The organism is Bradyrhizobium sp. AZCC 1693, from assembly GCF_036924745.1.
Taxonomy (GTDB): Bacteria; Pseudomonadota; Alphaproteobacteria; order Rhizobiales; family Xanthobacteraceae; genus Bradyrhizobium.
The window spans coordinates 3,008,985-3,065,683 of record NZ_JAZHSD010000001.1; the positions used below are offsets into that span (position 1 = coordinate 3,008,985).

The window sequence follows — 56,699 nt, forward strand, 5'->3', positions numbered from 1 at the left end:
TCGGGCAGGCCGGGCCGGTGTTGGGCGTAATTCTCTTCGATGCTCAGCACCACGTCCAGGCCCACCGCGTCCATGAGACGGAAGGGGCCGGACCGCGAACCGGTAGCTTGGCTGTAGATGGCATCGACCACCTCCGCCGACGCGACACCCTCGGCTACCACGGCCAGCGTCTCGCGTTTAATGGCGGCCCAGATGCGGTTGAAGATGAAGCCCATGCTCTCGCGTTGCACCACGTAGGGCGTCAGACCATAGCCAGGCAGTGCGTCGACCAGCAGCTGGATCACAGCCGGGTCGGTCTGGCCGCACGACATCAACTCAACCGGCGTGATGGCCGGTGGCATCAAGAAGTGCGTGTTCAGCAGGCGCGCCGGGTTCTTCACGCTCTCGGCAAAAGCGCTCGAGGAATAGGATGAGGAGTTGCTGGCCAGGATGGCATCGGGCTCAGAGAGCGTATCGATATGCTTGAAGATGTCCTTCTTCAGTTCAAGATTTTCGGGCACTGACTCCACGACGAGCCACGCATTCCTGAGCGCGGCTGCCATGTCGTCAACCCCCACGATGGTGCCGGCCTTGCTGCCGGGCAGCGTGGCCAGCACGGCAGGCAACTGCTCCTTCGCAAAGGCGACGCCCCCATCGCGCGTCGCGGCGCTGCGAGCATAGAGGCGCACTTCGGCGCCGCGCGTCGCCAGCATCAACGCAATGCGACGGCCCAGCGTGCCCGCGCCCAGGATAGCGATGGGGCGGGTGGCGATGTTCTCGGGGAGTTTGAACGTCATGGCGGCGCCCTCGCGATTTTGGACCAGCATTCCTTCCAAGCAAAGCAAGAAGTGGAAGAAGGCCCGATCTCTGCTCTCTCGGTCGTACGGACGTCTATCGGTCGGACCCATAGCACGGTAGCGACGATGGGGGCGTTGACTTATTGCGGCCGCCCTGTCTCGACGATCACGATCCCTGGAAGGTCACTTTGCCGCGGAAATTCCTCGCTCCATATTCCACCACAGACCGAACCCCAGATTGGAAATCTTCGCTATCGAACAGCGGAGGCCCGATATCCAGGAGCAGCTCGTCGGCTCCTCTGGTACCGTAGTCGAGAAATCCTCGCAGCAAACGCTCATTCACCGCATACGCTTTTGTTGGACCGTCCGCGAACTTTTGCGCCCACGCCAACGCTTCGGCATAAAGCGATGCGCGCGGCACGACGCGATTGACGATATTCCACCGCTCGAAGACGGCAGCATCGTAGCGTTCGCCTGTCAGGCAAATCTCTCGGGCCCGCGCTGGTCCGCATCGCTCGGCGAGCAGGTAGATTCCGCCCAGATAGGTTGCTGCTCCGATATCGCGCTCTACCTGAGCAAATTTGGCATCTTCAGATGCGATTATTACATCACAACGCAAGGCCAGTTCGAGCGATGCCGCGAAGCAAAACCCTTGAACCGCGCACACGATGGGGATGTCCAACTGCTCCAGTCGCAGCACAATCGGAATAGCCCTGGTCAGCATTTTTCGGGCACCCCTACTATCCACTCCCGAAAAGGTGGTCTTGACGTTCACTCCCGGCCCGAAGTGGTCCCCCGTCGCGTGTAGAAGTACGCCTCGAACGCCCGAGCTGTCCACTTCATCGAGCGCCTTGCCGAGCTCCAGGAGCAGATCGTCATCGACGAGATTGATCGGAGGATTGTCCAGCGTTAGGATACCAACGTTATGCAGCTTTTCGAATTTGACGGATGTCACAGTAAGAGCTCCCTCGCTCTAGCCAGGATGATTGGTCATTTAACGGTTGCTGGACGAACCGATGCGCTGGGCAGCAGGTGGTTCCTGTAACGCTCACGAAGCTCGGACTTCCTGATCTTTCCGGTCGCCGTGTGGGGAATTGAATCCATGACGACGTCATCGGGCATCCACCACTTCGCGATCTTGCCTTCAAGAAATGAAAGGATATCCGCCTTGGTCGCCTCCATGTTCGGATTGAGCTGAACGATGAGAAGCGGCCTTTCGCCCCATTTCGGATGTGAAACCGCGATCGCCGCGGCCTCCTGTACGGAAGGATGAGCGATAGCGGCATTTTCGACTTCGATGGATGATATCCATTCGCCGCCCGACTTGATAACGTCCTTGGATCGATCCGTGATACGCATGTAGGCGTGCTCGTCGATCGTCGCGACGTCGCCGGTATCGAAATAGCCCTCCTTGTCCAGGATCTCGTCATTCAGCCCGTAGTAGGCCTTGGCAACGCTTGGACCACGCACCTTTAGCCTGCCATACGCCTTTCCGTCGTGGGGAAGCTTCTCGCCGGAGTCATCGGTGATCTTCATTTCAACGAGGAAAGGTGCAAAACCCTGGCTGGAAAGCTGGGCAGTTTTCTCCGCGCCGGTCAAATCTGCGAACGGCGGCTTCAGGCTTCCGATCGAGCCGATAGGTCCCATCTCTGTCATACCCCACCCCTGCCGCGCACAGATGCCCATCCGCTCAAAGGCTTCAATCATCGCAGGCGGCGGCGCCGCGCCACCGATGGTCAAGTCCCGAAGCGCTGGCAAGCGCAAGTTGTTGGATTCCATATACTGTTGAAGCATGAGCCAGACGGTCGGCACACCGGCCGTAAACGTTACTTTTTCGTCCGAGAGCAACTCGTACACGGACGCGCCATCGAGCTTCGCGCCAGGGAAAACGATCTTGCTCCCTACCATCGGAGCGTGAAACGCGAGCCCCCAGCTGTTGGCATGAAAGAGCGGCACAACCGGCAGGACCGTGTCGTTGCAGCTAAGGCCCAGAACGTCTGCCTGCGCGGTCATCAGCGAATGGAGTACATTTGACCGATGCGAGTACAGGACACCCTTTGGATTCCCCGTCGTGCCTGACGTGTAGCATAACCCGGCGGCGGTGTTTTCGTCGAAGCATTTCCAGGCGAAGTCGCCGTCCACGCTGTCGATCCAGTCCTCGTATGCGATCGCACCGCGCAAGGAAGTGCCTGGCATGCTATCGCGATCCGTTAGTATGACGAAGCGCTCGATGACTTCGAGTTGCGGCGCAAGCTTCTCGAGAAGTGGCACGAAGGTGATATCAGCAAAGATAATGCGGTCACGTGCATGGTTGATGATCCATGCGATCTGCTCGGGGAACAGCCGCGGGTTTACGGTGTGACAGACGGCACCGATACCCATGATTCCGTACCAGATCTCAAGGTGTCGCCAAGTGTTCCACGCCAGGGTCGCGACCCGATCGCCAAGCACAATGCCGTCGCGATCCAGCCGCTGGGCGACTTTCAGCGCGCGCCTTCTGATCTGGCCATAATTCGTCCGATGGATCGGCCCCTCGACAGAGCGAGTCACCACCTCTCGGTCCGGATGACAAATCGCGGCGTGATCAATGATTCGCTGACACAGCAACGGCCACTCTTGCATTAAGCCCAGCACGGGAAGCTCCAAAAGTTACTGAGACGTCCATTCATCTTTGTATTGGACGTGACCGGCGTGATTGGATGCGATTGCACCACGAGGCTATCGTGCCGCAAAATACAACGTTGAAGAACGGCTATTCAGCGGTGGATTCGAACGGGGACAGATCGCCATGCGCCCGATCTAATCGCGAGCATCGCGCATGCCCGCCTGGCTGCCTGCGTGCGTACCCGCCCAGAAACCGACAACATGCATTGACAGCAGAAGCTTGCTTCCGGCATGCGGCAAGATCGCCCGCGAAAGGCATGGAGACTATTTGCTTGCTTAAAGCAGATGGCGCACACAGCTATCGCCAACTCGCTACCGCACTTATTCATGGTTGAATTGGCAAATCCGGCAACGTCGTCTTTTAGTCCTGGGTTGAATGATTATCATCATCCAAGTAGTGATAACGAGGATTGCATAGCCATGCCGGACAGCCCCGCGTCCCCTGCCTTGGACCACATCCGCAGGCGGATGGTCCGCGCCAACGGGCTCGATTTCCCGATCCTTGAAGCGGGGAGCGGCCCCCTCGTGCTGTGCTTGCACGGCTTTCCCGATCATGCGCAGAGCTGGGTTCACTTCCTGGATCGTCTCGCGCAGGAAGGATATTGGGCCGTCGCGCCGGTGCTGCGAGGATATTGGGTCGGTGGCGCCGCACCCGACGGATCCTACCGCGCCTTGGCGACCGGGCAGGATGTACTAGCACTCATCGATGCGCTGGGGGCCGAGCAGGCTGATCTGATCGGCCATGACTTCGGAGCGCGCGCAGTCTACGCCGCGGCAAGCCTCGATGCGGCCCGCGTCCGCAAGCTTGTCGGGTTGGCAGTCCCCTATGGAAAGGGACTGACGACAGCATTCGTCGCCGATGGCGATCAACAGCGGCGAAGCTGGTATATGTTCTTCTTCCAGACTCGCCTGGCGGAGACGGCTGTTCAGCTCAACGACTTTGCATTCCTCGACCGGCTCTGGCGAGAATGGTCGCCTGGGTACGTGCTGCCGCCTGCGGATCGTTCCGCGCTCAACGAGACGTTTGGCCAACCCGGAGTCCTGACCCAGACCCTGGCCTATTACCGGCAGTTGTTCACGCCGCCGTCTGACCCGGCAGCCCTGGCCCTCGAAGCCCGCGCGAGCGGTCCAATTGCTGTCCCGTCGCTCTATCTGCATGGGGAGGACGACGGCTGCATGTCCGCGCAGCTCAGCGAAAGCATGGAGGCGGCGTTCACGAAGGGATTCGAGCGCATCGTGATGCCTGGCGTCGGTCATTTCCTGCATCTTGAACAACCCGATGCAGTGTTGAGCCACATCCTGCGCTTCCTGAAATGCTGATCGGTTCCTCAGGCGCGCGGTCGCCCTTGCTTCCTCGGCATTAACCGACCTCGGTTCGAACGAAAGCCCAGCGCCCAGTCGAAAAGGACAATTCGGTGTCGAAACGGAATCCGATTCTGATCACTGGAGCCGGCGGCGAAGTCGGCTCGGTAAGCAAGACAATGATCAACATGCTACTGGAGCAGCAGTATCCGGTGCGCGCCTTCGTGAGGCGAGACGACGAGCGGGCGGCGGCGCTTCGACAGATCGGAGCCGAGGTTTTCGTCGGAGATCTACTCAACGTCGCCGATGTCGCTGCCGCCCTGAAGGGTTGCCGTCGAGTCTACTTCAGCATGAGCTTGAATCCATACTACACCGACGCGAGCATCCTGATGGCCGCCGCTGCGCGCGCGCAAGGGGACATTGAGGTTTTCGTGAACATCTCGGAATTCGAGCAGTCGTACATGACTTTCGATAGAATGATCGGCCCGCAGGAGGCGCGACTCGGCTGGCTCGGAGGATTTGTCTCCGAGTGGTCGCCGCAACAGAGAGCCCATTGGGCGTCGGAGCAGGCGTTAAAGTGGTCCGGCCTGCCGGTCGTCAATATCCGGGCGACCATGTTCGTCGAGAATCCGATCCTTTGCTGGTTTCCGCTAAAGCAGTTGCTTGGTGCGGGCGAACTCCACCTGCCTTTTGGCACGCAGAAAATCGCGCCAATCGCCGCTTATGATGTTGCCGAGGTTTGCACGAAGGTCCTGATCGATCCCTCGGCGCATATATCGATGTCGTATGAGCTCACCGGACCGGAGTTGAAGGACATGCATGGGTTTGCAGAGGATTACGGCGCCGTGCTCGGACGACGTATCTCGTATGTACCGCAGGACCTGGATGCCTGGATCGAGACGTACATCAATAGTACCATCGCGTCTCGCAGTCCGCATATTGCAGACCACCTGGGAACCATCGCCCGCCTGGTCGCAGGTGGACGTTATGATGTGGTTAACGATGAGCTTGAGGACTTACTTGGGCGTGCTCCCAAGGTCGTCCGATGGGCCCTCGAACAATCTCCGCGTATTCGCAAAGCACTGGAGACGGCATGATCATGCGACAGTTCAGGGAACGGATTTGGCACCGGATTTCGCCCGCTGAACCGGCCGACGGGCTATGGCGTCGGCTGCTTGTTGCAGGTGCCGGAAAGCCTCGTCGTGCTGGAGACCACGATTCAACCTGCCGCCGAGGTGCCGCATGCCCCATCGGCCAAGAGCGAGAACGATGACGCCGAGCTCACGGCCTCGGTCGGTAAGAATATAGGCCGCTCGCGGGGGATGGTCGCTGTAGAATTCGCGACGTACAAGGCCGTGTTCCTCAAGCGTCTTTAGACGATCAGAGAGGACATTGGGCGCCATGCCAGGCAGACCGGCTTGAAGGTCCTGAAATCGCATAGTGCCTGGAAGAAGGTCACGGATAATCAGCAACGTCCAGCGCGCGCCCACAATGTCGAGCGTTCGCGCAACAGGACAAGACGCATCAAGACTTTTCTTTGCCATTCCGGGCTCAACCTAGCTTGCCGCAACACCGGCCCCACTGCCTTGCAGATATATAGTCAATATAATTTGAATTGGAACTCCCCTCGGCGGATCCTCGAATGTCAAAATTCTGATGACCGATTTGGGCGGAGTTAATTCTGGTTTGGAACTTGGGATGGCTGCAATGCAGATGGCGCGGCGGTCATCTGATGGGGCTGACGTTTGAAGCTATCGTGGGGGTGCCGACAGAGGCGTCCAACGGGAGATTGCTCCCTCCCCGCTATTCGATCTCTCGTGTGATCGCAGCCGGTGTTCGCTTCGGCTGTGCGTGCTTGCACACACAGGTTGGGTCTCAGCTGGCCCTTCTGCCAGGCGCCCGCTCACCGGCCTTGCCCGGGCCGGTGCGCAGACACTTCATGATGATGTTATCGCCGGACGGATCGTTCCGCAGTCCTGATCGGGAGCAGATTTGCGATTTTACAAATCAAGCAGTTGCGGTGGCTTTTAGAGTTTCGTTCCGCAGTTCTCGGCGCAGAATTTTTCCGACGTTGCTCTTCGGCAGCTCAGACCTAAACTCGACGTGCTTCGGTACCTTGTACGGTGTCAATTGTGTCCCGGCGAAAGCAATAATGTCCTGGGCTCGCAGATTCGGGTCGAGGCGAACTACGAATACCTTGACCGCTTCGATGGACTTCGGATCGGGGACGCCGATCGCGGCGCATTCCAGGACTCCCGGATGGCTGGCGATCACCTCTTCGACTTCGTTTGGATAGACGTTGAAGCCGGAGACAATGATCATGTCCTTCTTACGATCCACGATCTTGGTAAAGCCGTCCGGCGACATCACCCCTATATCACCAGTCCGGAAGAAACCGTCGCTTGTCATCGCCCGGGTGGTTTCGTCAGGCCTGTTCCAGTAACCGGCCATCACCTGCGGCCCCTTGCCGCAAATCTCGCCAGCTTCGCCAATTGGCACTTCCTTGCCATCATCGTCACGGATCGAAATGTAAGTTGATGGGACAGGCAATCCGATCGTCCCGGAGAACTCTGCAAGATTTGGCGGCGTCACCGTCAAAGTCGGAGCTGTCTCAGAGAGGCCGTAGCCTTCGGAAAGGACACATCCGGTCGCCGCGAGCCATTTGTCTGCAACGGTCTTTTGGGTCGCCATCCCGCCACCGATTGCAATCTTTAATTCCGAAAAATCCACCTTCTTGAAGTCGGGATGGTGCAGAAGACCATTGAACAATGTGTTGACGGCCGGGAAACTATGGACCTTGTGCTTTCGAAGCTCCTTGATGAATCCTGGAATATCCCGCGGATTAACGATCAGAAGGTTGGTGCCGCCCACTCGCACGGAAAACAGGAAACAGGCAGTGAGCGCGAAGATGTGATAGAGTGGCAGCGCGCAGACTGTCAGGAAGGGCTCGACCAGTGGCGGCTTGCGTAACGCCGGATTGGTCCAGGCAACAATTTGAAGCACATTGGCCACCATATTGCGGTGGAGCAAGGTTGCACCTTTCGAGACGCCCGTGGTGCCGCCGGTATACTGCAGAAACGCGACATCGTTCGGGCCAATGTTCGGCTTGTTCAACTTCATCTTGCGACCGGCCGACAGCGCATCCTTGAACGAGATAGCGCCTGGCAGCGAGTACGAAGGGACCATCTTCTGGATCTTGCGCACAATAAAGTTGACGAAAACGCCCTTGAGACCAAGCAGATCTCCGATCGCGCTGACGATTATGTGCTTGATACTCGTCCGCGGCAGCACCTTCTCCAGGGTCGTCGCAAAGTTCTCTAAAATAACAATCGCCTCCGCGCCGGAATCGTTGAGCTGATGCTCGAGTTCCCGCGGAGTGTAAAGAGGATTGACGTTCACGACCGCATAACCCGCACGCAAGGCGGCAGCTACCGCGACAGGGTTTTGCAGAACGTTTGGCATCATGATCGCAACCCGGGCGCCCTTCGCGAGCCCCCTGCTTTGCAGGTAAGCGCCGATACCGGCTGACATCTTGTCAAGCTGGCCGTAGGTGATCGCCTTGTCCATGCAGATCGCAGCTTTGCGATCCGCAAACGTCGTAAAGCTTTCTTCGAATAGTTCGATCAACGAACGGTACTGGTTGACATCGACGTCGGCGGGAACTCCCTCCGGATACTGCTGTAGCCAAAAGCGCTTCACGATATTTCCCCCTGCAGAAAAGCCGCTCTTGCGGTCGCGTTCGATTTGCTCCCCCTGCCAGGGCGCCCGAATGCAGCCTGGACGGAGAGACCCATAGCGGGCGGCACAACCAAGCTCGCAGATCGAGCGCCACTTCAGTGACGAAGCATCAGTCCTGACCTCTTGGACCGCTCCCGCCCCGCCGCGGCCTATTTGAACTCACCGCGCTTTTCCGGCACCGCTCTGTTGCGGTCGTAAGCAACTCACGGCCAAGGCTGCTCGACGCCGGCATCGCTCTGGCCAGAACCATCGCCCCGAGCATGCGACAAACCACATCGACCGCCTCAGCACGCCCGGATGGCGTCTTGGGCAACAGATTTTCAACCGACGAGATCATCCGCTCAACACCATCGGCGAAAACGCTTTTGATGGCATCCGGCTGTCGCGCGACCTCGCCTGCCAGTGCAGCCGCCGGACATGTCGAGCCTGGCGCGTTCCGGGCTTCCTCCGACAGATACGACGTAGCGAATTCGTCCAAGGTCGGCATTCGTTCCCGCACGCCATCCATCTGTCGGAATGCGTAGTCGAGTGCCTCGCCCGCTAACGCGCCTTTCGATTCAAAGTGATTGTAGAAGCCGCCATGCGTGAACCCCGCGGCCTTCATCAGGTCGTTGACCGAGATGCCATCGAAACCACCCTCGCGAAAAAGCCTTGAGGCCTTCGCGACAACCTTTTGCCGATTCTTCTGGGCCTGATTCTCTGAAATCCGCACGATCAATTCTCCAGCCACCGCCTGGTAACAATGATATACATCATCATTAATGGTTGACAACACCGTTTAATAATGATGATTATCATCATTGTAAGATAGACGCCAGCTTCAGGAGGAAGAATGCCGTTTTGGAAGATATATCACCCGGTTGGCGCCTTCACCGCTGAAGACAAACGCGCCTTGTCACAGCGGATTACCGAACTTTATCGCGCACTCCCAAAGTTCTACGTCATCGTCGTTTTTCAGGAGGTTGCGCCCGAGTCCTTCTACATGGGCGGCGAGGAGGCGCGCAATTTCGTTCGCATCTGGGTAGACCACATCGCACGGTCATTCCCGCCTGACGCCAAGAAGCTAAAAGCCAAATGGATGGGCTGGGCGGAAAAGGCGCTGGCGCCCTACATCAAGGATCGCGGCAGAGATTGGGAAATCCATATCGACGAAACGCCTTTTGATCTCTGGCAGATTCAAGGCATGCCCGCGCCACCGCCAAATTCCGAATATGAGAAACTCTGGCTCGAAGAAAACAAGCCAGTGCCGTATCCGATTCAAGAACCGGCCTAGATCCATGCCGATTGTTGGAGGCCTAGAATAAGATGAGCAACCATCACCGTTTTGCAGTTGTCACCGGTGCTTCGTCGGGGATTGGCGTTGCTTATGCCGAACGAATGGCGGAACGCGGCTACGATTTGATTCTCGTCGCCCGTCGTCGAGATCGGCTAGAGGACGTTGCCAAGAGAATCAAGATTAAGACAAAGCGCGCGGTCGAAATCGTGGCTGCTGACCTGGCCGATGCGAAGGATCTGTTGCGCGTTGAAGCGCTACTAACCGAGCGAGAGGACATCGACGTCCTGATCAACAATGCCGGCCTCGGCGCGCTCGGGCCGACCTCGAAAGTACCCGCTGATGCGCTAGAGAACCTGATCAAGATCAATGTTCTGGCGTTGACGCGACTGACTCATGCCGTCCTGCCGGGCTTCCTGCGGCGCAACTCCGGGACGATCATCAACATCGCTTCCATGATCGCGGTCATGCCGACGCCTTCGGGTGCAGGTTATTCCGGCTCCAAGGCATATGTTTTGAATTTCGCGCGCTCGCTCCAGATGGAGCTTGCCAAGACAAGCATCATTGTTCAGGCGGTGCTTCCCGGTCCGGTTCGCACCGAATTTTTTGAAGCATCCGGTCTTACTACGGCTCCTTTCCCCGACGAACTGTTTATGTCTCCGCAGGAATTGGTCGACACCGCACTCCAGGCGCTGGACCGGCGTGAGCTCGTTTGCTTTCCGTCGCTGGAGAATGAAGTGCACTGGACAACCTTTGAGGACGCTCGCATTGCATTGAGCCGCGCACTCATGCAGTCGGGTCGCCCGGCAACGAGGTATTCAGAGGACACTCCGTCGTAAGCAGCCTGGCTGCTATCGACTTAGCCCGGTTGAAGCCACAATAAGAATCCGCTCGTATGTCCCCTAGTACCCGCGGGGTCACGCGTCGTTATCGCCAGTCCCGATGCCGCCTGCTACTAGATAAAATTCCGCGATGGTCGAACCGCCCTTCTCGGCAACGCTAAAAGCCGCATAAACTCCGCGGATCAGTCGTCTCTTTCGGGCCAATTATGCCCCGCACCCATCATTAATCCCATTACAGACGTCCCATGTCCTTCAATGACTTGATCGCGCCAACCGTGTCGTTATGAATGGGCGACTCAATCGTCTGATCGACAGTATGGGCAGGTGCCTTTACTGGATAGCTCAAACCACAAGCAATCATCGCAGCAGCGAACCCAAACAAAACCACAATCAACAACTTCGTATAACTGAACATAATACTTCTCGAGTAGCTGACTATAGTTTTTCTTCTGCCATATCTGCGAGCGTGTCTGCCGCACGAACGCCGGCCGCAAGTATGGCATCTGACATCGAGCGGTCTTCGACCGCGCGCGAGAGCTGAAGCGTCCCAACAAGCACGGCGAAAATTCCGATCGCTGTATCATGCGGCGGGTGGCTGAGACTGTTCTGCGGCAGTCGTCGAGCCAGTTGCTCGAAGAACTCGCTCATCCGAGCGGTGTAGGCCTTGCGGATGAAGCGCGGCTGACGGCCGATCTCGGGAAGCAGCGCAGCGGAGGCACATCCAGAGTCCGGGTGATCGCGATGCTCCGCGGAGAGGTAGCAACGGATCAGCTCACGGAGCTCTCCAGGGGAGGCGTCAGCTTCGGCCAGGCGATGCGGTTGCTCATCGAGTGCACGCTCGAGTCCCTCCCGGACCAGATCGCTCTTCGAGCGGAAGTGAGAGTAGAATCCGCCATTCGTCAGTCCTGCCTCGGCCATAATCCCGGTCATTCCCGTGGCGGCAATACCCTGCCGCCTGAACTTCTTAGCTGCGACCTTCAGGATCTGTTCATGCGAAGTGTCTTTGTGGCCTTTGGCATATCGCATGTGGGGCTCTCCACCGGAGTTACGGCCTATTGTATTATCATCTTAATATGATATGTATATCATCATCCAATTGAATGATACAATAGCATCGACGGAGGCTTTCTATGCGGCAAGATGGCAACGTGGCGATTGTGACCGGGGCTTCAACAGGAATCGGCCAAGCTTCGGCCAAGGCGTTGCGCCAAGCCGGATTCCGCGTCTTCGGGACCAGCCGGCGGGCCATCGCAATTGCCGCCGAAGGGATTGAGATGGTTACTTGCGACGTGACCGACGACGCATCCGTACAGGCGGCTGTCGACCATGTGCTCGGTATGACGGGCAGGATCGACGTTCTTGTCAACAATGCAGGAACCGGACTGCTTGCTGGAGCTGAAGAATCTTCGGTAGGCCAAGCTCAGGCGTTGTTCGACGTAAACCTCTTCGGAGTGATCCGTATGACCAACGCGGTCCTCCCGATCATGCGAGATCAAAAAGCGGGACGGATAATCAATATAAGTTCAGTCCTTGGCTTAATACCTGCCCCATTCTCAGCCCTCTACTCGTCCACGAAACATGCTCTCGAAGGCTATTCGGAGTCTCTCGATCATGAGGTGCGAACTTTCGGCATTCGAGTTTGCTTGCTTGAGCCCGCGTATACCCGCACTTCATTCGAGCAAAACATGGTGTTTCCGGATCGGACCCTAGACGCTTACGCCTCGGCGCGAACGCGGACCAGCGCGCTCATGCACGAGGTCATGAAGACAGCCGACGATCCCCGGCTAGTTGCAGAGCGAGTCGTTGAAGCCGCGACTACGGCATCGCCTCGGCGGCGATATACCTGCGGCAAAATTGCGCGTCAGGTGAGCGTACTTCGCCGTTTTGTCCCCGAACGGATGTTTGACAAGAGCCTTCGCAAGCAGATGGGGTTACCGGCGTAACTGGACTGGCCAGGCCGATCTCGGGCATTCCCTTTGGGCCGTTTGTAGCGCGGTGTTCGGTCCGGCTGTTGCAACTCCGTTTCGGCGGCTAAGGCCACCGTTACTGTAAGAGCCAACCTTGCGCCAGACCGACAACCAGGTGTCAGGGATAACTCAGAAAGGTAATTTCATCATGCGTCGCGTCGTCGTTACGGGACTAGGATTGGTATCACCGTTGGGTTGCGGCAGTGAGTTGACATGGTCGCGCCTGCTTGCGGCCCGTTCCGGGCTGACAGCCCTTCCTGAATGGGCGGCTGCTCTTCCCGCGCGGGTCGCTGGAATCGTGCCGACAAAGGCCGACGATCCGGATGGAGGCTTCGATCCGGATCTGGCTGTTCCTCCCAAGGATCAGCGGAGGATGGATCGCTTCATCCTATTCGCACTGGTTGCCACGGCCGAGGCCATTGCACAAGCGGCATGGACTCCCTCCGACGCGCATTCGCTTGAGCGCACGGCGACCGTGATCGCATCGGGCATCGGAGGCTTTCCGGCGATCGTCGAGGCGGTTCGCACCACCGATCAGCGCGGGGTCAAGCGCCTCTCGCCCTTCACCGTGCCGTCCTTTCTCGCCAATCTCGCTGCCGGTCATATCTCCATCCGCTATGGCTTCAAGGGTCCCATCGGTACGCCGGTCACCGCCTGCGCCGCGAGTGTGCAGGCGATCGGCGATGCCGCGCGCCTGATCCGGTCGGGAGAAGCGGACATTGCGATTTGCGGTGGCTCGGAAGCCTGCATCGATCTCGTGAGCCTCGGCGGCTTCGCAGCCGCTCGGGCCCTTTCGACTGGCTTCAATGACACGCCAGCGCGCGCGTCCCGCCCCTTCGACCGCGACCGCGATGGCTTCGTCATGGGCGAAGGTGCTGGTATCCTCGTGATTGAAGAGTTGGAACACGCGTTCCGCCGGGGCGCCCAACCGATCGCCGAAATCGCCGGCTATGGCACAACTGCTGATGCCTACCACATCACGTCGGGACCTGAGGACGGCGACGGCGCGCGCCGCGCCATGGAGGGCGCCTTGCGGCAGGCCGGCCTCAAGCCCGGTGATATCCAGCATCTCAACGCCCATTCCACTTCGACGCCAGTTGGCGACGTATCCGAACTGGAAGCGATCAAGGCCGTGTTCGGCCGCGACGGAAAAGTTGCAGTGAGCGCCACCAAATCGGCGACCGGTCATCTGCTCGGCGCAGCCGGGGGGGCGGAAGCGATCTTCACGATTCTCGCGTTACGCGACCAAATCGCGCCGCCCACCCTGAATCTCGAAAATGGCGACGCAGCCGCGGAAGGCGTCGATCTTGTGTCCCGTGAGGCCAGGCGCATGACGATGGAGCACGCGATTTCGAATGGCTTCGGCTTCGGGGGCGTCAACGCGAGCGTCATCTTTCGACGTTGGCAGTGACCAAGCCTGTCCAACATTGGCAAGTCGCTGCCGACCTCCCTGCTCTTGGGAGGGGACCAGAACGGTCCGCTCTTTGCCAGCTCCAACACGCATGCGAGTAAGCGACATGACTCAGTCCAAGCGCGAAGCCCAACCTTCGGTCCAGGAAGTTGCACTCATTGTCGGTGGCGGTCCGGGCATCAGCTCGAGTTGCGCGAGGCTGTTCGCGAAGAACGGTATGCGTGTTGCTGTGGCAGCCAGGAATCCCGAGAAAGCGGTCCTCGAGAAACTCGAAAAGGTGCATGGGGTGCATCGATTCGCTTGCGATGCGAGCGAACCGGCGGCCGTGGACCAGTTGTTCAGAAATGTCGTGCAGGACATCGGGACGCCAAGGCTTGTCGTGCATAACATCGATGGCCGGGTCCCCGGCATTTTCCGCAAGAGCGTTATCGAAGCCGACCCGATCATGGCCCTCGAAACACTTCGAAACGCGGCATTCAGTGCGTTTCTGGTAGGGCAACAGGCAGCCAGGCTCATGCTTGGAAACAAACTCGACGCCAACGGGGCGAAGGGAACGATCATCTTCACGAACGCCAGCGCAGCGCTCAAAGGCTTCCCATCAAGCGGTGCCTTTGCAATGGCATGCCATGCCAAGTCGGGACTCGCGCAGAGTATGGCAAGAGAACTGATGCCGCAGGGTATCCACGTAGCAAACGTGCCGATCGACGCCGCGATCGGCTGGACTCAGGAGGACGGGACCCGGGCGCACCGGCTGGCAGGAACGACTGTCGACGACAACATGGCCGACCCCGACCGTATCGCCGAAACCTATCTGCAACTGCATCGCCAGCATCGGTCGACGTGGGCGTTCGAAGTCGTGCTCCGGCCGTGGGTCGAGAAATGGTGACTGCCATCGCCGGCGCGCCACGTTGCGCCTGATGCAGGCGACTCTCATGGCCGACTGGACCAGCTCTCAACCAGAAAGGAGCAAGAGTCAGAGCCTGAGATTCTGCTCATTGACGAGCACCACGCGCGGCTGAAACTTCCTAGCTTCATCGCCGTCGAAATTGGCGTAGGCAACAATAATGACCCTGTCGCCCACCATCGCTTGACGCGCCGCGGCTCCGTTAAGCCCTATGGTTCCCGAGCCAGCGGGAGCTTCGATGACGTAGGTTGAAAATCGAGCGCCGTTGTCAATGTTATAGATGTCTACGCGCTCATTAATGAGGAAGCCAGCAGCCTCGATGAGATCTCGGTCGATGGAAATCGAGCCTTCATAGTGCAAATCGGCTTCAGTCACGTGCGCACGATGAATCTTGCCCTTCATCAAGGTGACTTGCATCGAGAGTATCCTGTATCGTTGCCCCGGAATTGTCGGCCCGGCCATTATGGGGCGAGCGGCTGCATGTCAATAGCATGCGCCATCCGGAGTAACCTCAGTTGGGTATTCTCCACTGGCGCGCGATTGAGCGCAAACATCCTTCCAAACCGCCTTTCTGGAGCAAATTTCATTTGGCAGAATGCTGCATTGGCATAGCCGTTCACGAGGCCGGCCAGCGCCTCGGACTTCCATGATGGTCGCAGGCGAGGTCGGTAGTCCGTCAGAACGGGAGAGACCAACAAGCAACCATTGCTTCGATATATTCACCAACACGTCTTGCGCTCGAACGCATGCCGAATCTCAAACACCTGAGACCTCCCGACATCACTCTTTCTCTTCACGATGATCGACGGAACTCTTCGGCGTAGACCGAGCACTGAGCGCTGCCGACCATCAGCACGATCAGCCCTCAAGTCGCACGTCAATGCGCTCCCCTCCTGACCCGACTTTCCAACCCGTCCAAGCGCGGGCCTCACATCACCCAAGAAGGGACGACGCCGTACTTGCTCTGGATTGATTTTTCTTGATCTCTCGGTGCACACGTCGTGCACACGCCGTCTCCTAACCGTCTGGAAGACCTGAACTCTTGCTCCAATCCATCACGGGCAGCGGAATCCGCCATTTCCAAATGAAGCAACAAAGAAGCGATTTAGCCGAGTAATATCAATGGCTGGGGCGGGAGGGATCGAACCTCCGAATGGCGGAATCAAAATCCGCTGCCTTACCGCTTGGCTACGCCCCAACAGTCCGGGCCGGAACACGGGATCGACCAGCGCGACCTGTTCCGGCACCGCCGGTCTATAGAGGGAGTCACGCCATTTCAACAGGCTGCGCGGCCGAATTTCACCCCAAAATCGGTCCCATCGACCTCCCCCTATATATAAAGGGTCGTTGCGTTGGGTATGCCGGGCCGGTTTTCGCGTCCCCAGGCGGGGCGAATACCGCCCAGCGGAGAGTTGAGAGAACCCCGGTTTCGTGGGAAGACGGCGGCAACCATTAGCCAAAAAGCGAGATTATCGTCATGACTTACCGCGCGCCGATCTCCGACATCCTGCTCGCGCTCAACCACGGCGCCGGCCTGCAGGCGGCCGTGAAGGCCGGCCATTATGGCGACTTCGACGGCGACATCACCGCCGCCGTGCTGGAGGAAGCCGGAAAATTCGCCGGCGACGTGCTGGCGCCGCTGAACAGGGTCGGCGACGAACACGGCATCAAGCTCGCCGACGACAAGGTGACGACCGCGCCCGGCTGGCCGGACGCCTATCAGCGCTGGATCGCTGGCGGGTGGAACGCGGTGTCGGGCCCGGAAGCCTTTGGCGGCCAGGGCCTGCCGATGGCGATCAACGCCGCCTGCACCGAAATCTGGAGCGCGTCGAACATCGCCTTCGGCCTCTGCCCGCTGCTCACCCTCTCCGCCATCGAGGCGCTCGATGCCCATGGCAGCGACGAACTGAAGCAGATCTATCTGGAGAAACTCGTCTCCGGCGAATGGACCGGCACCATGCAGCTCACCGAGCCGCAGGCCGGCTCCGATGTCGGCGCGCTGCGCACTCGCGCCGAGCGTATGCCCGACGGCAGCTATCGCATCAAGGGCACCAAGATCTTCATCACCTATGGCGACCACGACATGACCGACAACATCGTGCATTTCGTGCTGGCCCGCCTGCCCGATGCGCCCGCGGGCACCAAGGGCATTTCGCTGTTCCTGATTCCGAAATTCATGGTCAATGCCGACGGCTCGCTCGGCGCGCGCAACGATATCTATCCGTCCGGCGTTGAGCACAAGCTCGGCATGCACGCCTCCCCCACCTGCACCATGACGATGGGCGATCACGGCGGCGCCGTCGGTTACCTAATCGGCGAGGAAAACAAGGGCATGCTCTGCATGTTCACGATGATGAACCAGGCCCGCCTCGGCGTCGGCCTCGAGGGCGTCGGCATTGCCGACCGCGCCTACCAGCAGGCGCTGGCCTTTGCGCAGGAACGCAAGCAGGGCCGCGCCGTCGGCAAAAAGGGCGACGGGCTCGATCCCATCATCGTGCATCCCGACGTCAAGCGCATGCTGTTGCAGATGCGCAGCCTGACGGCCGCGGCGCGCTCGATCTGCTACGCGACGGCAGTGGCGCTCGACATCTCCACCCGCGCCACGGATGCCAAGGTGCGGGCCGATGCCGCCGCGCGCGGCGCGCTGCTGACGCCGATCGCAAAGGCGTTCTCCACCGATATCGGCAACGAGGTGACGTCTCTCGGCGTGCAGATTCACGGCGGCATGGGCTTCATCGAGGAGACCGGCGCCGCGCAGCATTATCGCGACGCGCGCATCACCTCGATTTATGAGGGCACCAACGGCATTCAGTCGATCGACCTCGTGACGCGCAAACTCGCGGCAAACGGCGGCGCATCGGTGTGGGCCCTGCTCGATGAACTGGGCGGCATCGTCAAGCAGGTCGAGGCCTCGAACGATCCCGCCTTCGGCACCACAGGCGCAAAACTGCGCGACGCCCTCGGCTCGCTCGAACGCGCCAGCAAATGGCTGCTGGAGCGCGTGGCGTCTGCGCCGAACGACGCGCTCGCCGGCGCCACGCCTTATCTGCGCCTGTTCGGCTCGACGCTCGGCGGCTGCATGCTGGCCGGCGAGGCCCTCGCCGCAAAGGGCAATGGCGAAGCCGGCGGCGATCCGCAGCGCTACGTGACGGTCGCGCGGTTCTTTGCCGAGAACGTGACCGTTCAGGCGGGATCGCTGGAGAAGACGGTGACGGATAGCGCGGACGCCGTGAACGGCGCGGATGCGGTGTTGCTGGGGTGAGCGACGCGTCGCTTCGGACATCTACGGATTTCTTTCGTGCAGGCGACGACGCCGCGTGAACGCGCCGGCGTCGCAGAATGGCACAGCAAGTTCCATGCAACGGCGCGTGGTATTGAAGCAACACTTTTGAAAAAATGGACGACCCCGTAGTCTCCGGCCGTTGCGCATTCATTTCGCAGTGCGAAGAATGAGCGCCGTCGCGTGCTTGGCTATGCAATCAGGCTCATGCGGAGCCTTGGGAGGCCGGATCATGGACCCATGGCGATTGGCAACGAAGGCGCAGCGCCGAATCAATTTCGTCGCGGGCCTGGCTCTGGCGAGTTGTGGTCTCGCCTGGCTCGCAGGCTTCGGTTCGGCTTCCACCCAGCACATCAGCGCTTCCGTCGAGAACGCCGGCGCGAAGTTAATCGTGGCACGCCACGAACCATCTCTCGTCGCAAGCACCGAGCCCACGGTCATACCGCAGGCGACCGTAGTAGCGAATGCAGCCATCGTTGATGTTGAGATGGCAACGGCCGCCGAAGCCACGTCACAGAAAACCACCGACACGACGGCAAGCCTGGATGAGCCGAAACCTTTTGTCGTGGCCTCGCTGCCGGATTCGTCGCAGGTGGTTCCGCCCGAAACACCATCCCCCGAGCGCACGCAGGCGAGCACGCCTGATCCCGCGCCGGAGAAAGCCGCCGACGCGGCGGCAGCCCCGGACGAGCCAAAACCTTTTGTCGTGGCCTCGCTGACCGATTCGTCGCAGGTGTTTTCCCCCGAAGAAGTCGCAACGGCGCCCGACACGATCGTGCCGGCTGTGAGCACCATCGAAATCAACGAGGAGTGCCTGGTCGCGGAGATCTGCATCGATCGCTACCTGTGGGCGCTCTACGAACGGGCGCCCAAGATCGACGCCATCGAGGTGCATGAACGGAGGAAAGTGACGGTCAGGAGGAAGGGCAAGACGGTGACCGTCACCAGGACCTTTACCAGGCGTGTCGACGAGGAGTTTGGGTGGAAAGACCCGAAGGCGGCGGACAAAGCCGGCATGGCGATGATGGACTACGTGATCGGCGGCATGGACCGCAATTTTAGGCTCAAGCTCTTTCATACGCTCCACGCGGCGGAACAGGCCGGGCTGCAGCCCGGCATCACCAGCGCGTTCCGCGACGACTACCGTCAGTCGATCGCAACCGGGCTGAAGGCCGCAACCGACAGATCCTACCATGGCGGGAGTTTCCGTGGCGGCTATGGCCGCGGGCTTGCGGCCGATATCGTGAGCGTCAAGGGCGCGACCCGGGCGCAGCGATGGGTCTCCACCGAAAAGCTCTGGAAATGGATCGACGAACGCGGCAAGGAATTTGGAATCGGACGGCCCTATCTCGATCGAGATCCGCCGCACGTGGCGCCGATCGACGGAAAGGAATATGTCTCTCGCCGCGGCGGAGCGAAAACGCAAGTGGCGGAAGCGAAACCGAAAACTCGCGTGGCGGAAGCGACGATCAAGAAGGGCAAGCGGCTGGCTGCACGGGCCGATCACAGCGCGGCCAAACGCGCGAGAAACATAAAATTGTCCAAAGGCGCGAGAACCGCGAAATTGTCCAAAGGCAGGACCATGTAGCCGGTTCAGGCACGCACTTCCCGCCCATGGCGGGAAGGCCGCAAACTCGCCTCGCCTCCGCACTTTTCCGGATCATGCTCCAGGCGGCAGCAAGCGTCAGCCCGTATTCCTGACCGCATTGGCCAGCATGGCGTAAAGCTCACGCTTGGTTAGTTCCTTTGTGAGCTCCCTGGTCTGCTTCGCGACCGGCTTCCGCGTCGACACCACCCGATCCACCGGCCGTGCGCAGGCTGCCGCCAATGCCGGCTTACGCGTCGGCACGGCCACGATCCTGGGGTTGGCTGTCGGTGGCTTGTGACCCCGCTTGTGGCCCAAGCGCTTCAACTTCGCGCTGACTGCGTTGCGGCTATAGCCGAGCCGACTTGCGATCTGACCGGCACTGCGGCCCGCGGCCCAGAGTTCTTTGAGCAGTGCTACGTCTTTCGCATCCCAACTCATGGGAGATACTTATACGCCTAATGTCGGCAATAGGCGAGTCGTTGCCGATGGTGCTCTGGCCGCCGGTTGATCTCTTCGTTAATGCAGCCATCGCCAGCTGGAGGAATTGACTACTGCGTTCGGCGCTTACTTCGGATCGCGAGCTCGCGAACCCGCCGCGGCGACTGTCAACGCGATCGCTGCGGGATCGCAGCAGAGCACCATCAACAATATCAGCCATCGCACCGCGACTTCGGGCGCGGCGCCGACCATCATCGCAAGATACTGGATCGGGCCTGCGGATGCCTCGATGCGGGAACGTTCGCCGGCCAGCGCGGCGCGCTGCGCCTGCAGACCGACCAGCGTTGCGGTTGCCGCCTGCCGCTGCGTATCCAACCCGTCCCGCGCCACGCGCTGTTGGGTTGCGATGTTGATGGCCCGCGTCACCCGGCCGCGGCGTGTCGATTCATCCACGGCCCGGTCGATTTGCGCAATGCGGCTGTCCAGGTCGGCAACAACAGCTGTTTGCGCCGTAACGCGGGCGTCGAGCGCTTCAATGCGCTCGGTGACGCCGGAACGCGACGTGGCCGCGACGCTGACATGCGCCTCCACCAGCTTGCCGAACACGCCGGCGGCGTTGATCAGCGCAAGGCCGGCAACGAGGGCGACCATAACGAAGCGCATTTTCCAGTTGGTCCGGCGCCAATGCGCGGCCAGCCATCCGGCGATCACCAGCTTGCCGGCCTCCATCGTGGCGGCGAGCACCATCACCGCAACTGGCGCGCCGGGAAATATCTCGGCCATGCCCGCGACGGAAAAATAGGCCGCAACCGTCGCCAGCGCGAGCGCTGCAACAAGGGCAAAGGCGCGGCTGGCGCGGGCGCGTTCCGGCGTGGCGGGAACGGCCTGCGGCACGGCGGGCGCGACGGAAACCGTCAGCGGCTCGAGCGGCGCGTCGGACGCCTCCGGCTCGCCATCGGCCTCGGCAATCTTGGCCTCGGTCGTCTTTGTCTCGGTCGTCTTGGCCTCTTCAGCCTTGGCCTTGGCTGTCCTGGCTGCCTTGGCCTTGGTGCCCTTGGCGGCCTTGGATGCCGGAGAGGCGCGGCCGCGCTTCGTCGCCGGCAAAGGCGCCTCGCCGGATGATTCACCGCTTACGTCTGCCAAGGGTGCCGCCACCAATCGAGGCGTGCGATGTGAGGCATTGGCCCAGGCGTCAAGCTGATGCCTGATGCGCACAGCATCGCTCTCGCCCTCCGTCAGTTTGGTCGCGGAGACTGCTTGCGTGGTTGCGCGGCCTGTCATGTGGCACCCTGCCTCGTAACGGCAAAAGCCAGCTTCTCCTCGGCGAAGAACTGGAGTGTGCCGTAACCTTCCGTGTCGACGGCATACCTAAAGCTTCCGTCAACGGTCGGAAACACGGCAACAACCGTGCCCGACTCGTGATCGTTGGCAACGTTTTCGACTTGCTCGCCAATCGCAAACTTCGACATCGAAAACTCCTTTTCGGATTCGTCGATGCGATTATATCTCCACGAGCGAGTTGTAGCTTCTTAACGATGTACCTTCCGAAAATTAGGATGATGGTTGTTGCACTAATGCCTCATCCTGCTCGCGGGAGGGAACCGCTCTGCACGTGGAGCGCGAAACCAACATGGCGCTATGTCTGATTTGAGTCTGAAATGCGCTTCGAGGACGAAATCAACCTGACATTCTGAATTTGCGGGTTTACGTCCTCGTTCTTCACAGCCGCGCCGAACGAACCCAAATTGCAATCGAGCGTGACCGATTTGCAGGATGGGTGGAGCGCAGCGATGTCAATCAATTGCTGCCCGAAACGGTGATGGGTTTCGCAGAGCCTGTCATCGGGCGCGCATTCGCGCGACCCGTTGGCTCTACCCATCCTGCGAAGTGTGCAATTTCTGCCGCGGCGCGCGTCATCGCGAGCCCGGGCAGCGGGCAGCGCAATCCAGCACTGTTGCAGCGTTAAGACAGTCACGGCCATTCCGGCATGGTCCCGTAGTTCTACGCTTTGCGAATCGTCCATGCCCGCCCCTACTCTCAGCGCAGTTCGCATTCCCCAGGCGTTGCCGGTATCCGTCCCGCGCAAAAAAGCACGGCTACGGAAGGGTTGCGTATTTACAGGTCAATTCGCGTAAGGGGCGTCCAAAAAAACGGCGTGCACCGATGTTGGCATGAACCCTGCATTGGCTGAACGAACTGGATATTCCTTATCAACGAAGGTCGCCATGCTCGTCACTCTCGTCGCCGTTCTCTGCAACAGCCAGCTCTGTCTCGAAAAAGTCGTCACCACCAGCGACCAGTCCGGCATCACCATGAGCGCCTGCGCGGTTAACGCGCAGATTGGAATTGCCGACTGGCTCGCCAAGGGGCCGTATCGCGAATGGCGATTGGCGCGATACAAGTGCGTGCTCGGGAAATACGTTCCGAAGAACGAAGCCTGAGCGGCTAGCGGCGAAGCTGCTGCTGATCCGCAGCGCTACGTCACGCCGGCTCGGCTCGTCGCGGAGGCATTTACCGCGCAGGTCGGTGGCCACACACAACGCTGTCATACTCCGCGAATGCGGGGTATCCAGTACGCTGCGGCCTATCGTTTCAATCACTGACATCTCTGGAATACCGGATCACCCGCATGCGCCGGTGATGACGACTGAATATGACTTCGCGTTCTCGCGGTTTGCATTACGGCATTACGGTGACACTTTACTCGGCCATTCCACACATCCACTCACCGCGCTCACGCATGGACCGGCACCTCGATCAGCCCCAAATACCGCGCCACACGGAATTAAGGCGGCATCCGCGGGATGGGTGGGTTCATCCTTCGAGACGCATCGCTTTGCGATACTCCTCAGGATGAGGTCTCGGACCCTCATGGTGAGGAGCACGGCAGCGCCGTGCGTCTCGAACCATTAGCCCCAGCGCAGCGAATTCTCGCGAAGGCGGCGGATAACGCTACGCTGATCCGCCCTACGCGCTGCGCTACAACTTCGACAAATCCATTTCGGGATCGTAAGTCTTGCCTTCGACGTCCTTGGTGATGACTTGCCCGCAGATCACTTCGCCGCGCTTATCGTCGTATGTCAGAGTGGGTTGTCCGTAAAGCTGCCACCCGCGGTTCAGCGCTTCGGTCACCCGATGGCAAAATGCGGCGTCATCCTTGCCGGTGAGATATCGGTAAACCTTCATGATGCCCTCGACAGGTTCGAACAAGCTTTAGCCCGCAGGATGGGTGGGGCGACTTGTCCGCCGTAGCTCGACGAGCGAAGCCGGAAGCGATACCCATCATGCCTCAGCGCATGGATTGATGGGTTTCGCTGCGCTCTGCCCATCCTACGAAGTCTACGAAATCGGTTTCAGCCCCGCCTCGATCGCCGCCCTTCGCGGCTCCAAAAACGGCGGCAGCGCCAACCTTTCGCCGAGCGTTTCCATCGGTTCGTCCGTCGCAAAGCCTGGTCCATCCGTGGCGATCTCGAACAGGATGCCGTTGGGCTCGCGGAAATAGAGGCTGCGGAAATAGAAGCGGTCGATCTCGCCGCTGTTGGGAACGCGAAGCTCGTTCAGGCGCTGCGTCCAGGCGTGATACTGCGCCTCGTCGGGCGTGCGGAACGCGACGTGGTGGACGCCGCCGGCGCCCTGTCGCGCGGCAGGCGAATCCTTATCTTCGAGCACGTGCAGTTCGGCAGCGGGACTGCTCTCTCCCTTTGCCTCGCCCATTTCGAAGACATGAATCTGCGCGCCGTGGGCGGCATAGTCGCGCACGCGGCGCATGTTCATCACCTCGGTCAGAACGAAGGCGGTGCGGGACAGTTCGTGCACGGTCAGCACGATCGGACCGAGGCCCCGGATCTGGTGTTGTGCCGGTACCGGGCTGCGATCCCACGGCGAGGCCGTGCCCGCGCCGCCGTCGTCGACCAGCACCAGGCGCTGCCCCTCGCCGTCCTCGAACGGCAGCGTCAGCCGGCCGTCGACCTCGACGATATCGCGGGCCACGGCGCCGGCCTTCTTAAGGCGATCCCGCCAGTAGCCGAGCGTCTTCTCGCCCGCGACGCGCAGGCCGGTGCGCGAGATCGCATTGGTTCCGCGCTGCTCGGGCGCGGCCGGAAAGTCGAAGAAGGTGAGATCGGTGCCCGGATTGGCTTTGCCGTCGGCGTAGAACAGGTGGTACGCGCTGACGTCATCCTGGTTGACGGTCTTTTTCACCAGCCGCATGCCAAGCAGGCCGGTGTAAAAGGCCAGATTATCCCGCGGCTTCGCCGAGATCGCGGTCAGATGATGAATTCCGCCTAGCTGCATTGCGTCATCCTGCTGGTCACATCCATGGGAAAAATCCGCCGGGACAGTTTGGTCCCTTGCCGGATCATGTAGGATATGGCCGGATGATTGACCAGCGGCACCGTCGCCGCCCGCTTTTAGGGGCAAGTTCATGACCGAACACCTCATTGTGTCGGACGAAGATGCGACGCGCGTAATCAAGCTGCGGCGGCCCGAGAAAAAGAACGCATTCACCCAGGACATGTATCGCGGGATGAGCGATGCGATCGACAAGGCGCAGAACAATCCCGACATCCGCTGCATCATCATAACAGGCGGCTCGGGTGTGTTCACCGCCGGCAACGATCTCGAGGACTTTCTTAAAGAAAGCACCTCGAATACCGATGCGCCGCGCGGAGCCTCCAACGCCGTAAAACTGCTTTATTCGCTGGCGCACAACGTCAAGCCGATCATCGCCGCCGTCGACGGCGTCGCGATCGGCATCGGCACCACGATGCTGTTCCATTGCGACTATGTGCTGGCCAGCACGACCGCGACCTTCTCGACGCCGTTCATCAATCTCGGGCTGGTGCCGGAAGGCGCATCCAGCCTGTTGATGCCGCGCACCATGGGCCACCAACGCGCCTTCGCCATGCTGGTGATGGGGCGCAAGTTTTCCGCCGAGGAGGCGCGCGAGGCCGGCTTCGTCAATGTGGTGGTGGCGCCCGGACACACCGAAGCCGAGGCGCGCAAGGTGGCCCGCGAGATTTGCGCGCTGCCGGCCGAAGCGGTTGCGATCTCGCGAAAACTGCTGAAGCTGCCGCCGGAGGACATGACGCGGCGGATCGACCAGGAAAGCCATCTGTTCGGCGAACGGATGCACTCAAAGGAAGCGGTGGCGTCGTTCAAGGCATTCTTTGCGCGGAAGAAGGGGTAGCTATCGTGTAGGGTGGGCAAAGGCGGGTAAGCGCCGTGCCCACCATCTTTCCACTTAGAGCAAGTTCGATTGTGTGTTGGTGGGCACGCTACGCTTTGCCCATCTACGGAGTCCAGCCTTGACCCCACATATCCGTGCCATGAGAACTCTCTTCCATCCTATCCTTGCATTGGCGATTCTGATGACGCCGGCCGCGTCATCGCGCGCGCAAACTCCCGCCCCGATCGACCTGCGCATTCTCGCGATCAACGATTTTCACGGCTACCTGCGCCCGCCGCCGGGCGGGATCACGATTGCCGATCCCGAGGACAGGACGAAGAAGATCACCGTTCCGGCCGGCGGCGCCGAACATATGGCGACGCTGGTGGGCCAGCTTCGCGAGGGACACAGGAACGCGATCTTCGTCGCAGCCGGCGATTTGATCGGCGCCAGCCCCTTTCTGTCCGCCATGTTCCATGACGAGCCGACGATCGAAGCGCTGTCGATGATGGGGCTGGATATCTCCTCGGTCGGCAACCACGAATTCGACGAGGGCAAGGACGAACTCTTGCGCATGCAGAATGGCGGCTGCCACCCGGTCGACCAATGCCAGGGGCCGCATCCGTTTGCGGGCGCGAAATTCCGCTATCTCGCCGCCAGCACGTTCGAGAGGAGCAGCGGCAAGACCGTGTTTCCTCCTTACGAAATCCGTAGCTTCGACGGCATTCCAGTCGCCTTCATCGGCCTGACCTTAAAGGGCACCCCGGGCCTCGTCTCGCCGGTTGGCATTGCTAACCTCGAATTCCGCGACGAAGCCGAGACGGTGAATACGCTGATCCCGGAACTGAAGGTGCGCGGCGTCGAGGCCATCGTCGTGCTGATCCATGAAGGCGGATTGCCGACCGGCGACTACAATGAATGCCCCGGCATTTCGGGACCGATCGTCGACATCGTCAAAAAATTCGATCACGCGGTCGATGTCGTGGTCACCGGCCACACCCACCGCGCCTATGTCTGCGACATCGACGGGCGGCTCGTCACGTCAGGCGACAAATACGGCACGCTCGTCACTGCGATCGATCTCAAGCTTGATCCGACGACGCGCGATGTCGTCAGCGCCAAGGCCGACAACAACATCGTTCGATCAGCGACACTCGCGAAGAACGCCGAGCAAACCGCGCTGATCGAATCCTACGACAGGCAGGCGGCGCCGATCGGGAGCCGCCCGGCGGGTTCGGTGACATCAACGCTGTCGCGCGTGCCCAACAATGCCGGCGAGAGCCCGCTCGGCGACATCATCGCCGATGCGCAACTCGCCGCGACCAGCGTCGAGGAAAAAGGCGGCGCGGTCATCGCCTTCACCAATCCCGGCGGCGTGCGCGCCGACGTAACACGCCGGGAGGACGGCGCGGTGACCTATGCCGACCTGTTCGCCAGCCAGCCGTTCCGCAATCAACTGGTGACCATCACGCTGACCGGAAAACAGATCAAGGACATGCTGGAGCAGCAATGGCTCGACCCGAAGCGGCCAAGGATCCTGCAGGTCTCCAAGGGCTTCAGCTATACATGGGACGGATCGAAGCCGGACGGCGAGCGCGTACTGCCTGAGCGGATGTCGCTGAACGGGCAACCGCTCGATCCCGCCGCGAGCTATCGCGTCACCGTCAACAACTTCCTGTTCGTCGGCGGCGACGGTTTCACCGTGCTCACCCGGGGAACCGCGCCGCAGACCGGCATCTACGACGTCGACGCGCTGAACAGCTATTTTCTGGCCAACAGCCCGGTCGGCCCGACCGCCGCCGATCGCATCATCAGGATAAATTAGCCGCGACGCGCGCGGGGCGGGGTTCCCCGGATGCTGCGCAGCACGAAGTGGTGCGCTGCTGATCCGGGGTCCACACATTTACGCAGTGGGTCCCGGCTCTGCGGTGCATCGTCAAGCGACGCTGCACCGCGTCCGGGACACGGAAACTGGAAGAAAAAAGCCGCCATCTTGAGCCAGGCGCTAGGCCTTTCCGAGCGGCCCCTAACCGCCTAGATTAGCCGATCCGTTGCCGGCGCGCGCCTAAACGCCAGGATTTTGCATGACGCTCCTTCTGACGCATACCGCCTGTCTCGACCATGTCACGCCTCCGGGCCATCCCGAACGTCCCGACCGGCTGCGCGCGGTCGCCGAAGTGCTGGGAGAAGAACGCTTCAAGCCGCTGACGCGCAGCGAGGCGCCGGAAGGCAATCTCGATTCCGTCACGCTGTGCCATGGCGAGCATTATGTCGGCGAGCTCCGGCACATCGCCCCGCAGAGCGGCATGATCTATATCGACGGCGACACCTCGATGTCGCCGGGCACCTGGGAAGCTGTGATGCGCGGCGTCGGCGGCGCAGTGGCGGCGACCGACGCTGTGATGTCCGGCGCCCAGGCCAATGCGTTCGTCGCGGTGCGCCCGCCCGGTCATCATGCCGAGGTCTCGAAGCCGATGGGCTTCTGCTTCTTCGACAATGTCGCCATTGCCGCGCGTCACGCCCAGCGCAAATACGGCATCGGCCGCGCCGCGATCGTCGATTTCGATGTCCATCACGGCAACGGCACGCAGGACATCTTCTGGCACGATCCGACCGTGATGTATTGCTCGACGCATCAGATGCCACTGTTTCCCGGCACCGGCGCCAGCGGCGAGCGCGGCGAGCACGACACCATCGTCAATGCGCCGCTGGCTTCCGAAGACGGCAGCGCAAAATTCCGCTCAGCGTTCGAAAACCTGATCCTGCCGCAATTGCAGAAATTCTCGCCGGAACTGATCATCATCTCCGCCGGCTTCGACGCGCATTACCGCGATCCGCTGGCCTCGCTCAATCTCAAGGCGGATGATTTCGGCTGGGTCACGCACAAGCTGATGGACCAGGCAGACGCAAGCGCAGGTGGCCGCCTTGTGTCGGTGCTGGAGGGCGGCTACGACCTGCAGGGGCTGAAAGAGTCGGTTGCCGCGCACGTCACCGCATTGATGGGCGCATAAATCCCCGCCACAATAGCCCCGCAAAAACCTTTGTTTTGACGCGTTTTCTTCACGCGAACCGGTACCCACTTCGCTTGAAAACGCTATAGTTTTGATTCTGCGCTCTTAGGGGGCGCATTCGGGAACTCGATATGGCCGAAAATACCCAAGTAGACGTCAAAAAACTCTCCTTCGAGCGCGCGATGGAAGAGCTCGAATCGATCGTGAAGCGGCTGGAGGACGGCAAGGTGCCGCTCGAGGAATCAGTCGCGATCTATGAGCGCGGCGAGGCGCTGAAGCGCCGCTGCGAGGAATTGCTGCGGCAGGCCGAGGCCCGCGTCGACAAGATTACCACCGATGCCAACGGCCAGGTCACCGGGACCGAGCCGCTCGACGTGCAGTGATCCCGGACGGCCGAATATCGACCCGCCAGTCCAGCATGGCAGCCGATTTAGTCGCCGATTTAGTTCTTGGCGCCCTGCCCAGCCTGTTATAGTCGGCCATTACCCCGGGGACAGTACGTGCGCGTCCAGCACCGCCATATCATCTATATTCAGGGCTACGATCCGCGCGGGCTGGCCCAATATTATCGCATGTTCCGGACCGAACTGCGCAAGTTCAGCCGGCTTTACCAGCTCCAGGCCACCATCAGCCGGCCCAAGGTCGCGGCCGACGACGAGATCGCGTCCTGGACCATCGATACCAAGGCAGAGGACTGGCAGACCCGCACGGCCTACGATTTCCTCCGGTTCGAGGATTTCATCCAGCAGGATCTGGCGTCGCCGATCTGGCGCACGGTCTTCAGCGCGGTGTGGATCTACTGGCGGCTGGTCTTCGCCGGCACCATCGCCCGCTTCGGCAAGGCGAACTGGCGTTTCGCGACTTTCATCACCTATCCGCACTTGATGCTGTTGCTGGAAGCCGCGTGCGCCGGAGCCATCGCCTTTGTCTTCGAAAAGGGACTGAACGCGCTTGGCATTCCCGACATTTTCAGCATCGCCATCGCGACCGCCCTGTTCGTCGCCCTGCTCGGCACCGTGCTGAAATACACCGAGAACGCCACCTACGTGCTCTATCTGCTGTGCGACACGATCTGGACCTGGGAGTTCTCGCGTCGCGAACGCACCGAATGGGACCAGCGCATCGACCGCTTCGCGCAGCATCTGGTCAAGACAGCCAAAAGCACCGACGCCGAAGAAATCGTCATCGTCGGCCACAGTTCCGGATCGTTCCTGTCGACGGAAATGCTGGCGCGCGCGCTGAAGCTCGATCCCGCGCTCGGCCGCCACGGTCCGCGGATCGTGCTGCTGACGATCGGCGGCAATTTCCCGATCGTCGGCTATCACGCCGTGTCGAGACAGTTCCGCGACCATCTGCGGATGCTGGCAGTCGAACCCTCGATCGACTGGATCGACTGCCAGGCTCGCAAGGACGTGATGAATTTCTACCAGTTCGATCCGATCACGAGCCATGGCATCGACGTCGGCGCCGCCAAGCGCAATCCGAAGATCGTGCCGGTTCGCTTCCGTGACATCATCCGGCCCGAGCACTACGAAAAATTTCGCTGGCAGTTCTTCCGCGTGCATTTCCAGTTCGTGATGGCCAACGAACTGCCCAACGCCTACGACTTCTTCATGATCGTCTGCGGACCGATCCCCCTCAGTGAGCGCATGGCCGCCCCCGACGCCGCGCTTGATGTCGCCACCGGCGATTCCGGGGTGCGCGACCGCGCCTGGAAAAGGATCGAAGCGGCCACGATGGCGGCCACAAGTGCCGCCGATTTGAGCAAACTGGAACCATCCGCCCGCCGCAGCGGTTGAAAAATCGAGATTTTTGGTTACCTGCCCCAGGAACCAATCCCGCTCGGCGGGTTGGCTTTGGCGACTGCTTTGGTGTAAAGCTTGGAGTTCTATGGGCTGAAGCGAGCAGCCTGCCGCGGATTTCCGAGGGCAGTAAGCGCTTCAAATAGCTAAAGAAACTTACCGGGAAGGGTTAAGAAGCTACCAACGTGATGCATATCACATGGTTTAGGCCGGAGTGCATCTAGGCTCTCAAATCAGGTGCCGGCCTGTCGAGGTGGCAGGTGGGTCTGGATTTTCACGGCGCGGTTAACGCGCTTCCCGTCTCGCGTCAGGCTTTTCGCCCTGACATGCAAAATTGGAATAACGCTGTGACCACATTTAGTAAAACGCCGCTTCTCGATACCATCCGAACGCCCGACGACCTTCGCAAGCTCAAGATCGAGCAGGTGCGGCAGGTCGCCGACGAACTCCGCCAGGAAACCATCGACGCCGTGTCGGTGACCGGCGGCCACTTCGGCGCCGGCCTCGGCGTCGTGGAACTGACCACCGCGATCCATTACACCTTCGATACGCCGCGCGACCGCCTGATCTGGGACGTCGGCCACCAGGCCTACCCGCACAAGATCCTGACCGGCCGCCGCGACCGCATCCGCACGCTGCGCACCGCCGGCGGCCTGTCCGGCTTCACCAAGCGCACCGAGAGCGACTACGATCCGTTCGGCGCCGCGCACTCCTCGACCTCGATTTCGGCCGGCCTCGGCATGGCGGTGGCGCGCGACCTCTCCGGTGGCAAGAACAACGTCATCGCCGTGATCGGCGACGGCTCGATGTCCGCCGGCATGGCCTATGAGGCGATGAACAATGCGGGCGCGATGAACTCGCGCCTGATCGTGATCCTCAACGACAACGACATGTCGATTGCTCCGCCGGTCGGCGCGATGAGCGCCTATCTGTCCCGCCTCTACTCCGGCAAGACCTACCGCTCGCTGCGCGAGGCGGCCAAGCAGATCAACAAGCGTCTGCCCAAGATCCTGGCCAACCGCGCCAACCGCGTCGAGGAATATTCCCGCGGCTTCATGATGGACGGCGGCACGCTGTTCGAGGAACTCGGCTTCTATTACGTCGGCCCGATCGACGGCCACAACCTCGACCATCTGCTCCCCGTTCTGAAGAACGTCCGCGACATGGAAACCGGCCCGATCCTGGTTCACGTCGTGACGCAGAAGGGCAAGGGCTACGGCCCGGCGGAAGCTTCCGCCGACAAGTATCACGCAGTGGTCAAGTTCGACGTCGCCACCGGCGCCCAGGCCAAAGCCAAACCGAATGCGCCGGCCTACCAGAACGTGTTCGGCCAGAGCCTCGTCAAGGAAGCGGAGAAGGACGACAAGATCGTCGCCATCACCGCCGCGATGCCGTCCGGCACCGGTGTCGACATCTTCAACAAGTCCTTCCCCAACCGCACCTTCGACGTCGGCATCGCCGAGCAGCATGCGGTGACGTTCGCGGCCGGCCTCGCCACCGAAGGCTACAAGCCGTTCTGCGCGATCTACTCGACCTTCCTGCAGCGCGGCTACGACCAGGTGGTCCATGACGTCGCGATCCAGAGCCTGCCGGTTCGTTTTGCGATCGACCGCGCCGGCCTGGTCGGCGCCGACGGCGCGACCCATGCAGGTTCCTTCGACTGCGCCTATCTCGGCTGCCTGCCGAACTTCGTCATCATGGCCGCCTCCGACGAGGCCGAACTGGTGCACATGGTCGCCACGCAGGTTGCGATCAACGACCGCCCGAGCGCGGTGCGCTATCCGCGCGGCGAAGGCCGCGGCGTGGAAATGCCGGAGTTCGGCGTTCCCCTCGAAATCGGCAAGGGCCGCATCGTCCGCCAGGGCAACAAGATCGCCCTACTCTCGTTCGGCACGCGCATGGCCGAATGCGAAAAGGCTGCCGACGAACTCGCCGCCCACGGCCTCTCCACCACCATCGCCGACGCGCGCTTCATGAAGCCGCTCGACGTCGATCTGGTGCTGAAGCTGGCGCGCGACCACGAGGTGCTGCTCACCATCGAGGAAGGCGCGATCGGCGGCTTCGGCTCGCACGTGATGCAGACGCTGGCCGAAAACGGCATGCTCGATGGCGGCTTGAGGATGCGGGCGATGATCCTGCCCGACGAGTTCATCGACCACGATTCACCGAACGCGATGTATGCCCATGCCGGCCTCGACGCCAAGGGCATCGTCGCCAAGGTGTTCGACGCGCTCGGCAAGGACTACAAGACCGAGACGGTCAAGCTCGCCTGAGGCGCTAGCCCCTTCGGTTCTGGCTTGATCAGAACCGAAGGCCTTGCAGAACCGAAGGCCCCGCAGAACCGAATATCTGGTTCTTTCGCCGGTAAATCCCATGAATATCTATCTGGCAGGTCCCGATGTGTTCCTGCCGGATGCCATCGAGATTGGGCGCCGCAAGGCCGCGATTTGCGCCCGGCATGGCGTGAGCGGGCTCTATCCGCTCGACAATGCGGTCGATCTTTCGGCCGCCGATGTTTCGCTTGCGATCTTCCGGGGCAACGAGGCCATGATGGACGCGGCGGATGCGATCATTGCCAACCTTACGCCGTTTCGTGGCCCCAGTGCCGACGCCGGCACCGTCTATGAACTCGGCTATATGGCCGGGCGCGGCAAGCTCTGCTTCGCCTACAGCAACGATCCCGCTGACTATGCCGAGCGGGTTGCGCGATCCTTTGCGGTCACGAAAGCCAGTGGCGGCCATCTGATCGACGATGACGGACTGACCGTCGAGGATTTCGGACTGCCCGATAATCTCATGATGATCCACACGCTCGATCTGCATGGTGCTAGACTGGTGACGCCGCGGCAGCGGCCTCTGGATATCTGGCACGATCTGACCTCGTTCGAGACCTGCGTTCGTCTGGCGGCGGATCGCGCCAACGGCAAATCGGGCTGACCTTGGCAAAGACCAGCAACAGCGAAACCTCTCCCCGCAAGCGCGTGGACGTGCTCCTGGTCGAGCGCGGCCTGTTCGAAAGCCGCGCCCGCGCCCGCGCCGCGATCGACGCCGGCGGCGTAACCGCCGACGGCAGGCCCGTGTTGAAAGCGTCGGACATGATCGCCGTCAATGCCGAATTGTCCGCGCAGCCGGCGCACCCCTATGTCTCGCGCGGCGGCGTCAAGCTCGCAGGCGCCCTGGAGCTGTATCCGATCGAGATCGAGGGCCATGTCTGCCTCGACGTCGGCGCCTCCACCGGCGGCTTCACCGAGGTGCTGCTGCAAAACGGCGCGAGCCTTGTCTTCGCCATCGATGTCGGGCACGGCCAGTTGCATCCCTCGCTGCGCAACCATCCCCGTATCGTGTCGATGGAAGAAACCGATATCCGCAAGTTCGAGGGCAAGCGGCTGCCGGCACGGCCCGATATCGTCGTCATCGACGTCAGCTTCATTTCATTGAAGGCGGTGCTGCCGGTGGCGCTGGAACTCGCCGCCGCGCCGATGCATCTGCTGGCGCTGATCAAGCCGCAATTCGAGGCGGAGCGGAAACATTCCAAGCACGGCATCATCCGCAACGCGATGGTGCATCAGGAAATCTGCGACGATATCTCGGCATTCGCCGCCTCGCTCGGCTGCACCGATATCCAGGTGTTTCCCTCGCCGATCACCGGCGGCGACGGCAATATCGAATTCTTCATGGGCGCGCGCCGTGGCTGACGGCGAGCGCCTCGTCATCGACCATGTCGGCCATCAGGGCGATGGCGTCGCTATCGCAGGCGGCGGCAACATCTATGTGCCGTACACGCTGGGCGGCGAAACAATCGAGGTCGCAGCCGTTCCCGGCCATCATCCCGACCGCCGGCGATTGCTCAAGATCGAGGCTGCCAGCGTGGAGCGGATCGCGCCGTTCTGTCCGCATTTCGGCGTCTGCGGCGGCTGCGCGATCCAGCACTGGGACGCCACGCCCTATCGTGCCTGGAAGCGCGAGCTCGTGGTGACGGCGCTGGCGCAGGCGGGAATCGATTGCGACGTCGCGCCTTTGGTCGATGCCCATGGCGCGGGTCGCCGGCGCATCACCCTGCACGGCCGAATCGGAACCCACGACGTGCTCAAGGTCGGCTATGCGGCGGCTGGGGCGCACGACATCATTCCGATCGACCGCTGCCCGATCCTCGACCCGCATCTGAACGGCGCGATCGAGGTGGCCTGGGCGATCGCCGAGCCGCTGATCTCTATGGGCAAGCCGCTCGACATCCAGGTCACGGCGACCAATAGCGGGTTAGATGTCGATGTGCGCGGCTCCGGCCCCCTGTCGACCGCCACGATAACAAGGCTGTCGCGCATCGCCGAACAGCATCGGCTGGCGCGGCTGACGCGCCACGGCGAGCTGGTCTTGATGCGAACGCCGCCCGTGATTTCGATCGGCGCCGCGCAGGTGGCGTTGCCGCCCGGCTCGTTCCTGCAGGCAACGGTGGCGGGCGAAGAGGCGCTGGCGGCGCTGGTATCCGACCATTGCAAACGCGGCAAACATATTGCCGACCTCTTCTGCGGCGTCGGCCCCTTCGCGCTGCGGCTGGCGGCGAAGTCGCGGGTAACCGCCTTCGACAGCGACGCCGGCGCGGTCGCAGCGCTGCAGAAGGCCGCGACATCCACCTCAGGACTGAAGCCGATCAAGGCGGAAGCGCGCGATCTATTCCGCCGCCCGCTGATGCCGCAGGAATTGCGCGATTACGACACGGTCGTGTTCGATCCCCCAAGGCAGGGCGCGCAGGCGCAGGTGACGCAACTTGCGGCCAGCAAGATTCCGACGGTGGTTGCGGTATCGTGCAACGTCACGACGTTCGCGCGCGACGCGAAGATTTTGATCGACGGCGGTTACAGGATCGATGGCGTTACGCCGGTCGACCAGTTCCGCCACACGCCGCATGTGGAATTGGTGGCAAGGTTCAGGCGGTAAGCGCCTTGTCTTCACCCTCCCCTGGAGGGGTAAGAACGAGCTACCTTCCCCACCTGTCCTGCCAGATCTTTTCACCGATCATGCAGTTGACGCGCGGCTCCCTGCCGGCGGCGGGCACGACCGGGCGTTCGGGGGTGCGGCCGGCGATCTCGAGCAGCAGCTTGGTGCGGATCGCTTCCTTGAACTTGTCGCGGTCCTTGATCGTGACGACGAAGGAGCCGGGGCCGCCGATGACGCAATCCTCGTAATAGAGATCGAGATTGTCGATATCCATGGTGGAGTAGGACGGCTCCTTCACCATGATCGGCAGGCCGTTGATGACGATGCCCTTTTCCACCGCGGCATCGCGGGCGATGGCGACAGGCGCGCCGTTGTTGTTCGGGCCATCGCCGGAAATATCGATCACCCGCCGCAGGCCGCGGTGCGGGTTCTCGTCGAACAGCGGCATCGCGAAGTTGATCGCACCCGAGATCGAGGTGCGCGACGCCCGGCGGATCGGGGTCTTGAGGATCTCATTGGCGACGGCATCGGCCGTCTCCGGCCCGTCGATGACGCGCCACGGGATGATAATCTTCTGGTCGGTAGATGCCGCCCATTCGAAATAGGTGACCGAGATCCTGCCGTTCGGGCCGCTCTTCAGCGCCTGCAGGAATTCCTTGGAGACGATCGCCTGCGCATAGCCCTCCCGCTGCAGCGCGAGTTCATCCATGTCCATCGAATAGGAGACGTCGACGGCAAGCACGAGTTCGACGTCGACGGTCGGATTGGCTTCCTTGTCGGCCAGTTGACGGCTGGCGGCGGTCGGCTGCTGGCCCGGCCGGTTCGCAGGGTTCGGCGCGGCAAAACCCGCCACATCGCCGCCGGCGAGTACGCCCGCGACAAGCACGACCCCGATCGAGACATACCAGCGCATTGCGGCCCTCCCGTCGAACGACCGTGATGGTGACATGCAAAACGGCCGGCGCAAAGCGCTGAAATCATTTGTCCTTCACGTTCGGGTTAGAGGCCGCCAAAGCCGCGGAACTCGACGAACCCGGGGCGATGAAAGCGCTAATCGGGCTGAAACTCTCGGCAAGCGCCCGGTTTCAGGACCGGCCCGGAGCCTGTAAACTGATCGAGGCGGCCGCCAGCCGCGGCGATCAGACCATGGCGCAGCGTCTGGCGGACTGCCGCGCCAACTGAGCGCGCGCCCGTCAAAAATTTGTTCGCCTCGGGACTTCATTGGAATGGCCGATACCACCGTCACGCCAAAAACCAAGGTCAAGACCAAGACCGAGCGGCCGCGCCTGCACAAGGTCATCCTGATCAATGACGACTACACGCCGCGCGAATTCGTCGTCACGGTGCTGAAGGCCGAATTCCGCATGACCGAGGATCAGGCGCACAAGGTGATGATCACGGCGCATCGCCGCGGCGTCTGCGTCGTCGCCGTGTTCACCAAGGACGTCGCCGAGACCAAGGCGACCCGCGCCACCGACGCCGGCCGCGCCAAGGGTTATCCGCTGCTGTTCACGACCGAGCCGGAAGAGTAGCAGTTCGCACGCGCCGATTAGGCCGCCGATTTTTCGTCTACCAGGCCGTAGACGCGTGCGGCTTTCGAGAAACCGGCGACTGGGAACTCGCCGAGATCGCTCCAGCCTCCCCGGCAGATTCCGGCAAACCCCTCCGACGCCACGACCGTGCGGCCGAGCTGGCTGGCGATCTTTTCCAGCCGCGCCGCCAGATTTACCGCCGGTCCAATGCAGGTGAAGTCGAGCCGATTGCCGCCGCCGATATTGCCGTAGAGAATTCGTCCGACATGCAGGGCGACACCGAAGCGAAACCGTTCGACGGCGTCGCCGATCGGATACTGCAAGTCGGCGACGCTGGCGCGGGATTCGTGGGCGGCTTCGAGGACGTTCGAGCAAACCTGCTGCTCGTCGCCGACATATTCATCGATCGGGAAAACCGCGAGCAGGCCGTCGCCCATATATTTCAGGACTTCGCCGCCATGATTCCGGATCGCGGCAACCTGGCAATCGAAGTAATTATTCAGGACGTCGACCACAGTTTCCGCCGGCACGCGATCGGACAACGAAGTGAAGCCGCGCAGGTCGGACAGCCATATCGCGGCATTCATGGTCTCGGTGTGACCGCGCCTGATCTGGCCGCCAAGGATGCGCTCGCCGGCGCGGTTGCCGACATAAGTATCGAGCAGGCTCGCCGCCATGCGGCGCCAGTTGATGATCTCGATGACCCGCGATAGCGGCGTGATCAGCCCATGCAGGGCCGCCATCTGTTCGTCGGTGAAACCACCGGGCTGCTTGGTGGTCCAGCTCGAGGCGTGCACCGAGCCATCGGTAAAAAACAGTGGCAACGCGATATAATCCGTGATGCCTTCGGCGCGCAGCTCATCGACGATCGGAAAGCGATTGCTCTGCCTATCGTCCGCACGGGCTCGAACTTCCAGCCCTTGCTGGAACACGATGTACAGCGGGCTGGAGTGGAAATCCGGCGAGTCCAGAATCTTGTATTCGACCGCGCCGACCTCGACCTCGGCGCCCGGCTTCCAGATGAAACTGCGCCCGTAGATCTCGGGGTGCAGGGTTCGAACGAAAACGCCAACACGCCAGAGCGGCAGGCCAGCCGCGACCATCCGTTCGCAGCACTCGGCCATAAACCGGCTCGGGCTGGTCGCCGACCTGCCGCCGTCAATCAGCCAGTCGATCAGCTTCTGCACTTCTGTGATATTCATGGCGCCGGTATTTGCCGCGCAACTGCAGCGCGCGTCAAGCGGCTCCCACGACAGCCGGCGTGACGCGACGACGGAGCTGCGCTAGCTTTACGGTGCGACCAGAGGAAACGTCACAGTGTACGACACCATCATCGTCGGCGGGGGATCAGCGGGCTCGGTCATGGCCCACAGGCTCTCGGCCAGGAGCGCCAACAAAGTCCTGCTATGCGAAGCGGGCCAGGACACGCCGCCCGGCAACGAGCCGCCCGAGATTCGCGACAGTTATTCGGGGCTGGCCTATTTCGATCCGCGCTTCCACTGGACCGAACTCAAGGTCACGACCCAAATCGTCAGCCACAACAACCCCGATGAGAGCCGCCCGCCGTTGCGCAAGTATGAACAAGCGCGCGTGCTGGGTGGCGGATCCTCCATCAACGGCCAGATGGCCAACCGCGGCGCGCCGACCGATTACGCGGAGTGGGAGGCCCGCGGTGCCACGGGCTGGAACTGGAACGACGTGCTGCCCTACTTCAAGAAGGTCGAGCGCGATCTCGATTTCGACGGGCCATTCCACGGTAACGACGGCCGTATCCCCGTCCGCCGCATTCCGCACCAGCATTGGACCGGGCACTCGCAAGCCATGGGTGAGGCCTGCAAGCTCGCCGGCTACGCGTTCCTGCCCGACCAGAACGGCGAGTTCACGGACGGCTACTTCCCGGTGACGCACTCCAATCAGGATGAGCAACGCGTCTCGGCCGCGATGGGCTATCTCGATCGCGAAACACGCAAGCGCGCCAACCTGACGATCTCGACCAACACAGAGGTCAAGGAGCTGCTGTTCGAGGGCACGCAATGCGTCGGCGTGAAGGCGCTGGTTAATGGCCGCGAACAGCAGTTCCGCGGTCGCGAGGTCATCCTTTCCTGCGGAGCGATCCATTCGCCGGCGCATCTGTTGCGCGCCGGCATCGGACCGGTCGGGCATCTGAAGGAGATGGGCATTCCGGTCCTGATGGGCCTCGCGGGCGTCGGCCAGGGTCTGATGGACCATCCCTCGATCGCGCTGTCATCTTTTGTCCGCCGTGGCGCACGCATGAACGCGCACACCCGACGCCACATCCAGATGGGGCTGCGCTACTCCTCAGGCCTTCCGGGCACGCCGGCCGGCGACATGTTCGTCGCCGTCCTCACCAAATCGGCCTGGCATTCGGTCGGCGAGCAGATCGCCTCGCTGCTCACCTTCGTCAACAAGACCTACTCGGAGACCGGTCAGGTCAAACTCGCCTCGCGCGACCCGCGGAAAGAGCCGATTGTCGAGTTCAACCTGCTGTCCGACAAACGCGATCTCGACCGCCTGATGAGCGGCTTTCGCAAGATGGCGGCGCTGCAGATGAGTGCGCCGCTCAAGGCCGTCACCGACAAGCCATTCCCGGCCTCGTATTCCGACCGCGTGCGCAAGATTGGCGTGGTCAACACAAAGAACAAGGTGCTCACCGCCATTGCCGCCGTCCTGATGGACGGGCCGGCGCCGCTGCGCCACGCCATGATCGACAACTTCATCGTCGAAGGTTTTACGTTCGAGCAGGTCATGCGCGACGACGAGGCGCTCGAAGCCTTCGTGCGCAAGGCGGCGATCGGCGTGTGGCATGCCTCCTGCTCATGCCGGATGGGCCGGGCGGACGATCCGATGGCGGTTGTCGACACCCAAGGCCGGGTCAAGGGCGTGCAGGGATTGCGCGTGGTCGACGCTTCGATCTTCCCGGTGGTGCCATGCGCCAACACCAATTTCCCGGTCCTGATGACGGCGGAAAAGATCGCAGACGCCATGCAGTGAGGGAGGCCGGGCCCCTACCCGCCGACCTGCCCGCGATGGCGCAGGAAGTGATCGGCCAGCACGCAGGCCATCATGGCCTCGCCCACGGGTACGGCGCGGATGCCGACGCAGGGGTCGTGGCGGCCCTTGGTCATGATGTCGGTATCGGCGCCGGCGCGATCTACCGTCTTGCGCGGCGACAGGATCGACGAGGTCGGCTTCACCGCAAAACGCACCACCACCGGCTGGCCGGTCGAGATGCCGCCGAGCACGCCGCCGGCATTGTTGGACAAAAACCGCGTGCCGTCATTGCCGGTGCGCATCTCGTCGGCGTTTTCCTCGCCCGACAATTCGGCGGCGCCAAAGCCGGCGCCGATCTCGACGCCCTTCACGGCGTTGATGCTCATCATCGCGGCCGCCAGCTCGCCGTCGAGCTTGGCATAGATCGGCGCGCCCCATCCGGCCGGCACGCCTTCGGCCACCACTTCGATGACGGCGCCGATCGAGGAGCCGCTCTTGCGGATGCCGTCGAGATACGTCTCGAAGAACGCCGCGCTGTTCTTGTCCGGGCAGAAGAACGGATTGCGCGCGATCTCGTCCCAATCCCATTTGTCGCGGTCGATCCTGTGCGGCCCCATCTGCACCAGCGCGCCGCGCACCTTCACGTCGGGGAGAATTCTTCGCGCGATGGCGCCGGCCGCGACGCGGGTAGCGGTCTCGCGCGCCGACGACCGCCCGCCGCCGCGATAATCGCGCAGGCCGTATTTGGCCTCATAGGTGAAGTCGGCGTGGCCGGGGCGAAACTTGTCCTTGATCTCGGAATAGTCCTTGGAGCGCTGATCGGTGTTCTCGATCAGAAGCGCGATCGGCGTGCCCGTCGTCACCTGCACGCCGGTCTCGGGATGCGCCATCACGCCGGACAGGATCTTTACCGCATCCGGCTCCTGGCGCTGGGTGGTGAAGCGCGATTGTCCCGGACGGCGGCGGTCGAGATCGTGCTGGATGTCCTCATTGGTCAGCGGGATCAGCGGCGGGCAGCCATCGACCACGCAGCCGATCGCGATCCCGTGGCTTTCGCCGAAGGTCGTGACCCGGAACAGATGGCCGAAGGTGTTGTGGGACATTTGCGCTGTTTGCTCGCCAAAGTAAGTCAATTCTGACTTGTCGTAACGCGCGCAGTCTAAGGGGTCAAATGACCTTTCAGCCGTCATGGCCGGGCTTGTCCCGGCCATCCACGTCTTGCGTCCTAAACCCAAAGAAAGAACGTGGATGCCCGGGCCAAGCCCGGGCATGACGGCTGAGGACGTGCCCTGCCCTTAACTATATTTCCGCAAACCGCCGTCGCGGAACACATAGACCGCGCCCTGCTCGATCAGAAGGTCGGCGGCGCTCTTCGGCGTTTCGATGCCCAGCGCCACCATCAGCGCCCGCGCGGTGCCGCCATGGGCCACGGCGACGGTGTCGCCCTTCACGGAATCGTACCAGTCGCGCATCCGCTCCTGCACTTCCGCGTAGGTTTCGCCGCCTTCCGGCGCCATCGTCCATTTCGCCGTCAGCCGCCTGGCATAGAGCACGGGGTCGGCGGCCTGCATCTCGGCCAGCGTCGAACCTTCCCAGACGCCGTAGCCGATCTCTCGCAGGCGGTCGTCGAGCGCGTAGTCTTCCGGCGGAAGTTTCAGGGCGCCGCGCACCAATTCCATCGTCGCCCGCGCCCGGCCAAGCGGACTTGCGACGAAGGGCAGCGCGCAACTGTCGCGGCCATCGCGCGCCAACAGCTCGGCGAGGACATTCCCGGCATGCTCAGCCTGCCTGCGGCCGAGATCGTTCAGCGCAATGTCCTGCGTGCCCTGCAGCCTGCCTTCAGCGTTCCACGACGTCTCGCCATGGCGGATGTAGTAGATCACGGGCGCAGGCATCGGACTATCAGGCTATTCCTTCGCTACCGAATTGGAGAGCGAGATGTCGGGCGCGTCGGGGCGCTTCATGCCGGCGACGTGCCTGGAGGTACACCAGCACTCCAGCGCGGTCGAGCCCAAATCGCCTCTCGGATTAACGCTGTTTGTGACGCGGCTCAATGGCTGGAATAGACACGTCAATTGGGTGTTATGCTGGGTAAGGCGTTCGCGCCTCATGACTCTTGCAATCTGGTACTGATGAGCGCGTTTCGCCAAAGTGTCGAGGCCATGATTCCGGCGCTCCGCCGCTATGCACGCGCGCTCGCGCGCGATGCCGACATCGCCGACGATCTGGTGCAGGACACGCTGGTGCGCGCGTTGCGTTCGGAACGGCTGTTTCTCGGCGGCGACGTCAGGAGCTGGCTCTATACGATCCTGACCAATTTGAACAAGAACCGGCGGCGGTCGCTGGCGCGACGTCCGCAATTCATGCCGCTGCTCGACAACAACCCCGACGCCAGCGGCACCGAGGCGGAGGGCCGCGATATCGCCCGCGCGCTGGCAAGTCTGGTGGAAGAGCAGCGCTCGGTGCTGCTCTTGGTGATGCTGGAAGGACTGAGCTACCGCGAGGTCGCCGACATCCAGGGCGTGCCGATCGGCACCGTAATGTCCCGGCTTGCCCGCGCCCGCGCGCATGTCAAAGCTTCGCTCGAGGGCGAGCGTACGGCGCTGCGGCGGGTGAAATGATGAAAGCATGACGTACAGGCGGATCAGAGAATAGACGCAGGATCAGGAAGAGACAGAGACGACAATGACCGATCGCAACATTCCCGTCACCGAAGACGAGCTGCATGCTTACGTCGACAACGAGCTGCCGGCGGAACGCCGCGGCGATGTCGAGGCGTGGCTCGCCTCGCATCCCGACGATGCCGCGCGGGTGCAGTCGTGGCGCGCGATGGCGGAGGCGCTGCATGCCAGGTACGATTCGGTTATCGACGAAGCCGTGCCGAAGCGGCTCGAGATCGAGCGGCTGGTGCAACAGCCGCGCAAATGGGTCTACGGCGCGATCGCGGCCACGCTGGCGGCGTTCATCATAGGCGGCAGCGCCGGCTGGCTCGCGCGCGGCGTGGCCGCAGCGCCTTCCGCTTTCCAAAATCTGACGGTTCACGCGATTGAAGCACACCGGCTCTACGTGGTGGAGGTGCGGCATCCCGTCGAGGTGCCGGGCAGCGAACGCAGCCATCTGCAGCAATGGCTGACCAAGCGCTGTGGCTGGGTCGTCCGCGCGCCCGAACTGGCTGGCGCCGGATTGAAGCTCGTTGGCGGGCGGCTATTGCCGGGTTCTGCGGGTCCGGCATCCTTCATGATGTATGAGAGTGCCTCGGGCGAACGTTTTACGATCTACACCGCGAAATCGGACGCCGAGGCGACGCAGATGCGATACGCGGCGGAAGGCAAGGAAAGCACGCTGTTCTGGGCCGATGACGGCGTCGTCTATGCCGTGGTGTCCACCGGCGCCGACCGGGGGCGGCTGACCCAGATCGCCCAAGCCGTCTACGATCAGATGGAGAAAAAGGGCGGCTAGAGCGTTTTCCAGCGAAAGCCTGCCCCGGACTTGATCCGGGGTGGAGACCGGTTCGCGTCAAGAAAACGCGTCAAAATAAAAATCTAGCGCCCATTCCGATTGCATCGGAACGGGGTCCAGGCGACTTCAGACCGCTTGTCCCAATTCTGACATCGAAAATCTGGAATCAAAACACGGGCGCGTCTCATTAATGCACCGGGTGATCACGCGAAAATGAGCAGCGCTCGATCCGCCGATCGGCGCAAGCGGCCTCGATCGGGGTTTGGTACCGCGCTGGTCCCCCTTTCGAGGCCGCCCCTTTTTCCAAGAAACCATTTGTTTTCAAGGAAATAGGCCAAGTTTTTGGAAAAAAATTCCTGCCATGCCCCGTACGGTTCGACATATGTTTTCACGCCACGAATCGCAGCCGAATCGCTCGACTCAGCCAAAATCGCTGCGCGGGTTATAAGGGTGGCCGTCGCGCCACTTCTCCATCAATGCCTCAAGCTCGGCATCGTTCCCGTCGGGCAGAATAATTCGGGTGGTGACGAACAGATCCCCGGCTCCGCCCGCCTTGGGCAGACCCTTGCCCTTGAGGCGGAAAATGCGGCCGCTGGAAGTATTTTTCGGAATCGACAGTTCCACCGCGCTGCCGAGCGTCGGCACCCGAACCTTGCCGCCCAGCACCGCCTCATAGAGCGTAATGGGCAGATCCAGGCGCAAATCGCTGCCGTCGACCTTGAAAAAAGGATGCGGTGCGATGCTGACCGTAATCAGGAGATCGCCCGGCGGGTGGCCCGGAGCGGTTTCGCCCTGCCCCTTCAGCCGGATCTGCTGGCCGGCGATGACGCCCGCCGGAATTTTGACGTTGAGCTCCTTGCCGGTCGGCAGGCGGACGCGCTTTTCCCCGCCCTTGACCGCCTCTTCCAGCGACACCGTCATCGCGACATTCAGATCGAGATCGAGGCCGATCCCGCCGGTGTCGAATTCAAAGGTCCGGCCGCTGCCGGGACGTCCGCCCCGGGCCGCGCCGCCGAACATGCTGTTGAGGATATCCTCAAAGCCTGCCCCGCCCGTGCCGCCGGGACCGCCGCCGGTGCGGAAGGAATAGGATTCGAAGCCGCTCGCTCGACCGGCGCGGCCGCGCGGGTCGCCGCCGCCAAAGCCGCTACCAGAAAAACCCTGGAAGCGCGGCTTGCCCTCGGCGTCGATCTCGCCGCGGTCGAACTGCTTGCGCTTGTCCTCGTCGCCGATGATCTCGTTGGCGGAATTGATCTCGGAAAAGCGCGCAGCCGCCTTCGGGTCGTTCTTGTTGTTATCAGGGTGATGCTTCTTGGCGAGCTTGCGATAGGCACTCTTGATCGCCGCAGCGCTGGCGCCCCGCGGCACCCCCAAGACCTCATAGGGGTCGCGCATCCGTCAGGTCTCCTTCACGGGAATTCGGTTGTTGAAGCTTAGGACAATTCGCCCGCTTTGGCTTCATCTGGGGAGCCAGTTGCATTTTTGCAACTACCTCCAAGGCTTCACTTGAAAAAGGCTTCGCTTGAAAGATGTTCCGGCCTTATCCCCTCGTCCAGGGCTTGATCGTATGGATTTCCCATCGGCCATTGCCGGCCTTGCAGGCAGCGCCCTGCAGCCAGCTTTCCGCGCGGCCGTTGACGTAGCTCGCCAGGAAATCCCGGCAGGTGCGCCCGTCTTCCGCAGAATAGGCCTGCGACAGCGGCGTCACCGAGCCGCGCGCGCCGGTTTCCGGATTTTCCCAGGGCTGGCTTGAATCCTTGTCGCCCTTGGTCAGCACGTCGGAGGCGGCGGTGCGCGCAAAGGCGAAATCGCTCTCGGTCGGCACCGGCGGGTTGTCCGGTTGCTTGGCCAGCGAACCCGTGACGTCGGCGGCGTTCATCCTGGCGTAGGCGTCGGGGCGCGACAGGCTGCAGCCGCCCGAGCCGAGGCCGATCAAAATCAACGTTATCGCCGCGCCCCTCGGCCCGATCACCAATAGGCCAACGCGTCCCCATGCCCTATATAGGGCGTGCCCGTACCGGGGCTGCAACGCGCTCTGGGACGCGAACGGACGCAAATGGGACTCCTGCCATGACGGACACGACCTCCATCAAACACCCGGCACCGTTAACATCGGGTGATTTTACCGCGGCCGAGGAACCGTTTGCGCTGTTCGCCGAGTGGTTTGCGGAAGCGGTGAAGTCCGAGCCGAACGATCCGAACGCGATGGCGCTGGCGACTGTCGATAGCGACGGGCTGCCTGACGTCCGGATGGTGCTGATGAAAGGCTATGATACGGATGGTTTCGTGTTCTACAGCCACATCGCCAGCCAGAAGGGCCGCGAACTCGCCGCAAATCCTAAGGCGGCTTTACTATTTCACTGGAAGTCGCTGCGCCGTCAGGTGCGCATCCGCGGCAACGTGTCGCCGGTGACATCAGAGGAAGCCGACGCCTATTTCGCCACGCGGCCGAAGCAGGCGCAGATCGGCGCCTGGGCCAGCAAGCAGTCGCAGCCGCTGGAGAGCCGCTTTGCCTTCGAGCAGGCGATCGCCAAGGTCGCCGCCAAATATATGATCGGCGAAGTGCCGCGCCCGCCCGGATGGAGCGGCTGGCGCATCCAGCCACAGCGCTTCGAATTCTGGCACGACCGCCCGTTCCGCCTGCACGACCGCATCGAATTCCGCCGCGATGCGCCGGCACAAGCCTGGAGCAAGGTGCGGCTCTATCCTTAAAAACTCAGACCGTCATGGCCGGGCTTGACCCGGCCATCCACGACTTCCTTCTATGCGACAAGACAAGACGTGGATGCCCGGGACAAGCCCGGGCATGACGGAGAACAAGAGAACCTGAATGCCCTCTTCATCCAACGCGCCGCGGCGCACGCTGCTTCTGACCGGCGCCAGCCGCGGCATCGGCCATGCCACCGCGATCCGTTTCTCCTCCGCCGGCTGGCGCGTCATCACCTGCTCGCGGCATGCGTTTCCGGAAGTCTGCCCGTGGGGCGCAGGGCCGGAGGACCACATCGAGGTCGATCTCGCCGACCACGACGACACCACGCGCGCGATCTCCGAGATCCGCAGGCGGCTGGAGAACGACGAGTTGCACGCGCTGGTCAACAACGCCGCGATCTCGCCGAAGGGCCCGGGCGGCGGCCGGCTCGGCACCATGGACACCGACATCGAAACCTGGAGCCACGTATTTCGCGTCAACTTCTTCGCGCCGATCATGATGGCGCGCGGCCTGATCGAGGAATTGAAGCACGCCAAGGGCGCAGTGGTGAACGTCACCTCGATCGCGGGCTCGCGCGTGCACCCGTTCGCGGGCGTGGCGTACGCGACCTCGAAGGCGGCGCTTGCTTCACTCACGCGGGAAATGGCCTCCGACTTCGGCCGCGTCGGCGTCCGCGTCAATTCGATCGCGCCAGGCGAGATCGACACCTCGATCCTGTCGCCGGGCACCGAGAAGATCGTCGAGCAGCAGATTCCGATGCACCGGCTCGGCACGCCGGACGAGGTCGCCAAGATCATCTATGTGCTGTGCACGGAAACCAGTTCCTACGTGAACGGCGCCGAGATCCACATCAACGGCGGCCAGCACGTTTAGCCGGCGACGATTTCGTAGGGTAGGCAAAGCGAAAGCGTGCCCACCAATTCTTTCAGCGGAAGACAAATGGTGGGCACGGCGCAAGTGCGCCTTTGCCCACCCTACACGATCTTGCCGTTCACTCCGCGTAAAACTTTCGTTGCGCCGTGCGCAGTGTCGTCGCAGCAACGTTAAGCGTGCTCGAACACTCGTCCTCGTTCTCGCCGTCCGCCAGCACAGCACCGCAGTGCCGGCAAAGCCGCGTCGAGAACGCCTGCGCCTTGCCAACGACACGGCCCTGCTGATAGCGCGCCAGATCGATGACGTTACGCGGCGACATTATGAGTTTCTCAACCATGGGATCCTCGCGGCCTGAGAGACACTTTATCGCAGACAAGTTTCGACCATTCGTTCAGTCCACCGCTCAAATTTTAGCGGTGGAATTGAGCCGATCTTTCGGACGTCAGGAACCACATGGAACCGCTGTCTTACAGCCACTTCTTCCACTTGAAGAGGAAGTACGGCAGCACGGCTGCCATGAGCATCATGACAAGCGCCATCGGATAGCCGTGCGCCCATTCGAGTTCCGGCATCGCCTTGAAGTTCATGCCGTAGATCGAGGCGATCAGCGTCGGCGGCATCAGGACGACGGCCATCACAGAGAACAGCTTGATGATGTTGTTCTGCTCAAGATTGACCACGCCGAGCATGGCGTCGAGCGTAAACGTGATCTTGTTGGAGAGGTAGGACGCGTGGTCGGTCAGGGAACCGACGTCGCGCTGCATGGTCTTGAGCTGCTCGCGCATGTCCTTGGACCATTTGACGCCCTCCATCACCGCCGACAGGAAGGTGACGACGCGGCCGATCGAGACCAGGCTCTCGCGGATCTTGGAGACCAGATCCCCCTTGCGGCCGATCGCGATCAGTATCTGCGAGTATCGCTTGGCCTGGCCATGGCGCGCGCTTTCGGGCTCGAAGATGTCGTGGGAGACCTGGTCGACCTCGGCGCCGGCGCGCTCCAGAATGTCGGCGCAGCGGTCGATCACCGCGTCCAGCAGTTCCATCAGCACCATTTCGCCCGAGATCCCCGGCATGCAGGAGCGGGCCAGCTTGTGCTCGACGAGGGCAAACGGCTTCGGCTCGTCGTACCGCACGGTCACCAGGCGGTGACCGGCGAGGATGAAGGTGACGGCCGTGGTCTTCGGCATATCGGTGTCGGATTGGCACATCAGCGTCGCGGTCATGTAGCGGGCGCCGTTCTCGATATAGAGCCGGCTGGAAATCTCGATCTCCTGCATGTCTTCCCGGGTCGGCACCGCGATCCCGGCCAGCCGCTCGACCGCGCGGTCCTCCTCCATCGTCGGGTTCAACAGATCGATCCAGACCGCATTGTCCGGCAATGCCGCCGGGTCCGTGGCCGGGAACTTCTTCAGGGAGGATTCGGAGGGAACAAACACCGAAAACATGGGCAACTCCGGAACCAAGAGGTAACAGCACCAGCGGTACTAACCCGATTCTGGCAAGTGCTTCATGACCGGCGCATTAACCGCCGGTCCATATTTATGGCGGTGGGGTGGCGTTTATGGCGTCGGGGTGGCGTCGACACGGCCCCGATTTGGCCGCGCGCCACCTGTGCCTAGAAATCCACCGGAACTCGCAAAATTTGCGGCACAAAAGCCACAGCCAGCCTTCCGCAGCGCCGAACGGACGCGCAGACGCTGGCATATCAGCCGGTTTTTGCGGATAATGGCATTAATGGAATCGTCGCGTTTAAGGCGCAACACTGTTGCTGCGAACGCCAGACTTTCGATTGGAAGTGTGCCATGTCGTCGTTGAAAGTAATCCTGGGGTTGTTCGCCGTCGGCCTTGCGTTGTCCGGCTGCATGCCGGCAACCACCTATCAGGCCGCCCCTGAAGCCACCCTCAAGCCGAACGACAAGGCCCAGCTCGCCAAGGCGCGCTACGCCGTCGTACCGCCGGCGGAGCCGTTCCGCCGCGCCATCGTCGACTATCACCGCAAGGAACTGCCCGGCACCATCGTCGTCGATTCCGATAATCACTACCTCTATCTGGTTCAAGATAGCGGCAAGGCGATCCGCTATGGCGTCACCGTCGGCGAGGAAGCCCTTGCCTTCTCGGGTATCGCCCGCGTCGGCAACATGGCGGAATGGCCGAAATGGACGCCGACGGCCGACATTCACAAGCGCATCGAAGGCCTGCCTGCCTCGGTGCCCGGCGGCGTCGACAATCCGCTCGGCGCCCGCGCGCTCTATCTCTATCAGGGCAACAAGGACACGCTGTTCCGCATCCATGGCACCAACCAGCCGGAATATATCGGCGCCTCGATCTCATCGGGCTGCATCCGCATGACCAACGAGGACGTCATCGACCTCTATAGCCGGGTCAAGCAGGGTACGGTGGTTGTCGTGCTCGAACCCAAGCAAGGCGACTCGCCGTACAATTCCAAGATGGCGCTGCAGGGCGGCGGCAACATCCCGATGTCTCAGTAGCCGACGCCGGTTACGCCGCGGTCGAAGATCAGGAGCGCCGGTTTTGCCGGCGCTTCTTCTTTGCAGGCTTCTCCTCGCGCGGCGGCTCGGCCTCCTCCGATTTCTCGGCATCCGGCTTTTGAGCCTGGGACTCGGCATCATGAGCCTTGGCAGCGTCAGACTTGGCAGTGTCAGACTTGGCAGTGTCAGACTTGGCAGCATCGGACTTGGCGTCGTCCGGTTTGGCGGCGACCTCGCGCGGCGGCGCTTCGTCGGGCCGCTCGGCCGGCAGTAGCGGCGCTTTCTGCGGCAGCGGGTCCCACACGTCCCACTGGCAGATCCGGTAATTGCCGCGCCGTTCCATCAGGTCGAGATGGATATGGTCCTCGTGGTACCAGTCCGAGCCTGGACCCAGCACCGTAGAGAACCGCGTGCAGGCGGAATGCAGCACACTCTCGCGCAATCCCCGCGGCACGGTGCGGTCAGTCAGCGAGATCAAGCTGCCGTCGGCGAACTTGAAGGCGCGAACGTCGAGCGCGTTGGCGCGGCCGTGCTCGGAGAGCTTGGCGCCGACGATGCGGTTGCGGCCGCGGCACTCGAACGAATCGAAATTGTCGAGATCGGAGACGGAACTGCCGAGGCGCTCCGCCAGCGGCGCGATATCGCTGCGGATCCACTCGGCCAGCGCAGACGCCATGGGACAGCGCAGGATCGCCGCCGGCTTCACCGAAACCCGCCGCTTGTCCGGCAGCACGATCGCCTCCAGCCGCACCAAATCCTCGCCACCGCAGCCGCCGTTGCCACGGATATCGGGAATGCTTGGGGCGATGGCGATGGCGTCCGTCAGCGCCAGCCGGCAGGCGGATGGCTCCGGCGTGGGCGGCGGTGCGGGCGCGGCCTGCTCGCCGGGCTTGCCGTTCGGGGGAGACGCCTGCTGCTCCTTGTCCGGCTTGTCGCGCTCGGCTGAAGGGGCCTCGGCCGGGCGGGGCTTGGGCAGCGGCACCGCCGCGCGGCGCGCCGCCGGCCGCGGCCTCGACGATACGTCCCTGAACAGGTCTGCCCACGGCGCCGAGTGGGACGCTTTCGCGGCCACCGCCGGCCCGGTTGGCATGCCCAGCAGGAGCGCGACCGCCGCAACGGTAACCATTGCCGGTTCGATGCGGCGAAAGGCGCCATAAGCCCATTTTCGGCTTGCGTTCTGCGCGGTAAAGTTCATGTCAATTCCATGAACCCACCCTGCGGTCCGCCCGTATAGTCGGCGGATCGTGCGGCAACGACAAAACCATCGGAGGGAAGTGCGTATGCTTGGATTGATGCAAGACTGGCCTTTGCTGTGCCATCGGATTATAGAACACGCGGCGAAGTACCACGGCACGCAAGAGGTCGTCACGCGGTCGGTCGAAGGCCCCATTCATCGCACCAATTACGCCGAAATTCATGCACGCGCACTGAAAGTATCGCAGCGGCTGGACCGCGACGGCATCAAGCTCGGTGACCGCGTCGCCACCATCGCCTGGAACACCTGGCGCCATCTCGAAGCCTGGTACGGCATCATGGGGATCGGTGCGATCTGCCATACCGTCAATCCGCGGCTGTTCCCCGACCAGATCGCCTGGATCATCAACCATGCGCAGGACCGCGTGGTGATGGTCGATATCACCTTCGTGCCGATCCTGGAAAAGATCGCCGCCCACCTGCCGAGCGTCGAACGCTACATCGTGCTGACCGACAAGGCCCATATGCCGCAGACCACGCTGAAGAACGCGGTCGCCTATGAGGACTGGGTCGCGGAAGCGGACGGCAAGTTCAAGTGGAAGGACTTTGACGAAAATACCGCGGCCGCGATGTGCTACACCTCGGGCACCACGGGCGATCCCAAGGGCGTCTTGTATTCGCATCGCGGCAACGTGCTGCACGCGCTGATGGCCAACAACAAGGATGCGCTCGGCACATCCGCATCCGACACCATGCTGCCCGTGGTTCCGTTGTTCCACGCCAATAGCTGGGGCATCGCCTTCTCCGCGCCCTCGATGGGCACCAAGCTGGTGATGCCCGGCGCCAAGCTCGACGGCGCTTCGGTCTACGAGCTGCTGGACTCCGAGAAGGTGACGTATACCGCGGGCGTTCCGACGGTGTGGCTGATGCTGCTCAACCACATGGCCGCCGGCAATCTGAAACTGCCGCATCTGCGCATGGTGGTCTGCGGCGGCTCGGCGATGCCGCGCACGATGATCAAGTCGTTCGTCGACATGGGCGTGCAAGTGCGCCACGCCTGGGGCATGACCGAAATGAGTCCGATCGGAACGCTAGCCACCCTGAAGCCTCCCTTCAACACGCTCACCGGCGAGGAGCGGCTCGACATCCTACAGACCCAGGGCTACCCGCCGTTCGGCGTCGAGATGAAGATCACCGACGATGCCGGCAAAGAGCTGCCGTGGGACGGCAAGACCTTCGGCCGCCTCAAGGTGGCCGGCCCCGCCGTCGCCAAGGCCTATTTCAAGATCGATACCAATATCCTCGACGACGAGGGCTTCTTCGACACCGGCGACGTCGCGACCATCGACCAGCACGGCTATATGCGGATCACCGACCGCTCCAAGGACGTCATCAAGTCCGGCGGCGAGTGGATTTCGTCGATCGATCTGGAAAATCTCGCGGTCGCCCATCCCGCGGTCGCGGAAGCGGCCGTGATCGGCGTCTACCATCCGAAATGGGACGAGCGTCCGCTCTTGATCGTCCAGCTCAAGGCCGGCCAGCAAGCGACGCGCGAGGACATCCTGAAATTCATGGATGGCAAGATCGCCAAATGGTGGATGCCCGATGACGTCGCCTTCGTCGACGGCATTCCCCACACCGCAACCGGCAAGATCCTGAAGACCGCGTTGCGCGAGCAGTTCAAGAGCTACCGCTTCCCGAACGCGGCAGCGTGAGGCGAAGCCGGCTCTCAATTCAGAAAGGCCGCCTTCCCGCAAAAAAGCTAATCTCCGCATATTATGCGGAGATTAGGACCTCTATTCCCCGCAAACGGGAAAGCAGGTCGGCACGACGTGGCGGGTCGTAGAACGGGGCGGCCCGCCCGTTGCATATACCGCCACGATCGTGGCCGCTAACAGCCCTGGAGCGTTGCAGGCGGCCAGGATCGCCGGCACCGCGACGGTGTCGACACGGCCGCCGGGCGGGATCAGCAACGGATAGTCCTCCGCCCTGAGCTCGGCCGGCAGATAATCGCCCTGCAGCGGCCCGCTATAGGGATCGGGACGAAATGCAGGCTCTCCTCCCTTCACCTGGCTGACGGCCCTGGACGGGCTTCCCTGCACGGCTACGACGGCATCGAGTTCGCCGTTCTTCAGCTTCTCGTAGGCGACGCGCTGCTCGATGAAGGCGTAGGCCGGCTTGATGCCCAGCCGTTCGAAGATCGTGATGGCGGTGGTGACGAACGTGCCCCCGTTCGGCAGGTCGACCGCGACGCGCCGGCCGTTCAGATCGGCGAGGCTGCGGATCGACGTCCTGGCGACGACGTGCATCTCTTCATTGCAGAGCTTGGTGATATAGGCGAACTGGCCGCGGATGTTGCCAGTGTAGCCTTTCCGTTCCAGGTACTCGAGCGTGTCGGCACGAGCGCGTGCGAACGCGCCGCGTCGAAATCAGCGCGAGCGCGCCAGCGCTTCCAGCTTTCGCTGCGCGTCGGGTTCGCCCCATTCCTTTGCCCGCTGATACCATGTGCGGGCCTGCGCGGCGTCCGCCAGCGGACCGTCGGCGCCGATCTGCCGGAGCAGCGCCGGATCATAGGTCGTGCCGACGAGCAAGGCCGCCCGCGCATCCCGCGCCTCGGCGCCGCGCATCAGCAGCAGCCGCGCCGACTGGACGTCGCCGCTGGCGAGCAGATCCTGTCCGCGTTTGATCAAGGCAGCGACTTCCCTCGGATCGAGGCTGCGCACGACCTCCGCCTGCAGCGCGGGCATCGCCGACGGCGCGGCCGTAGCCACGGCAACCGGCGGCGCCACGGCGACCGGCGGCGGCACGACAACTGGCGGCGGCACGGCAGCCGGCGGCGCCGCGGCGACCCTTGGCGCTGCTACCGCGGCAAGGCTTGGCGGCGCCTGCCAGGTCAGCCGCGTGGAGGTGCCGGTGAGCGCCACGCCGGCACCGTCACGCAATTCCGCCGTGACCAGCATCTGGCCGGTGAACCCGTCAGGCGGAATGACCGAAACGCCGGAAATCTCCGTCGCCGGCACGCGCCACTCGCTGCCACCGACACGCTTGCCTGACGTCAGGCGTGCGCCGGCCGTCAGTCCGCTGATGGATACGAACGCGTCGGGCGGCGGAGCGCCGACGTGAATGCCGAGCGGCACCGGATCGTTGGCAAACCCGCTGCCATCCTGCACGGCCAAAGTCGGCGTGCGCTTCGGCGGTGATGCCGGCTGCGGCGCCGGGGTAACCGACGATTTTACCGACTGCCAGGCGGCCGCCAGCGACGCGTTGTCCTGGCCGGCGGGCCGCTGCGAAGACGGGATGGCCATGACGAGAAGCGTCGCTATGCTCGCCGCAATCGCCACCGCGATCGAGAAGCGGATGACCTGCTGGAGCAGCGCGCGCCGACCCGACAGGTCGCGGAGCACGGACGGCGCTTCGACCGGCGCCATGTCCCTCGACTCCTGCATCGCCTGCGCGACGGCTTTGGTGAACATTTCGGAATCCTGGCGGCGTGCAGGCTTGCTAAATGGTTGCAAGGGCGGTCCTTCCGTCGGCATTCGCGGACGCCACCCGTCGTTCGGCATGAGCATCGGGCTCGGCTGCTCGCTGGCCGGCCGCTCCCTCATCTCGCGCGGCGCATAATATTCCGGATCGCTCGGACCGACATTTCTTTCGTGCTTTGCGTCACTCATACTGAACACTCGCCCTGATGGGGCTTTCCGCCACCCCGCGGACGTATGCCGATTGCGCCTTATGATCCCTGAAACTCCGGAAGGGCGCAACCGTAAGCTTACGGCTTCGCCCAATAACATGAACCGGAAGTTGAGATCATCCTGCAGCACTTGCGGCTGACGCCCGCCGTTTCCCCTTTGGGTTGGTGTTCGCCGTGTCCGGTGCAGGACAGTCCCGTGTTGCGGCAAATACGACAACCCGGAGGCGAGAGGTAGACGAAAGTTGGACCAACTTCAATCTACAACTAATAATCAATTTACAGGGATGGTTAACCGGGAAGGTTGTCACAGCCCGCGATGACCCGATTAGCAGCGTTTTCGAGCGAAAGCCTGCCCCGGACTTGATCCGGGGTGGATACCCGGTTCGCGTCAAGAAGCCGCGTCAAACAAGAAGTATGTCGCGCAAACCTTGAAATTCGCGCCCCGCCGTGGTCTCAAGCTGCGAGTTTGCAGCCCGGCCCGCCCGCCGGCCAGACTCCAACCCGGCAGATTTACCGATGGCCCGAAGGTTTTCCGCTCCCTACCAGTCGGAGCCCGTGTCCAGCCTCGCCACCTGGTCGCGCAACCTCGCTATTTTCGCTGTGGTCGCGGTGGTGGTCTCGATCCTCATCGTCCGCTTCGGCTTTCTGGAGATGAAGCCGGCGCTGGCGACCTTCTTCGGCGCGCTCGGCTGCGCCGTGCTGTCGATCCTGGTCGGCCTCGCCGCCTTTGCTGCAATCTGGCAGAACGGGTCGCGCGGCATGGGCCGGATCCTGCTGGCGTTCCTGATCAATACCCTGCTGCTTGCCTACCCGGCCTACCTCGCTTTGCAATACCGCAAGCTGCCGCCGATCCACGACATCACTACCGATCCGATCGATCCGCCGCGCTTCGAGGCCCTGGCGCGCTTACGCAGCGGCGAAGGCGCCAACTCCGCGGTCTATGCCGGGCTCTATTCGGCCGAACAGCAGCGGATCGCCTATCCCGATATCGAGACCGTGGAGCTCGAAGTCCCGCCGCAGCGGGCCTATGAGGTAACGCTGGCGCTGGTCACCAAGCGCAAATGGCTCGTGATCGACGAACGGCCGCCGCAGCTCCCGCGCCGCATCGGCCGCATCGAGGCGGTGGCGCGGACGCCGATCATGGGATTTCGCGAGGATATCTCGATCCGCATCACGCCCGACGGCGAGGAATCGCGCGTCGATATCCGCTCTTCCTCGCGCTATTTCGAAAGCGACCTCGGCAGCAACGCCGCGCGCGTCTCCAAGCTGATCGAGGACATCAATTCGGCCGTCGACAACGCCAAGCCGGCGCAGAAGAAACCGCAGGCGCCGGCCAAGGTGCAGCCGAAGACGGTGAAGAAGTGAAAGCGCGTCATTCCGGGGCGCGTCTTAGCGCGAACCTCAGGTGCGCAATTGCGCACCGGGGAATCTCGAGATTCCCCGATGTGCAATTGCACATCTGAGGTCTGGTCCCTACGGACCATCCCGGAATGACGACCTAACCATTCGCCATCCGATACGTCCCGCCGATCACCGGATCGCCGTCCGTCGCCACGATCCCGCGCGCGACCAGGTCTTCCAGGTGAGCCAGCACGGAATAGCCGGCGGCATTCGTCAGCCGCGGATCGATGCCGATATAGATCGCGCGCACCATGGTCGGGATGTCGGCCTCGCCCTTGGCGAGGCGATGCAGGATCGAGGCTTCGCGGGCCTGGCGGTGCCGGGTCAGGAAACGGACGTAACGCGGTCCTTCCGGGATTTCCGGCCCGTGGCCGGAGAAATACAGATCCTCCTCGCGGGCTTCCAGCCGCGCCAGCGAGGCCATGTAGTCGATCATCGATCCGTCCGGCGGCGCCACGATCGAGGTCGACCATCCCATCACATGGTCGCCGACGAAGTTGATCTTCCGCTCAGGCCACGCGAATGCCAGATGATTGGCAGTGTGGCCCGGCGTTGCGACCGCCTCCAGCGCCCAGCCCTGCCCTTCGATGACGTCGCCGTTCTTCACTTCGATATCGGGCCGGAAATCGCGGTCAGCACCTGACTCCGGATTGTGCTTCTCGCTCTCGAAGCGCGGCCGCGAGGCGCGATGTGGCCCCTCCGCATAAACCGGCGCGCCGGTAGCGGCCTTGATCCGCGCGGTGTTCGGCGAGTGGTCGCGATGGGTATGGGTGACGAGAATATGCGTCACGGTCTCGCCGCGCACGGCGTCGAGCAGCGCCTTGGCATGTGCTTCGTCATCGGGCCCGGGATCGATGATCGCGACCTTGCCCTTGCCCACGATGTAGCTGACCGTGCCGGTGAAGGTGAACGGGCTCGGATTGTTGCAGAGGACACGCCGCACGCCGGGGCGGGCTTCGTCCACAACGCCGGGCTTGAGCGGGAAGTCGCGGTTGAACGGGATGTCGTCGTTGTCGGCCATGGGAGCACTCGTGATTTGCGGATTTTGCTTCCGTCATGCCGGCCTTGTGCCGGGCATCCACGCTCTTCTCTTTGGCACCAAGACGTGGATGGCCGGGACAAGCCCGGCCATGACGAGGTTTGGTGCATTACGCCTTTACGAAAACGCCTGAATGCCGGTGATCGCCCGGCCCAGGATCAGGGCGTGGACGTCGTGGGTGCCTTCGTAGGTGTTCACGGT

At 62.2% G+C, this 56,699-nt stretch carries 56 protein-coding genes and 1 tRNA gene (2 of these 57 cut by a window edge); 29 read left to right on the forward strand and 28 right to left on the reverse strand.

The features are described from left to right. The 3 genes from V1293_RS14345 to V1293_RS14355 all read right to left on the reverse strand — a co-directional run. Positions 1-776, reverse strand: the 5' portion of a protein-coding gene (locus V1293_RS14345; protein ID WP_334510528.1) for a 3-hydroxyacyl-CoA dehydrogenase family protein. The gene continues 85 nt to the left of window position 1, outside the view; only the first 776 of its 861 coding nucleotides appear in the window; the start codon lies at positions 774-776; its stop codon lies off the left edge, out of view. A gap of 166 nt (positions 777-942) precedes the next feature. Next, a complete protein-coding gene (locus tag V1293_RS14350; protein WP_334510530.1) occupies positions 943-1,731 on the reverse strand; it encodes an enoyl-CoA hydratase/isomerase family protein in 789 nt (262 codons plus the stop codon). Positions 1,732-1,766: 35 nt separating this feature from the next. Then, positions 1,767-3,410: a long-chain-fatty-acid--CoA ligase gene (locus tag V1293_RS14355; protein WP_334510532.1), complete on the reverse strand. Its 1,644-nt coding sequence runs from the start codon at positions 3,408-3,410 to the stop codon at positions 1,767-1,769. A gap of 450 nt (positions 3,411-3,860) precedes the next feature. On the opposite strand from V1293_RS14355, the gene V1293_RS14360 reads away from it, so the two are divergent. Both V1293_RS14360 and V1293_RS14365 read left to right on the forward strand, forming a co-directional pair. After that, entirely contained in the window at positions 3,861-4,760 is a 900-nt protein-coding gene (locus tag V1293_RS14360) for an alpha/beta fold hydrolase (protein ID WP_334510534.1), read from the forward strand. A 95-nt stretch (positions 4,761-4,855) separates the two neighbouring features. Further along, the gene (locus V1293_RS14365; RefSeq protein ID WP_334510535.1) at positions 4,856-5,839 is read left to right on the forward strand and encodes an NAD(P)H-binding protein; all 984 of its coding nucleotides are present in this window, start codon (positions 4,856-4,858) and stop codon (positions 5,837-5,839) included. Between the two features lie 12 nt (positions 5,840-5,851). Here the strand turns inward: V1293_RS14365 and V1293_RS14370 are convergent, their stop codons facing one another. From V1293_RS14370 to V1293_RS14380, 3 genes are all read right to left on the reverse strand, one after another. Next, positions 5,852-6,286, reverse strand: coding sequence for a winged helix-turn-helix transcriptional regulator (locus V1293_RS14370; protein ID WP_334510536.1), 435 nt, complete (start codon positions 6,284-6,286; stop codon positions 5,852-5,854). 463 nt (positions 6,287-6,749) lie between these two features. Next, positions 6,750-8,441 (reverse strand): long-chain-fatty-acid--CoA ligase, encoded by a 1,692-nt coding sequence (locus tag V1293_RS14375; protein ID WP_334510537.1) that lies wholly within the window; start codon positions 8,439-8,441, stop codon positions 6,750-6,752. 148 nt (positions 8,442-8,589) lie between these two features. Beyond that, a complete protein-coding gene (locus V1293_RS14380) occupies positions 8,590-9,192 on the reverse strand; it encodes a TetR/AcrR family transcriptional regulator (RefSeq protein ID WP_334510538.1) in 603 nt (200 codons plus the stop codon). Positions 9,193-9,312: 120 nt separating this feature from the next. Here V1293_RS14380 and V1293_RS14385 point away from each other — a divergent pair, with 120 nt between their 5' ends. After that, entirely contained in the window at positions 9,313-9,753 is a 441-nt protein-coding gene (locus V1293_RS14385) for a tautomerase family protein (RefSeq protein ID WP_334510539.1), read from the forward strand. Positions 9,754-9,785: 32 nt separating this feature from the next. Continuing rightward, on the forward strand, positions 9,786-10,592 hold the full coding sequence (locus V1293_RS14390; protein WP_334510540.1) for an SDR family NAD(P)-dependent oxidoreductase: 807 nt from the start codon (positions 9,786-9,788) through the stop codon (positions 10,590-10,592). 235 nt (positions 10,593-10,827) lie between these two features. On the opposite strand, the gene V1293_RS14395 is transcribed toward V1293_RS14390, so the two are convergent. Both V1293_RS14395 and V1293_RS14400 read right to left on the reverse strand, forming a co-directional pair. Beyond that, a complete protein-coding gene (locus V1293_RS14395) occupies positions 10,828-11,010 on the reverse strand; it encodes a hypothetical protein (protein WP_334510542.1) in 183 nt (60 codons plus the stop codon). A gap of 20 nt (positions 11,011-11,030) precedes the next feature. Continuing rightward, positions 11,031-11,621, reverse strand: coding sequence for a TetR/AcrR family transcriptional regulator (locus V1293_RS14400; RefSeq protein WP_334510543.1), 591 nt, complete (start codon positions 11,619-11,621; stop codon positions 11,031-11,033). A gap of 104 nt (positions 11,622-11,725) precedes the next feature. Between V1293_RS14400 and V1293_RS14405 the strand changes: the two genes are divergently transcribed. The 3 genes from V1293_RS14405 (at position 11,726) to V1293_RS14415 (ending at position 14,859) form a co-directional block, all read left to right on the forward strand. Then, positions 11,726-12,538, forward strand: coding sequence for an oxidoreductase (locus V1293_RS14405; RefSeq protein WP_334510544.1), 813 nt, complete (start codon positions 11,726-11,728; stop codon positions 12,536-12,538). Between the two features lie 172 nt (positions 12,539-12,710). Then, entirely contained in the window at positions 12,711-13,973 is a 1,263-nt protein-coding gene (fabF, locus tag V1293_RS14410) for a beta-ketoacyl-ACP synthase II (protein WP_334516722.1), read from the forward strand. Between the two features lie 106 nt (positions 13,974-14,079). Then, complete coding sequence (locus V1293_RS14415) at positions 14,080-14,859, forward strand: SDR family oxidoreductase (RefSeq protein ID WP_334510545.1); 780 nt, start codon at positions 14,080-14,082, stop codon at positions 14,857-14,859. Positions 14,860-14,946: 87 nt separating this feature from the next. Here the strand turns inward: V1293_RS14415 and panD are convergent, their stop codons facing one another. Both panD and V1293_RS14425 read right to left on the reverse strand, forming a co-directional pair. Then, positions 14,947-15,294 carry an aspartate 1-decarboxylase gene (gene panD, locus V1293_RS14420; protein ID WP_334510546.1) on the reverse strand — a complete coding sequence of 116 codons (348 nt, stop codon included), beginning with the start codon at positions 15,292-15,294 and terminating at the stop codon, positions 14,947-14,949. A gap of 706 nt (positions 15,295-16,000) precedes the next feature. After that, a tRNA-Gln gene (locus tag V1293_RS14425) sits at positions 16,001-16,075 on the reverse strand. A gap of 279 nt (positions 16,076-16,354) precedes the next feature. Between V1293_RS14425 and V1293_RS14430 the strand changes: the two genes are divergently transcribed. Then, complete coding sequence (locus tag V1293_RS14430) at positions 16,355-18,139, forward strand: acyl-CoA dehydrogenase (protein WP_334510547.1); 1,785 nt, start codon at positions 16,355-16,357, stop codon at positions 18,137-18,139. A gap of 250 nt (positions 18,140-18,389) precedes the next feature. Next, positions 18,390-19,745 (forward strand): hypothetical protein, encoded by a 1,356-nt coding sequence (locus tag V1293_RS14435; RefSeq protein WP_334510548.1) that lies wholly within the window; start codon positions 18,390-18,392, stop codon positions 19,743-19,745. A gap of 96 nt (positions 19,746-19,841) precedes the next feature. On the opposite strand, the gene V1293_RS14440 is transcribed toward V1293_RS14435, so the two are convergent. The 3 genes from V1293_RS14440 to V1293_RS14450 all read right to left on the reverse strand — a co-directional run bounded on the left by V1293_RS14440 (position 19,842) and on the right by V1293_RS14450 (position 21,652). Continuing rightward, positions 19,842-20,183 carry a GcrA family cell cycle regulator gene (locus V1293_RS14440; RefSeq protein WP_334510549.1) on the reverse strand — a complete coding sequence of 114 codons (342 nt, stop codon included), beginning with the start codon at positions 20,181-20,183 and terminating at the stop codon, positions 19,842-19,844. A gap of 126 nt (positions 20,184-20,309) precedes the next feature. After that, positions 20,310-21,464 (reverse strand): hypothetical protein, encoded by a 1,155-nt coding sequence (locus V1293_RS14445; protein ID WP_334510550.1) that lies wholly within the window; start codon positions 21,462-21,464, stop codon positions 20,310-20,312. Beyond that, positions 21,461-21,652, reverse strand: a complete 192-nt coding sequence (locus V1293_RS14450; protein ID WP_213256063.1) for a hypothetical protein — start codon at positions 21,650-21,652, stop codon at positions 21,461-21,463. The genes V1293_RS14445 and V1293_RS14450 overlap by 4 nt, the downstream gene beginning before the upstream one ends. 756 nt (positions 21,653-22,408) lie before the next feature. On the opposite strand from V1293_RS14450, the gene V1293_RS14455 reads away from it, so the two are divergent. Then, complete coding sequence (locus V1293_RS14455) at positions 22,409-22,624, forward strand: hypothetical protein (RefSeq protein ID WP_334510552.1); 216 nt, start codon at positions 22,409-22,411, stop codon at positions 22,622-22,624. A 538-nt stretch (positions 22,625-23,162) separates the two neighbouring features. Here V1293_RS14455 and V1293_RS14460 read toward each other — a convergent pair. Then, on the reverse strand, positions 23,163-23,369 hold the full coding sequence (locus V1293_RS14460) for a DUF1737 domain-containing protein (RefSeq protein ID WP_334510553.1): 207 nt from the start codon (positions 23,367-23,369) through the stop codon (positions 23,163-23,165). 153 nt (positions 23,370-23,522) lie between these two features. Further along, positions 23,523-24,476 (reverse strand): ring-cleaving dioxygenase, encoded by a 954-nt coding sequence (locus tag V1293_RS14465; protein ID WP_334510554.1) that lies wholly within the window; start codon positions 24,474-24,476, stop codon positions 23,523-23,525. A gap of 130 nt (positions 24,477-24,606) precedes the next feature. On the opposite strand from V1293_RS14465, the gene V1293_RS14470 reads away from it, so the two are divergent. The 9 genes from V1293_RS14470 to V1293_RS14510 all read left to right on the forward strand — a co-directional run bounded on the left by V1293_RS14470 (position 24,607) and on the right by V1293_RS14510 (position 35,098). Further along, on the forward strand, positions 24,607-25,371 hold the full coding sequence (locus V1293_RS14470; RefSeq protein WP_334510555.1) for a crotonase/enoyl-CoA hydratase family protein: 765 nt from the start codon (positions 24,607-24,609) through the stop codon (positions 25,369-25,371). A 139-nt stretch (positions 25,372-25,510) separates the two neighbouring features. Then, on the forward strand, positions 25,511-27,175 hold the full coding sequence (locus tag V1293_RS14475; RefSeq protein WP_442894348.1) for a bifunctional metallophosphatase/5'-nucleotidase: 1,665 nt from the start codon (positions 25,511-25,513) through the stop codon (positions 27,173-27,175). Positions 27,176-27,434: 259 nt separating this feature from the next. Then, the gene (locus V1293_RS14480; protein WP_334510557.1) at positions 27,435-28,361 is read left to right on the forward strand and encodes a histone deacetylase family protein; all 927 of its coding nucleotides are present in this window, start codon (positions 27,435-27,437) and stop codon (positions 28,359-28,361) included. Positions 28,362-28,492: 131 nt separating this feature from the next. Continuing rightward, positions 28,493-28,744, forward strand: coding sequence for an exodeoxyribonuclease VII small subunit (locus V1293_RS14485; RefSeq protein ID WP_334510558.1), 252 nt, complete (start codon positions 28,493-28,495; stop codon positions 28,742-28,744). A gap of 117 nt (positions 28,745-28,861) precedes the next feature. Continuing rightward, positions 28,862-30,160: a hypothetical protein gene (locus V1293_RS14490; protein WP_334510559.1), complete on the forward strand. Its 1,299-nt coding sequence runs from the start codon at positions 28,862-28,864 to the stop codon at positions 30,158-30,160. Between the two features lie 329 nt (positions 30,161-30,489). Next, positions 30,490-32,436 carry a 1-deoxy-D-xylulose-5-phosphate synthase gene (dxs, locus tag V1293_RS14495; RefSeq protein ID WP_334510560.1) on the forward strand — a complete coding sequence of 649 codons (1,947 nt, stop codon included), beginning with the start codon at positions 30,490-30,492 and terminating at the stop codon, positions 32,434-32,436. A gap of 100 nt (positions 32,437-32,536) precedes the next feature. Continuing rightward, a complete protein-coding gene (locus V1293_RS14500; RefSeq protein ID WP_334510561.1) occupies positions 32,537-33,100 on the forward strand; it encodes a nucleoside 2-deoxyribosyltransferase in 564 nt (187 codons plus the stop codon). A 2-nt stretch (positions 33,101-33,102) separates the two neighbouring features. Continuing rightward, positions 33,103-33,858, forward strand: coding sequence for a TlyA family RNA methyltransferase (locus tag V1293_RS14505; protein WP_334510562.1), 756 nt, complete (start codon positions 33,103-33,105; stop codon positions 33,856-33,858). After that, a complete protein-coding gene (locus tag V1293_RS14510; protein WP_334510563.1) occupies positions 33,851-35,098 on the forward strand; it encodes a class I SAM-dependent RNA methyltransferase in 1,248 nt (415 codons plus the stop codon). The genes V1293_RS14505 and V1293_RS14510 overlap by 8 nt, the downstream gene beginning before the upstream one ends. 40 nt (positions 35,099-35,138) lie before the next feature. Here V1293_RS14510 and V1293_RS14515 read toward each other — a convergent pair whose 3' ends face one another. After that, entirely contained in the window at positions 35,139-36,011 is an 873-nt protein-coding gene (locus tag V1293_RS14515; protein WP_334510564.1) for a DUF1194 domain-containing protein, read from the reverse strand. A 68-nt stretch (positions 36,012-36,079) separates the two neighbouring features. Here V1293_RS14515 and V1293_RS14520 point away from each other — a divergent pair, with 68 nt between their 5' ends. Together V1293_RS14520 and clpS are read left to right on the forward strand one after the other, a co-directional pair. After that, the gene (locus V1293_RS14520; RefSeq protein WP_334510565.1) at positions 36,080-36,280 is read left to right on the forward strand and encodes a hypothetical protein; all 201 of its coding nucleotides are present in this window, start codon (positions 36,080-36,082) and stop codon (positions 36,278-36,280) included. Between the two features lie 44 nt (positions 36,281-36,324). Beyond that, positions 36,325-36,630 (forward strand): ATP-dependent Clp protease adapter ClpS, encoded by a 306-nt coding sequence (gene clpS, locus V1293_RS14525; RefSeq protein WP_057855122.1) that lies wholly within the window; start codon positions 36,325-36,327, stop codon positions 36,628-36,630. Positions 36,631-36,647: 17 nt separating this feature from the next. Here clpS and V1293_RS14530 read toward each other — a convergent pair whose 3' ends face one another. Further along, entirely contained in the window at positions 36,648-37,832 is a 1,185-nt protein-coding gene (locus V1293_RS14530; protein ID WP_334510566.1) for an adenylate/guanylate cyclase domain-containing protein, read from the reverse strand. A 115-nt stretch (positions 37,833-37,947) separates the two neighbouring features. Between V1293_RS14530 and V1293_RS14535 the strand changes: the two genes are divergently transcribed. Beyond that, on the forward strand, positions 37,948-39,642 hold the full coding sequence (locus V1293_RS14535) for a GMC family oxidoreductase (protein ID WP_334510568.1): 1,695 nt from the start codon (positions 37,948-37,950) through the stop codon (positions 39,640-39,642). 14 nt (positions 39,643-39,656) lie between these two features. On the opposite strand, the gene aroC is transcribed toward V1293_RS14535, so the two are convergent. Then, positions 39,657-40,745, reverse strand: a complete 1,089-nt coding sequence (aroC, locus tag V1293_RS14540) for a chorismate synthase (RefSeq protein ID WP_334510569.1) — start codon at positions 40,743-40,745, stop codon at positions 39,657-39,659. A 192-nt stretch (positions 40,746-40,937) separates the two neighbouring features. Then, entirely contained in the window at positions 40,938-41,537 is a 600-nt protein-coding gene (locus tag V1293_RS14545) for a histidine phosphatase family protein (RefSeq protein ID WP_334510570.1), read from the reverse strand. A 237-nt stretch (positions 41,538-41,774) separates the two neighbouring features. On the opposite strand from V1293_RS14545, the gene V1293_RS14550 reads away from it, so the two are divergent. Together V1293_RS14550 and V1293_RS14555 are read left to right on the forward strand one after the other, a co-directional pair. Next, entirely contained in the window at positions 41,775-42,263 is a 489-nt protein-coding gene (locus V1293_RS14550) for an RNA polymerase sigma factor (protein ID WP_214486412.1), read from the forward strand. Positions 42,264-42,327: 64 nt separating this feature from the next. After that, complete coding sequence (locus V1293_RS14555) at positions 42,328-43,101, forward strand: anti-sigma factor family protein (protein ID WP_334510572.1); 774 nt, start codon at positions 42,328-42,330, stop codon at positions 43,099-43,101. Between the two features lie 420 nt (positions 43,102-43,521). Here the strand turns inward: V1293_RS14555 and V1293_RS14560 are convergent, their stop codons facing one another. Together V1293_RS14560 and V1293_RS14565 are read right to left on the reverse strand one after the other, a co-directional pair. After that, positions 43,522-44,496, reverse strand: a complete 975-nt coding sequence (locus V1293_RS14560; protein ID WP_334510573.1) for a J domain-containing protein — start codon at positions 44,494-44,496, stop codon at positions 43,522-43,524. 145 nt (positions 44,497-44,641) lie between these two features. Then, positions 44,642-45,043: an RT0821/Lpp0805 family surface protein gene (locus V1293_RS14565; protein ID WP_334510574.1), complete on the reverse strand. Its 402-nt coding sequence runs from the start codon at positions 45,041-45,043 to the stop codon at positions 44,642-44,644. Positions 45,044-45,171: 128 nt separating this feature from the next. Between V1293_RS14565 and pdxH the strand changes: the two genes are divergently transcribed. Together pdxH and V1293_RS14575 are read left to right on the forward strand one after the other, a co-directional pair. After that, entirely contained in the window at positions 45,172-45,813 is a 642-nt protein-coding gene (pdxH, locus tag V1293_RS14570; RefSeq protein WP_334510575.1) for a pyridoxamine 5'-phosphate oxidase, read from the forward strand. A 118-nt stretch (positions 45,814-45,931) separates the two neighbouring features. Next, positions 45,932-46,684: an SDR family NAD(P)-dependent oxidoreductase gene (locus V1293_RS14575; protein WP_334510576.1), complete on the forward strand. Its 753-nt coding sequence runs from the start codon at positions 45,932-45,934 to the stop codon at positions 46,682-46,684. 118 nt (positions 46,685-46,802) lie between these two features. Here the strand turns inward: V1293_RS14575 and V1293_RS14580 are convergent, their stop codons facing one another. Together V1293_RS14580 and V1293_RS14585 are read right to left on the reverse strand one after the other, a co-directional pair. Further along, a complete protein-coding gene (locus tag V1293_RS14580) occupies positions 46,803-47,021 on the reverse strand; it encodes a hypothetical protein (protein ID WP_247784544.1) in 219 nt (72 codons plus the stop codon). A gap of 130 nt (positions 47,022-47,151) precedes the next feature. Continuing rightward, positions 47,152-48,129 carry a magnesium transporter CorA family protein gene (locus tag V1293_RS14585; protein ID WP_334510578.1) on the reverse strand — a complete coding sequence of 326 codons (978 nt, stop codon included), beginning with the start codon at positions 48,127-48,129 and terminating at the stop codon, positions 47,152-47,154. A 357-nt stretch (positions 48,130-48,486) separates the two neighbouring features. Between V1293_RS14585 and V1293_RS14590 the strand changes: the two genes are divergently transcribed. Beyond that, positions 48,487-49,173: a L,D-transpeptidase gene (locus V1293_RS14590; RefSeq protein WP_334510579.1), complete on the forward strand. Its 687-nt coding sequence runs from the start codon at positions 48,487-48,489 to the stop codon at positions 49,171-49,173. Positions 49,174-49,201: 28 nt separating this feature from the next. On the opposite strand, the gene V1293_RS14595 is transcribed toward V1293_RS14590, so the two are convergent. Then, positions 49,202-50,368 carry an extensin family protein gene (locus tag V1293_RS14595; protein WP_334510580.1) on the reverse strand — a complete coding sequence of 389 codons (1,167 nt, stop codon included), beginning with the start codon at positions 50,366-50,368 and terminating at the stop codon, positions 49,202-49,204. An 85-nt stretch (positions 50,369-50,453) separates the two neighbouring features. Here V1293_RS14595 and V1293_RS14600 point away from each other — a divergent pair, with 85 nt between their 5' ends. Then, entirely contained in the window at positions 50,454-52,082 is a 1,629-nt protein-coding gene (locus tag V1293_RS14600; RefSeq protein ID WP_334510581.1) for a fatty-acid--CoA ligase, read from the forward strand. Between the two features lie 81 nt (positions 52,083-52,163). On the opposite strand, the gene V1293_RS14605 is transcribed toward V1293_RS14600, so the two are convergent. Both V1293_RS14605 and V1293_RS14610 read right to left on the reverse strand, forming a co-directional pair. After that, a complete protein-coding gene (locus tag V1293_RS14605; RefSeq protein ID WP_442894349.1) occupies positions 52,164-52,748 on the reverse strand; it encodes a TAXI family TRAP transporter solute-binding subunit in 585 nt (194 codons plus the stop codon). A gap of 48 nt (positions 52,749-52,796) precedes the next feature. Continuing rightward, positions 52,797-53,840, reverse strand: a complete 1,044-nt coding sequence (locus V1293_RS14610; RefSeq protein WP_334510582.1) for a hypothetical protein — start codon at positions 53,838-53,840, stop codon at positions 52,797-52,799. Between the two features lie 734 nt (positions 53,841-54,574). Between V1293_RS14610 and V1293_RS14615 the strand changes: the two genes are divergently transcribed. Beyond that, positions 54,575-55,423: a DUF1499 domain-containing protein gene (locus V1293_RS14615; RefSeq protein WP_334510583.1), complete on the forward strand. Its 849-nt coding sequence runs from the start codon at positions 54,575-54,577 to the stop codon at positions 55,421-55,423. 133 nt (positions 55,424-55,556) lie between these two features. On the opposite strand, the gene V1293_RS14620 is transcribed toward V1293_RS14615, so the two are convergent. Together V1293_RS14620 and V1293_RS14625 are read right to left on the reverse strand one after the other, a co-directional pair. Beyond that, positions 55,557-56,480 (reverse strand): MBL fold metallo-hydrolase, encoded by a 924-nt coding sequence (locus V1293_RS14620; RefSeq protein ID WP_334510584.1) that lies wholly within the window; start codon positions 56,478-56,480, stop codon positions 55,557-55,559. Positions 56,481-56,615: 135 nt separating this feature from the next. Further along, a protein-coding gene (locus V1293_RS14625; RefSeq protein ID WP_334510585.1) for an acyl-CoA dehydrogenase crosses the window boundary here: on the reverse strand, positions 56,616-56,699 show its 3' end. The gene runs 1,131 nt beyond the window's last position; 84 of the gene's 1,215 nt are visible here — the last part of the coding sequence; its start codon lies off the right edge, out of view — the gene reads right to left on this strand; it ends in the stop codon at positions 56,616-56,618.

Coding starts and splice junctions, on each gene's coding strand:
- V1293_RS14360 (WP_334510534.1), top strand. CDS start 3,861: ATGCCGGACAGCCCCGCGTCCCCTGCCTTGGACCACATCCGCAGGCGG.
- V1293_RS14370 (WP_334510536.1), bottom strand. CDS start 6,286: ATGGCAAAGAAAAGTCTTGATGCGTCTTGTCCTGTTGCGCGAACGCTC.
- V1293_RS14385 (WP_334510539.1), top strand. CDS start 9,313: ATGCCGTTTTGGAAGATATATCACCCGGTTGGCGCCTTCACCGCTGAA.
- V1293_RS14390 (WP_334510540.1), top strand. CDS start 9,786: ATGAGCAACCATCACCGTTTTGCAGTTGTCACCGGTGCTTCGTCGGGG.
- V1293_RS14395 (WP_334510542.1), bottom strand. CDS start 11,010: ATGTTCAGTTATACGAAGTTGTTGATTGTGGTTTTGTTTGGGTTCGCT.
- V1293_RS14400 (WP_334510543.1), bottom strand. CDS start 11,621: ATGCGATATGCCAAAGGCCACAAAGACACTTCGCATGAACAGATCCTG.
- V1293_RS14405 (WP_334510544.1), top strand. CDS start 11,726: ATGCGGCAAGATGGCAACGTGGCGATTGTGACCGGGGCTTCAACAGGA.
- fabF (WP_334516722.1), top strand. CDS start 12,711: ATGCGTCGCGTCGTCGTTACGGGACTAGGATTGGTATCACCGTTGGGT.
- V1293_RS14415 (WP_334510545.1), top strand. CDS start 14,080: ATGACTCAGTCCAAGCGCGAAGCCCAACCTTCGGTCCAGGAAGTTGCA.
- panD (WP_334510546.1), bottom strand. CDS start 15,294: ATGCAAGTCACCTTGATGAAGGGCAAGATTCATCGTGCGCACGTGACT.
- V1293_RS14430 (WP_334510547.1), top strand. CDS start 16,355: ATGACTTACCGCGCGCCGATCTCCGACATCCTGCTCGCGCTCAACCAC.
- V1293_RS14435 (WP_334510548.1), top strand. CDS start 18,390: ATGGACCCATGGCGATTGGCAACGAAGGCGCAGCGCCGAATCAATTTC.
- V1293_RS14440 (WP_334510549.1), bottom strand. CDS start 20,183: ATGAGTTGGGATGCGAAAGACGTAGCACTGCTCAAAGAACTCTGGGCC.
- V1293_RS14445 (WP_334510550.1), bottom strand. CDS start 21,464: ATGACAGGCCGCGCAACCACGCAAGCAGTCTCCGCGACCAAACTGACG.
- V1293_RS14450 (WP_213256063.1), bottom strand. CDS start 21,652: ATGTCGAAGTTTGCGATTGGCGAGCAAGTCGAAAACGTTGCCAACGAT.
- V1293_RS14455 (WP_334510552.1), top strand. CDS start 22,409: ATGCTCGTCACTCTCGTCGCCGTTCTCTGCAACAGCCAGCTCTGTCTC.
- V1293_RS14460 (WP_334510553.1), bottom strand. CDS start 23,369: ATGAAGGTTTACCGATATCTCACCGGCAAGGATGACGCCGCATTTTGC.
- V1293_RS14465 (WP_334510554.1), bottom strand. CDS start 24,476: ATGCAGCTAGGCGGAATTCATCATCTGACCGCGATCTCGGCGAAGCCG.
- V1293_RS14470 (WP_334510555.1), top strand. CDS start 24,607: ATGACCGAACACCTCATTGTGTCGGACGAAGATGCGACGCGCGTAATC.
- V1293_RS14475 (WP_442894348.1), top strand. CDS start 25,511: ATGAGAACTCTCTTCCATCCTATCCTTGCATTGGCGATTCTGATGACG.
- V1293_RS14480 (WP_334510557.1), top strand. CDS start 27,435: ATGACGCTCCTTCTGACGCATACCGCCTGTCTCGACCATGTCACGCCT.
- V1293_RS14485 (WP_334510558.1), top strand. CDS start 28,493: ATGGCCGAAAATACCCAAGTAGACGTCAAAAAACTCTCCTTCGAGCGC.
- dxs (WP_334510560.1), top strand. CDS start 30,490: ATGCAAAATTGGAATAACGCTGTGACCACATTTAGTAAAACGCCGCTT.
- V1293_RS14500 (WP_334510561.1), top strand. CDS start 32,537: ATGAATATCTATCTGGCAGGTCCCGATGTGTTCCTGCCGGATGCCATC.
- V1293_RS14515 (WP_334510564.1), bottom strand. CDS start 36,011: ATGCGCTGGTATGTCTCGATCGGGGTCGTGCTTGTCGCGGGCGTACTC.
- clpS (WP_057855122.1), top strand. CDS start 36,325: ATGGCCGATACCACCGTCACGCCAAAAACCAAGGTCAAGACCAAGACC.
- V1293_RS14530 (WP_334510566.1), bottom strand. CDS start 37,832: ATGAATATCACAGAAGTGCAGAAGCTGATCGACTGGCTGATTGACGGC.
- aroC (WP_334510569.1), bottom strand. CDS start 40,745: ATGTCCCACAACACCTTCGGCCATCTGTTCCGGGTCACGACCTTCGGC.
- V1293_RS14545 (WP_334510570.1), bottom strand. CDS start 41,537: ATGCCTGCGCCCGTGATCTACTACATCCGCCATGGCGAGACGTCGTGG.
- V1293_RS14550 (WP_214486412.1), top strand. CDS start 41,775: ATGAGCGCGTTTCGCCAAAGTGTCGAGGCCATGATTCCGGCGCTCCGC.
- V1293_RS14555 (WP_334510572.1), top strand. CDS start 42,328: ATGACCGATCGCAACATTCCCGTCACCGAAGACGAGCTGCATGCTTAC.
- V1293_RS14560 (WP_334510573.1), bottom strand. CDS start 44,496: ATGCGCGACCCCTATGAGGTCTTGGGGGTGCCGCGGGGCGCCAGCGCT.
- pdxH (WP_334510575.1), top strand. CDS start 45,172: ATGACGGACACGACCTCCATCAAACACCCGGCACCGTTAACATCGGGT.
- V1293_RS14575 (WP_334510576.1), top strand. CDS start 45,932: ATGCCCTCTTCATCCAACGCGCCGCGGCGCACGCTGCTTCTGACCGGC.
- V1293_RS14580 (WP_247784544.1), bottom strand. CDS start 47,021: ATGGTTGAGAAACTCATAATGTCGCCGCGTAACGTCATCGATCTGGCG.
- V1293_RS14585 (WP_334510578.1), bottom strand. CDS start 48,129: ATGTTTTCGGTGTTTGTTCCCTCCGAATCCTCCCTGAAGAAGTTCCCG.
- V1293_RS14590 (WP_334510579.1), top strand. CDS start 48,487: ATGTCGTCGTTGAAAGTAATCCTGGGGTTGTTCGCCGTCGGCCTTGCG.
- V1293_RS14595 (WP_334510580.1), bottom strand. CDS start 50,368: ATGAACTTTACCGCGCAGAACGCAAGCCGAAAATGGGCTTATGGCGCC.
- V1293_RS14600 (WP_334510581.1), top strand. CDS start 50,454: ATGCTTGGATTGATGCAAGACTGGCCTTTGCTGTGCCATCGGATTATA.
- V1293_RS14610 (WP_334510582.1), bottom strand. CDS start 53,840: ATGTTCACCAAAGCCGTCGCGCAGGCGATGCAGGAGTCGAGGGACATG.
- V1293_RS14615 (WP_334510583.1), top strand. CDS start 54,575: ATGGCCCGAAGGTTTTCCGCTCCCTACCAGTCGGAGCCCGTGTCCAGC.
- V1293_RS14620 (WP_334510584.1), bottom strand. CDS start 56,480: ATGGCCGACAACGACGACATCCCGTTCAACCGCGACTTCCCGCTCAAG.